We start from the raw sequence: 57,671 nt of genomic DNA, 5'->3' as shown, positions 1-57,671 counted from the left end.
GTTGCATTCGCTTCGCGCCGCAGCGCGAAGCGTGCAGACTCACAGATAGAACATCCGGTCTTCATCCGACTTGGTCGGCTGCGGCTCGGTTTCTTCGCGGTCTTCATAGAACTTCAGCACCGCTTCGAGCACCTGGTCCGGATCGTCGATGACCTGCATCAGGTCCATGTCGGCCGGGTTGATCAGGCCCATGGGCGTGAGCGAGTTCTTGAACCACGCAAGCAGGCCTTCCCAGAACTCCGCGCCCACCAGAATGATCGGCACATGACGCGACTTCTTGGTCTGGATGAGCGTGAGCACTTCGGCAAGTTCGTCCAGCGTGCCGAAGCCGCCGGGCATGACGATCACGGCGTCCGAGTTCTTCACGAACGTGACCTTGCGCGTGAAGAAATGGCGGAAGCGCAGCGAGATGTCTTGCCATTGATTGCCCGATTGCTCGTGCGGCAATTCGATGTTCAGACCGACCGACGGGGCCTTGCCCGCATGAGCGCCCTTGTTGGCCGCCTCCATGATGCCCGGGCCGCCGCCCGAGATCACCGCAAAGCCGGCGTCGGACAACTTGCGCGCGATTTGCGTGGCAAGTTTGTAGTAGGGCGAGTTCGGTTTCAGGCGAGCCGAACCATAGATGCTGACAGCCGGGCGAATCTCCGAGAGGTACTCGGTCGCCTCGATAAACTCTGCCATAATCGTGAACATCTGCCACGATGCGCGGGCCTTTTTGGCCGTTGCGCGCTCTTGATCTGCGAGTGATCGCAGACTCGGAATCACTTTTCTCTTAGTCATAATGCCTGAAGAACGAAGCCTTGAAGGTAAGACCCTGCTATTGGTCGACGGTTCGAGTTATCTGTACCGGGCCTACCATGCGATGCCTGATCTGCGCAGCCCCGACGGTGGTCCGACAGGTGCGCTCTACGGGATGATCAACATGCTGCGGCGCATGCGCAAGGAAGTCACAGCAGAGTATAGCGCGTGCGTGTTCGACGCCAAGGGCAAAACGTTTCGCGACGACTGGTATCCCGACTATAAGGCGAATCGCCCGTCCATGCCGGACGATCTCTCGCGTCAGATCGAGCCGATTCATGTGGCCGTGCGCGCGCTCGGCTGGCCGTTGCTGATGATAGAAGGTGTCGAGGCCGACGACGTGATCGGCACGCTCAGCACCGAAGCGGAAAAGCGTGGCATGAATGTGATCGTGTCGACGGGTGACAAGGATCTGGCGCAGCTTGTGTCGGATCATGTCACCCTCATCAATACGATGACTAACGAAACGCTCGACCGCGCCGGTGTGCTCGCCAAGTTCGGCGTGCCGCCGGAGCGCATTGTCGACTACCTGTCGTTGATCGGCGATACCGTCGACAACGTGCCGGGCGTCGAGAAATGCGGGCCGAAAACAGCGATCAAATGGCTGACGCAATTCGAGTCGCTGGATGGCATCGTCGCACATGCGGACGAAATTAAAGGTGCGGTAGGAGACAATTTGCGCCGTGCGCTCGATTTTCTGCCAATGGCGAAGAAACTCGTCACGGTGGATCGCAACTGCGATATGACCGACCATATCGTGTCGATCGAGGAAAGCCTGCAAAGCCGGCCGGAATCGCGCGAGGAATTGCGCGAGGTGTTCACGCGCCACGGCTTCAAGACGTGGCTGCGCGAAGTGGAGATCGCGGACGCCGTGGAAGGTCCGGAAACGGACGTGGCGCCTGCTTTGTCGGTGGATCACGAGCGCCATTACGACACCGTGCAGACGTGGGAGCAATTCGACGCGTGGTTCGAGAGGATCAACGCGGCCGAGTTGACCTCCTTCGATACGGAAACCACCTCGCTCGACCCCATGGTCGCGCAGATCGTGGGGCTGTCGTTGTCGGTCGAGGCAGGCCGTGCGGCCTATGTGCCGCTCGCGCATCGCGGCCCGGACGCTCCCGTGCAATTGCCGCGCGACGAAGTGCTCGCAAAGCTCAAGCCGTGGCTCGAAAGCGCGCAGCACAAGAAGGTCGGCCAGCATCTCAAGTACGACGAGCAGGTGCTGGCGAACTACGGCATCGAAATGCGCGGTATCGAACACGACACGCTGCTGCAATCGTACGTGGTCGAATCGCATCGCACGCACGACATGGACAGCCTCGCACTGCGTCATCTCGGTGTGAAGACGATCAAGTACGAAGAGGTGGCGGGCAAGGGCGCGGGGCAGATCGGCTTCGACGAAGTCGCGTTGGACAAGGCCGCGGAATACGCAGCGGAAGACGCCGACATCACCTTGCGGCTGCACCAGGTGCTGTACCCGCAGGTGGCGGCGGAGAAAACGCTCGAGTACGTCTATCGCGACATCGAACTGCCCACCTCGCGCGTGCTGCGGAAGATGGAACGCACGGGCGTGCTGATCGACGCGGAGAAGCTGCGTCAGCAAAGCAGCGAAATCGCCACGCGTCTCATTCAGCTGGAAAGCGAGGCGTATGTGCTGGCCGGCGGCGAATTTAATCTGGGTTCGCCGAAGCAGATCGGGCAGATCTTCTTCGAGAAGCTGGAGTTGCCGGTGGTCAAGAAGACCCCGAGCGGCGCACCGTCCACGGACGAAGAAGTGCTGCAAAAACTCGCGGAAGACTTTCCGCTGCCGAAGATCCTGCTCGAACATCGTGGCCTGTCGAAACTGAAATCGACCTACACGGACAAGCTGCCGCGCATGGTCAACGCCACCACGGGCCGCGTGCATACGAACTATGCGCAGGCCGTGGCAGTGACGGGACGTTTGGCATCGAACGATCCGAACTTGCAGAACATTCCCGTCCGTACCGGCGAAGGCCGCCGTATTCGCGAAGCGTTTATTGCACCGCCGGGGCACAAGCTGGTCTCCGCGGACTACTCGCAGATCGAATTACGCATCATGGCGCACATTTCGGGCGACGAATCGTTGCTGCGTTCGTTCTCGCAAGGGGAAGACATTCACCGCGCCACCGCGGCGGAAATCTTCAGCGTGACGCCGCTCGAAGTCTCGAACGACCAGCGCCGCGTAGCCAAGGTCATCAACTTTGGTCTGATCTACGGCATGAGTTCGTTCGGGCTCGCCTCGAACCTCGGCATCACGCGCGACGCGGCCAAGCTCTATATCGACCGCTATTTCGCGCGTTATCCGGGTGTGGCGCGTTATATGGACGAAACGCGCGTGAGCGCGAAGGCCAAGGGTTATGTCGAAACGGTGTTCGGCCGCCGCCTGTGGCTGCCCGAGATCAACGGCGGCAACGGTCCGCGCCGTCAGGCCGCCGAGCGCGCCGCGATCAACGCGCCGATGCAAGGCACGGCCGCCGATCTGATCAAGCTCTCGATGATCGCGGTGCAGAAATGGATCGAAGATTCGAAGATCGGTACGCGCATGATCATGCAGGTGCATGACGAACTGATTCTAGAGGTACCGGACGCGGAATTGTCCGACGTGCGCAAGCGCTTGCCCGAGTTGATGTGCGGTGTCGCCGACCTGAAGGTGCCGCTGGTCGCCGAGGTGGGCGCCGGCCTGAACTGGGAAGAAGCGCATTGACTTGCGTATGACGGGGCGCGATATCGTCGTGCGCATGTCACACATGCGCATTGATGGCTTGTGACAACCCGTGTTGCTCGCGGACAATCGCTCAAAGGCGGCGCGCTCGGGTGAGATATCGTGCGCGTCGCGGCGACGCATAACCCATCGGCAAACACGGAGAGTTCAATGCATCGTTTTATCGTCGTTGGCGGAGGCGCGGGGGGACTGGAACTGGCGACGCGTTTGGGCGATCGCTACGCACCCCACAAGAACAAGGGCAGCGTGCGGGCGCAGGTCACGCTCGTCGACCGGAATCCGACGCATATCTGGAAGCCGCTGTTGCACGAAGTGGCGGCCGGTAGCATGGACCCCTTCACGCAGGAACTCGAATATGCGGCGCAAGCGCGCTGGCATGGCTTCGAATTTCAGCAGGGCGAACTGACAGGCCTTGACCGCGCGAACCAGCGCCTCACGCTTGGAACCGTGCTCGACGACGACGGCGCCGAACTGCTACCCGAACGAGAGCTTGAATACGACACGCTGATCATCGCGATCGGCAGCACGACCGCATTCTTCGGCGTAAAGGGTGCGCCCGAATTCTCCCTTGCGCTCGACACGGTCAGTCAGGCCGAGCGTTTCCGCAAACGCCTGATCGCGGCCTGCATGCGTGCCGAACACCAGGTGCACGAGCCCGTCGAATCGGGTCCGGGCACGTCGTCCACGGGCGAGCCGCGGATTCAGGTGGCGATTGTCGGCGGCGGCGCAACGGGGGTGGAACTGTCGGCGGAATTGCGCAACACCGCGCAGGTGCTGTCCGCATACGGCCTGCATAAGCTCGATCCGCGGCATGACGTCGGGATCGTGCTGATCGAGGCGGGGCCGCGCATTCTGCCGGCTCTGCAGGAAAGGGTTTCGACAGCTACGGCCGAACTGCTTACCAAGCTCGGTGTGAAGCTGATGATCGGCGAAACCGTGGCCGAAGTCGCGCCGGGCCTGATCCGCACCGCAAGCGGCAAAACCGTGCGCGCCGATTTGACGGTGTGGGCGGCGGGTATCAAGGCGCCGGCGGTGCTGAGCCAGCTCGACGGCCTGCCGGTGAATCGTCTGGGCCAGATCGTCGTGCGCCGCACGCTGCAAACCGAAATCGACGACAACGTTTTCGCGCTTGGCGATTGCGCCGCTTGTCCGTGGCCGGGCAATGAGCGCAACGTGCCGCCGCGCGCGCAGGCGGCTCACCAGCAGGCAAGCTTCCTGATGAAGGCGCTGGCGGCGCGGCTCGATGGCAAGCCATTGCCGGAATTTACCTATCGCGACTTTGGTTCGCTGGTGTCGCTCGGGCATTTCAGCGCCGTCGGCAATCTGATGGGCGGGGTGATCGGCGGCAATATGCTGATCGAAGGGCTGTTCGCGCGCTTCATGTACATGTCGCTGTACCGGCTGCACATCGCCGCGCTGCACGGCTACGCGCGGATGGTGCTCGATACGTTCGCTCACTGGTTACGCCGGACAACGCTGCCGCGGGTCAAGCTCCACTGACTTGGGCTGTGCCGCGCCTGGTCGGCGCCCGGAAACGTTGCTTGTGCAACAGGATGCGTGTCAGGCGTATCCTGTTGCCTCCAACGTTCAACCGAGGAGCGCTGCATGCTGAAACCCGAGATCGACAGCCTGGTCCCGCACGTCCCCTTCGACCGTCGCACTTTCATTAAAGCAGCGCTCGGCACCGGATTCGCCGCCGCCGTGCTGCCGGTATCCGCGCAAACTATCCATACGGACAGCGACGGTCTCGAAGCCGGCGAAGTGGCGGTGCGCTCCGGCGACACGTTGGTGCCGGCGTACCGCGCGCAGCCGAAGGGTAAGACGCACTTGCCGGTGATCATCGTCGTGCACGAGATTTTTGGCGTGCACGAGCATATCGCCGACGTGTGCCGGCGCTTCGCCAAGCAGGGCTATCTCGCGATCGCGCCGAATCTGTACGAGCGGCAGGGTGATCCGACCGTTTATACGAGCATGCAGCAGCTCAACGAGCAACTGGTCAGCAAGGTGCCGGACGATCAGGTTATCGGCGATCTCGACGCGACGGTTGCCTGGGCGGGCGAGCATGGCGGCGATCTGAACCGCCTAGGCGTGAACGGCTTCTGCTGGGGTGGGCGCATTGCATGGCTGTACGCCGAACATAACCCGCGACTGAAGGCGGCCGTCGCCTGGTATGGGCGAGTAACGGGCGCAAAGAACGCGATAACGCCGGCCAATCCTCTCGACGAGGTCGCGCAGCTTCATGCGCCGGTCCTGGGACTCTATGGGTTGCAGGATCAGAGCATTCCGCAGGACACGCTCGAACAGATGAAGCAGGCCATCGCGCAAGGTCCGCAAGTGGGACGCGGTTCGCAGTTCGTCGTGTATGAAGATGCGGGTCACGCGTTTTTCGCGGATTACCGCCCGAGCTACAAAAAGGCCGACGCGGAAGACGGCTGGCGCCGTACGCTGGCGTGGTTCAAGCAGCATGGCGTAGCCTGAACCGCCTGTTTTTTACGCTGACCGGCGAGCCCTCGCGCTCGCGGTTCAAGAAGGCCGTTGCTGCCTGAGCGCGGTTGAACGGCCTTTTTCCAACTTCTCGCCTACCGGGCGCTGACCTTGACGCTCAAGGATTCGGGCCCGTTGCGATGGGCCGCTTCGGATCCGAACTCCACTCGCTCCACGATCCCGCATACAACGCCGCGCCGTGCAGGCCGGCGACTTCCATTGCCAGCGCATTCACGCAGGCCGTCACGCCGGAACCGCATTGCAGTATCACGTGCTCCGGCGGCGTGTCGGCGAGCAGCGCGTGGAATTCCTCGCGCAATGTATGAGCCGGCTTGAAGCGGCTGTCGGCGGTGAGGTTGTCCTTGAAGAAGCGGTTGAGCGCGCCGGGAATGTGGCCGCCGACACGATCCAGCGTCTCGTTCTCGCCGCGATAGCGGTCGGCCGCGCGCGCGTCGACCACGACCCGTTCCTTCGAGCCCAGATTGCGCTCGACCGTTTGCGCATCGACCGTGACGGACAGCGGCGCGCTGGCTTTGAAGTCGCCGGTGTTCTGGGCGGGCGCGTCCTGCGTCAGCGGATGGCCGCCGGCCTCCCATGCTTGCAGTCCACCGTCGAGCAGCGCGACCGCGTCGTGACCGAGCCAGCGCAGAAGCCACCATGCACGGGCGGCGTACATGCCGCCTTGCGCGTCATAGGCGACGACTTGCTGTCCTTGCTTCAGACCGCGCGACTCCAGCGTCTCCACCAGCCGCGCACGATCCGGCAACGGATGGCGGCCGTTCTGGCCGTTCTTCGGCCCCGACAGGTCGCGATCGAGGTGCAGGTAATGGGCGCCGGGCAGATGCCCGGCCAGATAGGCTTTTTCGCCCGCTTCGGGGTCGGCCAGATCGAAACGGCAATCGATGACGAACACGCTGCCCGGCGCGGCGGCGAGGCGTTCCGCGAGATTGGCCGCGGAGATCAGAGTGGTGTAATGAGTGTGGGGCATGACGTCTCCTCGATACTGGCGATGGCGGCCGAGCTATGTTGTTAGTCTAAACAAAAAAGACGGACCGAAGTCCGTCTTTCCATGCGTGCGTGCTGCCTGAGGAATCCGGGCAGGCGCCAATCAGATCGTGCCGAGTTCACGCCGCAGGAACTCGTGGAAGTGCTGCATGCCATCTTCCATCGGGCTCTGATACGGGCCGACCTGCGATTCGCCGCGATTCATCAGCGCACGGCGGCCAGCGTCCATGCGCTCGGCGATCTCGTCGTCTTCGCGGGCCGTTTCCATGTAGGCGGCGCGCTCGGCTTCGACGAACTCCCGTTCGAACAGCGCGATTTCCTCAGGGTAATAGAACTCCACCACGTTGGTGGTTTTCTGCGGACCGCGCGGAATCAGCCACGACACCACCAGCACATGTGGATACCACTCGATCATGATGCCCGGGTAGTACACCATCCAGATCGCGCCGAATTCCGGCGGATTGCCGCCGCGAAAACGCAGCACTTCGTCGTGCCACTTGCGATACGTCGGGCTGCCCGGCTGCTCCAGATCCTTGTGCACACCGACCGTCTGCACGCTGTACCAGTCGCCGAACTCCCACGTCAGGTCGTCGCAATTGACGAAACTGCCGAGGCCCGGATGGAACGGCGCGACATGATAGTCCTCCAGATAGACCTCGATAAAGGTCTTCCAGTTGTAGTTGCACTCGTGGACTTCGACGTGATCGAACATGAAGCCCGAAAAATCGAAATGTTCTTTGGTGCCAAGACGCGCCAGATCGCGCGCGACGTCGCGCCCCTGTGCTTCGAACAGCAGGCCTTGCCAGTTCTGCAGCGGCGTGGCGCCGAGGTTCAGGCAGGGGTTATCCGCGAAATGCGGCGCACCGAGGAGCTGGCCGTTCAGGTCGTAGGTCCAGCGATGCAGGGGGCAGACGATATTCTCCGTCTGGCCGCGGCCGTTGAGCATGATGGCTTGCCGGTGGCGGCACACGTTCGACAGCAGTTCGACTTGTGACTGCTGGTTACGGACGAGCACACGCCCTTCGCTCTCGCTCGGCAAAGCAAAATAATTCCCCGCTTCGGGCACCATGAGATCGTGGCCGATGTAGCGAGGACCTTTCTTGAAAAGGGTGTCGATTTCGCGCGTTAGAAGCGCTTCGTCAAAGTAAGCCGTGACTGGCAGCTGGCTGTGGACAGACCGCAACTGCAATGCATTGCTCAGATTGGACATTCCCACTCCCGTGAAGACGTGAAAGCAGTGAACAACCCAACCATCGAAGGTTTCGATTTAGGGAGCCCGCGATTATACCCGTTTCCCCTTTCTTGGGGCGCTTAAGTGCCTGATTTGGGTCAAAAATGTCAAGTAAGTTCGACCTTTTCGCCGCAGACCGATCACTTTTTTTCTGCGAGACTGGTAAGGCAGCGGAGGGCCGGAAGGCGGGGCGTAGGGCGGCGAGCGGATCGGAATTGTCGCTTTTGCCGTAGAATGTCCGACTTGTTTTAATTTTGCGACTATTCATGGCGAAGACCGCGTCGAAAGATACTGCTGCCACGCCAGCCGAAGGCGTCGACACTACGCCGCTGCCCGAGAATTACGAGGCCGCTCAGGCGGAGCTGGAGGGGCTGGTTGCGCGCATGGAAAGCGGCAATCTCAGCCTCGAGGAGTCGCTCACCGCCTACCGGCGTGGCGCGGCCCTCGTGGCGTTTTGCCAGCAGCAGCTCGAGAAGGTCGAGCAGCAGGTGCGCGTGCTCGACGGCGAGACGCTCAAGCCGCTGCCCATGAATACCGCAGGCACAGCCGCTACTGAGAGCGGGGACGACCTATGACATTCGAACAATGGATGCGCTCGGTGCTGGAGCGCGTCGAAACGGCACTAGAACATTACCTGCCGACCGAGGCAACCGAGCCCGCCACGCTGCATGAAGCCATGCGCTACGCGGTGTTGGGCGGCGGCAAGCGGGTTCGCCCGCTGCTGTGCCACGCGGCCGGCGAGCTGACCGGCGCGCGCGCCGAATGCCTCGACGCGGCAGCGGCGGCACTGGAGATGATCCATGTGTACTCGCTCGTCCACGACGACATGCCGTGCATGGACGACGACGCGCTGCGTCGCGGCAAGCCCACGGTACACGTCAAGTATGACGAAGCCACGGCATTGCTGGTCGGCGATGCGCTGCAATCGCAGGCGTTCGTCGCGCTGACCTCGGACGTGCTGGCCCCGGCGCAACAGGCCGCGCTCGTGCGCGAACTGGCGCTGGCGAGCGGCTCGATCGGCATGTGCGGCGGGCAGGCTATCGATCTGGCGAGCGTCGGCCACACGCTGACGCGCGTGCAACTCGAAACCATGCACCGCATGAAAACCGGCGCCTTGTTGCGTGCCGCGGTGCGCATGGGCGCGCTCGCGGGCGAAACGCCGAGCGCGGAAGCCATGCGTTCGCTGGACGCATATTCGGCCGCTGTCGGCCTCGCGTTTCAGGTCGTCGACGATATTCTCGACGTGACGACCGATTCCGCGACGCTCGGCAAAACGGCTGGTAAAGACGCGAAGGACGGCAAGCCGACCTACGTGTCGATTATTGGACTCGACGCGTCGCGCGCGCTCGCGGCACAGCTGCGCAGCGATGCCCACGCTGCGCTGGCGCCGTTTGGCGCACGCGCACAGCGTCTTGCCGAATTGGCCGACCTGGTGGTGAACCGGGTTAGCTGAACGCGAAAGCCCGCCGCCGCGCGCCTCCGTCATGGGGCGCATGTATGAAGTGCGGGCGCGTAAGTTTTCCTACAATGGAACGACGATGTACGACTTGCTGAAAACCATTGACGACCCGGCAGCACTGCGCCGCCTCGATCGCCGCCAATTGCAACCGCTTGCCGACGAGTTGCGTGCCTTTGTGCTCGACAGCGTATCGCAGACGGGCGGCCATCTTTCGTCCAACCTCGGCACAGTCGAGTTGACCATTGCGCTGCACTACGTGTTCGACACGCCGCACGACCGGATCGTCTGGGACGTGGGCCATCAAACTTATCCGCACAAGATCCTGACGGGCCGCCGCGACCAGATGCACACGCTGCGTCAGTTGGGTGGCATCTCGGGCTTCCCGAAGCGTGACGAGTCGGAATACGACACCTTCGGCACGGCGCACTCCAGCACGTCGATTTCCGCGGCGCTCGGCATGGCGGTCGCGAGCAAGCTGCAGGGCGACAACCGCATGGGCATCGCCGTGATCGGCGACGGCGCGATGACGGCCGGTATGGCGTTCGAGGCGATGAACAACGCCGGCGTCGAAGACGACGTGCCGTTGCTGGTCATTCTGAACGACAACGACATGTCGATTTCGCCGCCGGTCGGTGCGCTGAATCGCCATCTGGCGCGTTTGATGTCGGGCCGCTTCTACGCCGCCGCGCGTGCGGGCGTCGAGCGCGTGCTGCGTGTCGCGCCGCCCATGCTCGATCTCGCGCGTAAGCTCGAAGAGCACGCGAAGGGCATGATCGTGCCGGCCACGTTGTTCGAAGAGTTCGGCTTCAACTACATCGGTCCGATCGACGGTCACGATCTCGATTCGCTGATCCCGACGCTGCAGAACATCAAGGAACTGCGCGGTCCGCAATTCCTGCACGTGGTGACGAAGAAGGGCCAAGGCTACAAGCTCGCCGAGGCCGATCCGGTGCTGTACCACGGCCCGGGCAAGTTTAATCCGGCCGAGGGCATCAAGCCGGCCACCACGCCGTCGAAGAAAACGTACACGCAGGTGTTCGGCGAATGGCTGTGCGACGCCGCCGAGCTGGACGCGCGTGTGGTCGGCATCACGCCGGCCATGCGCGAGGGCTCGGGCATGGTGGAGTTCGAGAAGCGCTTCCCTGATCGTTACTTCGACGTCGGCATTGCCGAGCAACACGCGGTGACGTTCGCCGGTGGCCTCGCTGCGGACGGCATGAAGCCGGTCGTCGCGATCTACTCGACCTTCCTGCAACGCGCTTACGACCAACTGATTCACGACGTCGCACTGCAGAACCTGCCGGTGGTGTTCGCGATCGACCGCGCGGGCCTCGTCGGCGCGGACGGTGCAACGCACGCCGGCGCTTACGACCTGGCGTTCCTGCGCTGCATCCCGAACATGACGGTGATGGCCGCGTCGGACGAAAACGAATGCCGCCAGATGCTTTACACGGCATTGCAGCAGCCGAATCCGACGGCGGTGCGGTATCCGCGTGGCGCCGGCACGGGTGTTGCCACCGTCAAGCAAATGGCCGCGCTGCCGATCGGCAAGGGTGAGATTCGCCGCGAAACGTCGCAGCCGGCTGGAAAGCGCATTGCGATCCTGGCGTTCGGCACGATGGTCGCGCCGTCGCTGGCAGCGGCCGAGCAACTGGACGCGACGGTCGCGAACATGCGCTTCGTGAAGCCGCTGGACGCCGATCTGGTCCGTCAACTGGCCGAAACGCACGACGCCATCGTCACAGTCGAAGAAGGCTGCGTGATGGGTGGCGCGGGTTCGGCGTGCGTGGAAGCCCTGCTTGCCAGTGGGGTTACTCGGCCGGTACTACAATTGGGCCTCCCCGATCAATTCATCGATCACGGAGATCCGGCCAAGCTGCTCGCCGCGTGTGGTCTCGACGCCGCGGGCATTGCCAAGTCGATCCGCGAGCGTTTTCTGTTGAGCGGCGCAGTCGGCGGCCAGTCGTCGGTGAAGCGCGTCGCTTAAGCGGCGCTGCTTGCTGCGCGGCCGTCATGCTATGGCGGCCATAGCAATCTCCAACTTGAATCGGTGGGCCTTCGGGCCCATTATTCGACGCCGGCAGGGGCCGGCGTTTGCCGTTGCGCGCCTGGATTCGCGCGGCCGCTGAGCGCCCCGAAGGCTGTTGCCTTGCGGCAGCTCCCGAAGGCGCAAGCCCCCAAAGTGACTTTCTTCGGGGCGGAAGACTTGGGGCGGCCCGGCGTTTCCTGAAAGGACAAGACAATGAACCAGATGAATCCCGCCTTTGTGATGCCCGACGTGCAAAGCACGCCCGACACCCGCCAGATCCCGATTCAACGGGTTGGCGTGAAGGCCGTGCGCCATCCTTTGACAGTGCGCACGCAAGCCGGCGAGGTTCAGCCGACGGTCGGCACATGGAATCTCGACGTGCATTTGCCGGCTGACCAGAAAGGCACGCACATGTCGCGTTTCGTCGCGTTGCTCGAAGAGAACAAGGCGCCGCTGGAGCCCGCAACGTTCCGCACCATGCTCGCCGCGATGCTCGAAAAGCTCGAAGCCGAGGCGGGCCGCATCGAAGTGTCTTTCCCTTACTTCGTGAACAAGACCGCACCTGTGTCGGGTGTGCAAAGTCTGCTGGACTACGAAGTCACGTTGACGGGTGAGACCCGCAACGGCGCAACGCGCCTGTTCCTGCAAGTGCAGGTGCCGGTTACCAGCCTCTGCCCGTGTTCGAAGAAGATCTCGCAGTACGGCGCGCATAACCAGCGCTCGCACGTCACGATCAACGCCGAGCTGGCCGGCGACGTCGCCGTGGAAGAGCTGATCCGTATCGCCGAAGAAGAAGCCTCGTGCGAACTGTGGGGCTTGCTCAAGCGCCCGGACGAGAAGTTCGTCACCGAGCGCGCCTACGAAAATCCGAAGTTCGTCGAAGACCTGGTGCGCGACGTCGCGCAACGACTGAATGCGGACGAGCGGATCGTCGCCTATGTGCTCGAAGCCGAGAACTTCGAGTCGATTCACAATCACAGCGCCTATGCGGTGATCGAGCGGGATAAGCGCGCCGGTTGATGCGCGTGTTTGCCGACTGCATGAAAAAGCCGCTTCTTGAAGCGGCTTTTTCAATTCAACGATGACGGCACTCAGCGTGCGAGGGACGTCAGATCCCAGCGTGGTTTCACCGTGAACGCGTAGTCCTTGCCCGACTGATCCGGCCAGCGTTGCAGGCGCAAAGCGCCGGCCAGCGCGATCATCGCGCCGTTGTCCGTGCATAGCGACAAGTCCGGATAGTGCACGTAGAAATTGCGCTTCTTCGCGGCGGCGGACAGCGCCTCGCGCAGTTGCCGGTTCGCGCCGACACCGCCCGCGACAACCAGCCGGTTGAGTTTGGTTTTCTTGAGCGCCGCCAGCGACTTCGCGGCCAGCACGTCGACCGCCGCGTCGACGAAACCGCGCGCCAGATCGGCTTTCGCCTGCTCACAGATGTTGGTGCCGCCAAGCTTCTTGGCGTGCGTAAGGACAGCGGTTTTCAGGCCACTGAAGCTGAAATCGAGATCGCCGGAATGCAACATGGGGCGCGGCAGGACCACCGCGCCGGGCGTGCCGAATTCCGCCATGCGCGAGACTTCCGGGCCGCCCGGATAACCGAGGCCGAGCAGCTTGGCAGTTTTGTCGAAGGCTTCGCCGGCGGCGTCGTCCAGCGTTTCGCCGAGCGTCTCGTAGACGCCCACGTCCGTCACGCGCATCAATTGCGTATGGCCGCCGGACACGAGCAGCGCGACGAACGGAAATGGCGGCGGCTCGTCCACCAGCAGCGGCGAGAGCAAATGCCCTTCCAGATGATGAATGCCAATGGTCGGCTTGTCCCACGCCATGGCCAGTGCGTTGGCAACGCTCGCGCCAACCAGCAGCGCGCCCGCGAGCCCCGGGCCTTGTGTGTAGGCGATTGCGTCGATGTCGCCGCGGGCCGTGCCGGCGCGTTCCATCACCTCTTCGAGCAGCGGCAGGGCCCGCCGGATGTGATCGCGCGACGCCAGTTCCGGGACCACGCCGCCGTACTCCCGATGCATCGCAATTTGCGAATGCAGCGCGTGCGCGAGCAGGCCGCGCTCCGTGTCGTAGAGCGCGAGACCGGTTTCGTCACAGGAGCTTTCGATGCCGAGAACGAGCATGATGGGTGGGCCTGGGCGGACGCACGCTTAATGACACTGCGGCGCCCGAAAGTGAAAAAGCAAGCCTGAAAGTATAGCAGTGCGCCAGAAGGGCCGCAGAGGCACAGGTACAATGCGACCGCATGGAATCCTTCGATATCGCAGTGATCGGCGCAGGCGCGGCCGGGATGATGTGCGCGGCCGTGGCCGGGCAGCTCGGCCGCCGCGTGGTGCTGATCGACCATTCGCAGCGCCTCGCGGAGAAGATCCGCATCTCCGGCGGCGGGCGTTGCAACTTCACGAATCTGTATGCCGGCCCGGCCAACTACCTGTCGGCCAACCCGCATTTTTGCCGCTCGGCGCTCGCGCGCTACACGCCGCGCGACTTCATGGCGCTGCTCAAGCGCCATCATGTGACGTGGCACGAGAAGCACAAAGGCCAGCTCTTCTGCGATCAGTCGAGCGACGCCGTCATCGACGTGCTGAAGAACGAATGCGACGCGGGCCGTGTGGCATGGCGTACGCCGCTGTCCGTGGAAGCGGTGCGGCAAGACGCGGAAGGGCGCTTCACGCTGGATTCGCACTTGGGACCGATCAGCGCGCGTGCGCTCGTGATCGCAACCGGGGGGCTGTCCATTCCGAAGATCGGCGCAACGGATTTCGCTTACCGTCTTGCCAAGCAGTTCGGTCACAAGTTGATCGATACGCGCCCCGCGCTGGTCCCGCTGACCTTCGCCGCGGCGGACTGGGAGCCGTTCTCGGCGCTGTCCGGCGTCTCACTGGAAGTGCAACTCGCGACCGGCGACAAGAAGACCGGCGCGCAATTCAACGAAGATCTGCTGCTCACCCACCGCGGCCTGTCCGGCCCGGGTGTGCTGCAGATTTCGAGCTACTGGCAGCCCGGCGAGCCGATTCACATCAACCTGTTGCCCGAGCAGGACGCCACGACCGCGTTACTGGAAGCCAAGACCGGCACGAAGCGCCAGATCGCCAATCTGTTGTCCGAGTGGGTGCCGCAGCGGCTCGCCCATGTCTGGCTGGAATCTCATCAGATTCCGGCCGAAGCCCGTGTGGCCGATTTACCGGATAAAACCCTGCGCCGGGTCGGTGAGGCCCTGTCGCGCTGGACGCTGACCCCCAACGGCACGGAAGGCTATCGCAAAGCCGAAGTGACGCGCGGCGGCGTCGACACGCGCGACCTGTCGTCATCGACGATGATGAGCGCACGCGCGCCAGGCTTGTACTTCATCGGCGAGGCGGTGGACGTCACCGGTTGGCTGGGCGGCTACAATTTCCAGTGGGCCTGGGCCTCGGGCGTGGCCGCCGGCCAGGCGGCTGCGGAGTATGCCAGAGGGGCTTGACGGCGCTCTGGCTTTGTGAGAAAGCTCTGCTATACTCCTGAACCTTTACAAAGTTCCGTTATTGAAAAATGACGACCATCCGCGTAAAAGACAACGAGCCGTTTGAAGTTGCCATGCGCCGTTTCAAGCGCACCATGGAGAAAAACGGCTTGTTGACGGAACTTCGCGCTCGCGAGTTTTACGAAAAGCCTACGGCTGAGCGCAAGCGCAAGAAGGCGGCTGCGGTGAAGCGTCATTTCAAGCGTCTGCGTGGCCAGATGCTGCCAAAGAAGTTCTACTGATTCTGGCGTTGCCGCGGTTCCGGTCGAACGGAGCGGCGACATCCAACCGGTGACGGCACAGCAGGCGCCATCACGGAAAACACGGCCCTTCGGGCCAGTCGGCAGGGTCGCACCCACAACGCACATTGTGCCAACCCGCTTGAGGAAGCAGTCCCAAGCGGGTATTCGTGTTGATGCGGTTAGCCCGGCCGATTTTTCAAATTCCAACGCATTCAGGTGAGTGATGAGTCTCAAGGACCGTATCAACGACGATATGAAGGCCGCCATGCGGGCACGTGAAACCGAGCGTCTCGGCACGGTCCGCCTGTTGCTCGCCGCGATCAAGCAGCGCGAAGTCGACGAGCGCGTGACGCTCGACGACACCGCGATCACCGCTGTGATCGACAAGATGATCAAGCAGCGCAAAGATTCGATCAGCCAGTTCGAAGCGGCTGGCCGCACGGATCTGGCCGACAAGGAAAAGGCCGAACTGGCGATCCTGTCGGCTTATATGCCGGAACAGATGTCCGAGGCGGAGATCGTCGCCGAAGTTCAGGCGGCGGTCGCGCAAACCGGCGCAGCGGGTCCGCAGGACATGGGCAAGGTGATGGGCGTGCTCAAGCCGAAGCTGGCCGGCCGTGCGGACATGACCGCCGTCTCGGCGCAGGTCAAAGCCGCGCTCGCGAAGTAAGTTCTGTTTTTCCGGTCTGCGCGCCGCCGCTCGACGGGCGGCGTGCGCAGCCTTGAGCCTTTAAGGTAGCGTCATTTACTGTGATTCCTCCGTCATTCCTGCAGGACCTGCTCAACCGCGTCGATATCGTCGACGTGGTGGGCCGGTACGTGCAGTTGAAAAAAGGCGGCGCGAACTTCATGGGACTTTGCCCGTTCCACAACGAGAAAAGCCCTTCGTTTACGGTTAGTCCGACTAAGCAGTTCTATCACTGCTTCGGTTGCGGCGCACACGGTACGGCCATTGGTTTCCTGATGGAGCACGTCGGCTCGTCGTTTCCGGAAGCGGTCAACGAACTGGCGCAGTCGGTCGGCTTGACCGTGCCGAACGAACCTTCGCCGGGATATGGCGGCGGTTCCGGCGGCTATGCGCCGGCGGCGTCCAAAGCGGTCACCACGGCGCTTTCCGATGTCATGCAGACCGCCTGCGACTTTTACCGCAAGCAACTGCGCAGCGCGCCGGTCGCGATCCAGTATTTGAAGAAACGCGGCTTGACCGGCGAGATCGCGGCCCGTTTCGGGCTCGGCTACGCTCCGGACGGCTGGCAGAACCTCGAAGCGGCATTTCCGAACTACCGTGACGATTCGCTGGTCGAATCGGGATTGGTGATCGTCAGCGAAAAATCTGACGCACAGGGTCAGAACCGCCGGTACGACCGCTTTCGCGAGCGGATCATGTTCCCGATACGCAATGTGAAGGGGCAGGTGATTGGCTTCGGCGGCCGAGTGCTGGACGGTGGCGAGCCGAAATATTTGAATTCGCCCGAGACGCCTCTATTTAACAAGGGCAGCGAGCTGTACGGGCTGTTCGAAGCGCGTCTGGCGATTCGCGAGCAGCACTACGTGCTTGTCGTGGAAGGTTACATGGACGTGGTCGCGCTGGCCCAATTAGGGTTCCAGAACGCGGTGGCCACGCTCGGCACGGCCTGTACGCCGATTCATGTGCAGAAACTGATGCGCCAGACCGACACGGTCATCTTCAGTTTCGACGGCGATTCGGCGGGCCGGCGTGCCGCGCGTCGCGCGCTGGACGCCTGTTTGCCGCACGCGGCGGACAACCGCACTATCCGGTTCCTCTTCTTGCCGTCCGAGCACGATCCGGACAGCTACGTGCGCGAATACGGCACCGAGGCGTTCGCCGAGCAGGTCGAGCGGGCCATGCCGCTGTCGCAGTTCATGCTCAACGAGGTGCTGACCGGCAAGGAGCTGGACCAGCCGGAGGGCAAGGCCCGCGCGCTGTTCGACGCCAAGCCGCTGCTGCAGGCGTTGCCGGCCAATGCGCTGCGCGCGCAGATCATGCATATGTTCGCCGACCGGCTCGACGTGCCGTTCGACGAAGTCGCCGCGCTGTGCGAGGTCGATTCGCGCATCGCGGCGGCCGCCCGCGCCGCGCCGGCCCGAAAAGACCGGCGCAGTGTGACGGGAATCGAGGAAAAAACGCTGCGCAATCTGGTGATGCATCCGCGCACGGTGGCGGTACTGGACGAGGAGGCCGAACAGGCGCTCCTTACGGTTACGCGGCATGGCGAGCTATTCGAAGAAGTCACGACGCACGCGCGTGCGCTGGGCGATTCGGCGGAGTTTCAGTTGTTGTCCGACCTATTGCGAAACGGCGCAAACGCCCCAACTTTCGAGGAAATCTTTCGCAAAATTCTAGACTATGATGAAAATGTCCGGGATTTGCTGCTGAAAGACCCGGAGGATGCGACCGTCATCGAGGAACGGCGCGAGCAGGAACGGATCGTAGGAGAGGAGCTGAAGGCGGCGATCCTGAAGATGCGGTACGACGCATACTGCGATCGGCTAGAGCAGCTTTCGCGGCAATCGCGGCACACGCCGGAGGAATTCGCGGAGCTGTCGGAGCTCAATCGGAAGCGGGCCGACATGAAGCGCCGGCTCGGGCTGTAGGCGGAATGAAGGAAGCCTGGGTGCTATAATAAAAAGTTTCCAGCGGTTTGTTTTTAAAAGGGTTTTCCTAGCAAAGGCGAAAAGGCGATGCGATGGCAAAGACTAAAGACGCAACTGCGGGCGGCAAGAAAGCAACAGGCACGAACTCCACGGAGCAGACCAGAAAGGTCACTGAGGCCAAGTTAGTTTCTTCCGCCAGAAGAGCGTCTTCTGCCAGCATTGCACCGGGTGCAGGGAAGAAGTCCACGACCACTTCGGCTGCGCGAGCGGAGCCGGTCAGGGCGGCGAAAGTTGTAGCAGTACCGGCCACGAAGGGGTCGGGTGTCAGAAGCGCAAGGGAAGCGGCTGCCGCGCAGGACGATGCGGTAGTGCGCGAGGTTCCAGTATCCACGGTTCAACCGGCTGGCGTCCACCAGCCGCGAGTCGAGACTACAGCCGGTACGGCGAACTCCATGACGAAAAAGCTGAACGAAGTACCCGTCGATGACGACGCAACCCAAAGCGAAGAAACCCCCACGGCTGCTCCAGCCAAGGTGGAAAAGGCCAAGGCTCGCGACCGTCGTGCAAAGGAAAAAGCGCTGCTGAAAGACGCTTTCGCGTCGTCACAGCCTGGCACGGTCGAGGAACTCGAGGAGCGCCGCTCCAAACTGCGCGCGCTGATCAAGCTCGGCAAGGAGCGCGGCTTCCTCACGTACGCTGAAATCAACGACCACCTTCCGGATAACTTCACTGAGACCGAGGCGATCGAAGGCATCATCAGCACGTTCAACGACATGGGCGTGGCTGTGTACGAGCAGGCCCCGGACGCTGAAACGCTGCTGCTGAACGACAACGCGCCGGCGGCTTCTTCGGACGACGAAGTGGAAGAGGAAGCGGAAGTCGCGCTGTCCACCGTCGACTCGGAATTTGGCCGCACCACCGACCCGGTCCGCATGTACATGCGTGAAATGGGCACGGTCGAACTGCTCACGCGCGAAGGCGAAATCGAAATCGCCAAGCGGATCGAAGACGGCCTGAAGCACATGGTGATGGCCATCTCCGCGTGCCCGACTACCATCGCCGACATTCTGGCCATGGCCGAGCGCGTCGCGAATGAGGAAATTCGCATCGACGAACTGGTCGACGGCCTGATCGACGCCAACGCGGAAGACGCGGACGGCTTTTCCGCGCAAGAAGCGGAAGCGATCGAGAGCGAAGACGAGGAAGTCGAAGAAGAGTCGGAAGAAGACGAGGAAGAAGACGACGGCACGGCGCAAGCCACGGCCAACGCTGCGCAGATGGAAGCGCTCAAGCGTGCGTCGCTCGAAAAATTCGCGATGATCAGTGAATGGTTCGACAAGATGCGTCGCGCGTTCGAGAAGGAAGGCTACAAGTCCAAGTCGTATCTGAAGGCGCAGGAAACGATCCAGAACGAGCTGATGACGATCCGCTTCACCGCGCGCACCGTCGAGCGTCTGTGCGACACGCTGCGCGCACAGGTGGACGAAGTGCGTCAGGTCGAGCGCCAGATCCTGCACACGGTGGTCGACAAGTGCGGCATGCCGCGAGCGGAATTCATTGCGCGTTTCCCGGGCAGCGAAACGGATCTCGAGTGGGCCGACAAGATCGTCGGTGAAGGTCACGCGTATAGCGCGATCCTCACGCGTAACATTCCGGCCATTCGCGAACAGCAGCAACGTCTGCTCGATCTGCAAGCGCGCGTCGTGCTGCCGCTGAAAGACCTGAAGGAAACCAACCGTCAGATGGCGGCGGGTGAACTGAAGGCGCGTCAGGCGAAGCGCGAAATGACCGAGGCGAACTTGCGTCTCGTGATCTCGATCGCGAAGAAGTACACGAACCGTGGTCTGCAGTTCCTCGACCTGATTCAGGAAGGCAACATCGGCCTGATGAAGGCGGTGGACAAGTTCGAATATCGCCGCGGCTACAAGTTCTCCACGTACGCAACGTGGTGGATCCGTCAGGCCATTACGCGTTCGATCGCGGACCAGGCGCGCACGATCCGGATTCCGGTTCACATGATCGAAACGATCAACAAGATGAACCGTATCTCGCGTCAGATTCTGCAGGAAACCGGTCTCGAGCCGGATCCGGCAACGCTGGCCGAGAAGATGGAAATGCCCGAAGACAAGATCCGCAAGATCATGAAGATCGCGAAGGAGCCGATCTCGATGGAAACGCCGATCGGCGACGACGACGATTCCCATCTGGGCGACTTCATCGAGGACAACAACACGGTTGCACCAGCCGACGCCGCATTGCACGCCAGCATGCGGGACGTCGTGAAGGACGTGCTCGACTCGCTGACGCCGCGTGAAGCGAAAGTGCTGCGCATGCGTTTCGGTATCGAGATGAGCACCGATCACACGCTCGAAGAAGTCGGCAAACAGTTCGACGTGACGCGTGAACGGATCCGTCAGATCGAGGCGAAGGCGCTGCGCAAGCTGCGTCACCCGAGCCGTTCGGACAAGCTGAAGTCGTTCCTCGAAGGGAATTGATCGAGGTCGGTCATTCACTGTAGTGACGCAGTAGTTTGAAGGAGCCTCGCGGTTGTTTCGGCGGATCGAAGCGGTTGCGAAGGCTCCTTTTTCGTGTAGTATGTCGGCCAATTAAGGTTTTAGGGCCTCTAGCTCATGCTTGGTTAGAGCAGCGGACTTAGCAACGACTCACCTAAACCGCGCAGCATGGCATGGTGAGTCATGAATGGGTTGCCTTGGGGTAAGTTAGCTCTGCTCCTTGGTAGAACTGCTCAAATTCGGGGAACCCTCTGCTGCTTCGGCGGCGTGGCAATCCCGAGCGAAGCTCTCCTGGAGAGAACGTGTAGAGACTGAACGGGCAGGTCGTAAAGACAAGAGACAGTCCAGACCACAAACCCGAAAGGGACGGTGAAAACCGTAGCTGGTAAGCATAATCCGTTGGTGCCGTGTTCGACTCACGGGAGGCCCACCAAATTCTAGAAAGCCACTCTTAGGAGTGGCTTTCTTTTTTTCGGCTTCATGCGTGATCAGCATATATGAAATGACATTCATGCTATTCACGCGGTATAGCCTTGCCTCCACAATTCTCCTCAAGCGGTTTGTGCCGCATTCAACCGGAGAGTGGAATGTTTGCAGTTACTGGTATCACAGGTCAGGTGGGTGGCGTTGTTGCTCGTGCATTGCTAGCGGCTGGAGAGGACGTTCGCGCCGTGGTTCGCAGCGCCGCGAAGGGTGCCGATTGGAATGACCAAGGTTGCGAAGTCGCTATCGCGGAGATGTCCGACACAAAAGCGCTGTGCTCCGCGTTTTCCGGAGCCGACGGCGTGTTTATCTTGCTGCCGCCGAACTTCGATCCGTCGCCGGACTTTTCGGAGTCGCGCCACCTGATCGGGACGGTGCGCGACGCATTGAAGCAAGCCAATCCGGCGAAAGTGGTCTGCCTGTCGACGATTGGCGCTCAGGCTGTCCAGCCGAACCTCTTGCAGCAACTCGGACTCATGGAGCAGGAACTGGGTTCGCTGCCCATGCCGGTCGCTTTCCTGCGCGCTGGCTGGTTCATCGAGAACGCGGCGTGGGACGTGGACCCCGCACGCACGGCGGGCGTCATCCCCAGCTTCCTGCAGCCGCTCGATAAACCGGTTCCGATGGTGGCTACCGCCGATGTCGGCAGGGTCGCCGCCAGCATGCTGCAACAGCAATGGACCGGTACGCGGATCGTTGAACTGGAAGGTCCGCGGCGTGTCACCCCAAACGATATTGCGAGTGCGTTCGCGCAGTTGCTTGGCAAGGACGTACGCATGGAGCCGGTGCCGCGTGATACGTGGCAAGCGCTCTTCAAGTCGCAGGGCATGAAAAATCCCACTCCTCGCATGCAGATGCTGGATGGCTTTAACGAGGGCTGGATCGAGTTCGAGAAGCCCGGCCAGACGATAAAAGGCAATGTGGCGCTGGAAACAGTGTTGCAGTCGCTAATCGAACGGCTTGCATGAGTGTCTGTCGGCCAACCGCTCATCGACTGAGAGCGCCGGGCCTCGCCAACGCAGTGTTGCGAGGCCGTCCAGCCAACATGACAAGACGGTAATCCAGGCGACGGAGTCCGGTAACGGCGTGCGCGCTACGATCGGTCGCTCATCCCCATCGCTCGTCCGGCGTTTGAACAGGCGATGAGACGGTACGACCACTCTGCGCGCTCAGCGCGACCCAGGAGCGTTATCCATGCCACTCCGTCATTCCGTCGCCAGCGTGGCTGCGACGATCGTTGTCACCCTCATCCTGCTGGCCGTCGGCGCGTTTCTGTTCAGTTCTTCGGGCCTTTACGACGTATCCGCAAGCAAGAAAGACAGCCCGATCATTGCATGGATGTTGCACTCGACCTACGAAGCGTCACTACATCATCACGCTGGTAAAGACGTGCCGCCCGGCGATCTGATGTCGCTAAAGAATATCGAGGCCGGCGCGCGCTTCTACGATTCGACCTGCGCTGCTTGCCACGGTGTGCCAGGAAAGCCGCTGAGCTTCATTGGACAGGGGATTCAGCCGGCTGCGCCGGCGCTACTCGCCGCCAGTCGCCGCAACAATCCCAAACTGATGTTCTGGGTCATCAAACATGGCGTGAACATGACGGCCATGCCGAGCTTCGGAAAGACGCAAGCCGATCAGACGATATGGCAAACGGCCGCGTTTCTCTACGACGCAAGGGGTATCACTCCGGAGCGATACGAGACGCTTGTGCATGGGGCTAAGTAGGGGGCTGTTTTCTTTGGCAGTCTGAACTTCACTTGCGGCCGCAATGACGGACTCGTGCACGCCATCCGGAGATCGACGTGGCGACGAAGATGGCCGAATGGAACTACCGAGGAAAAGCAGTCTCGTCGACGGCTACGCTCATCCCATTCGATGCCAGGCCGCTAGTGGCCGCTCGCACGATCAGCGACTGGTCGCCGTTCCGATCGACTGGGTTATCGTGGGCGATTCAGCACTGAATCTCCTTATGACGCTTTTTCCATGGAGTGGCACGTCGTTTGCATAAGGTCGGCTTCCGGACCATATCAATAACGAGAACGACCATGCGACCCGACCACACCGCGACTGAGTTTGCCCAGGCTCCATCTTTGCTCGCCACGCCGCTGGAAAGCGGCGGCGAAACCTTGCCGCAACGGCAGATCAACGCTTTCGCGCGAGTCACCTTCTGCTTCGCGTGGCTTTTCGGGCTTGAGCCTTTCCTGACGGGATCGGTCGACGAGCGGCCTCGCTCGCGACTCGATCGCCATTGACGTCACATGTTTGCGCGACATGCCGGGCCGCCCTAACAGACGTTGAAACTTTCGCCACGCAACAGGGCAATTTCTACATCGGGAAAGAGGCGAATCGAGGCGGGCTCGCAGGCCTCGAAAGGTGTCACTTTGGCGCCGAGTCGCAGGAATAGTGGTTGCGCGAGAGCGGGTGGGAGTCATTCCCATCCTCTGGACGCTCATCATGCAAACCGGTCCTACCATCGACCCCGTCGCCGACCCTGCCAACCAGCCACTCGATGAACCTGGCGAGCAGCCGCGGCCATTGCCCGGCGTGCCGCCTGAAACCGATCCGCTCGCACCGGGCGCTGTGCCCGAGGACGGAGCGGCACAACGTCCTCGCGAGACACGCCATAACGTCGTGGTTGGCCGTAATTAGGGAAACTCCGTGTAAAAAAACGCACGGCCGTGCCGTTTAATGGTTACGGAAGGCGGTTCGGAAGTTTGCCATCCGTTTTCAGCACGGGTTTTTGTCACGCGGCGGTCGGCGCCGCATATTACCTCCGGACAACACCCGTGCTGAAGACTTTCCTCCTCTTCAGCAGACGGAACGTGAAGTCGTGCCAGAAGTGTCTCGTTGACTTGGTGACGACGGCCTCTTGGAAGAATTCTGCCTGGACCGAGTGCCACAACGTCCATCTAACGACGTATGCAGCCCCGCTGTGGCCGACTCGCCTACAATTCAAGCAGCCGCGCGCTGGCGCAACCGTTCCGCTTTAGCGTATAGCGTACAAGCGGGCTATTTGATCCACTCCCTCGCAACAAGAAAGAGTTAATCGCCGAATTCAGTGGGCCAGTCATTAAGCGCGACCAAACGTGATCGTCTTAATTAAAATAAGTTCCCGGTTTTCTAAAATAAATTTACTCCTGCTTTCACGCATACCTTCTATTGCCTCATTTGCGAGCAATCAAACATTTCGTATTTTTCGTTTCGTTCCGACCCGATTACGTCACGCATATTAAACGCTGTTGCATACACGCAACTGGCAATATTGAAAAGTTGCCAATTACTTATGAATAAAGCAGGTGCGACAGCCCCTTTATTTTGCGATAAGTAGTGAATAAACAAAGACTTAACGCCAGTGGCGTATGGATTGTTGCTGAATCTGGAAAATCCTGTTGTGTGAATTGCCAACATCCCTGTCAGGGTGTCCCCCTACACTCACGCTTCGTTTCAAGGGTGCCCGGCCGATCCGAAACGGGTCGGTGAACAGGGCGGCAATGGGTGCAAAGCGCGCGTTGCCGAGGCAGTTCCCGCTCCCCGCGTAAATTTATCGAACAGGAGTCCCAGCATGAAAAAGAGTCTCATCGTCGTTGCGGTTGCCGCATCGTTCGCTTCCGTCGCTCACGCACAAAGCAGCGTGACCCTGTATGGTCTGCTCGACGCCGGCCTGACGTACACCAGCAACGTCAACCACAACTCGAAGTGGGCAGCTGGTAGCGGCGGCATCAATCAAAGCATGTTCGGTCTGCGCGGCTCGGAAGATCTGGGCGGCGGTCTGAAGGCAATCTTCACGTTGGAAAGCGGCTTCAACATCAACAACGGCAAGTTCGCTAACAACAACGGCATGTTCAACCGTCAAGCGTTCGTCGGTCTGTCGAGCGCGCAATTCGGTACGGTCACGCTGGGCCGTCAATACGACGCAGCTCAAGACTACCTGGCACCGCTGACCGCAACGGGCAGCTGGGGCGGTACGTACTTCGCGCACCCGTTCAACAACGACAACCTGAACACGAACGGCGGCTACGCAGTCAACAATTCGATCAAGTACTCGAGCGCTAACTACGCTGGCTTTACGTTCGGCGGCACGTACGGCTTCTCGAACCAGGCTGGCGCATTCGCAAACAACCGCGAATACAGCGTTGGTGCTGCATACCAGTGGCAAGGTCTGCACCTGGGCGCTGCTTACGCACAGCAGAACAACCCGGGCGCCGGCAACAACGGTGCTTCGGATAGCTCGTACGTCAACGCACTGGCAGGCAACGTCGGCAACTTCCGTCAACGTGAATTCGGCGTTGCTGGTTCGTATGCATTCGGCCCGGCAACCGTCGGTCTGGCATGGACGCAATCGCGTTCGGACAACTTCGTGGGCGGTCAGCAATCGCTGCGCGCTAACAACTACGAAGTCAACGGCAAGTACAACCTGACGCCGGCTCTGGGTCTGGGCGTTGCTTACACGTTCACGGACGGCAAGGGCTACGGCGTTGGCGCGAACGGTGGTTCGGAGTCGGTGCGTTACCACCAGATCGGCGTGCAGGCTGACTACTCGCTGTCGCGTCGTACGGACGTCTACGCTCAAGCCGTGTACCAGCACGCAATGGGCGACGGCGGTGTCGCTTCGATCTACAGCGGCGACAACACGCAACTGCCGTCGTCGTCGAAGAACCAGACGGCTGCTACGGTCGGTCTGCGTCACCGCTTCTAAGCTTCAGCAGAAGCCGGTTGTACAAAAAGGTGCCGTTCGCGGCACCTTTTTTTATGCGCAGGCGATTCGCTGGCCGGCACCCGGCGTCCATGCCTGATGCCGCACACCTTGCCCGGCCCCGGCGGCCGTGTGCTGTTCCAGGACGCTTCTCGCATTTTCTGACGATTGCGCCTCGCCATCTGACAAGAGTTAACCTTCGCGAAAGCCTGCCTGGGTTAGTCTCAAATTCATTGATGGATAGACCCTATTTCGTGACGGCGCCAGCATGCGTCCTGCGGCTGTGCCTTCTTACCGCATGAATACTTCCGCTTCGAAGTCGCAGCCTCCTCCGCCGCCCGCTTACGATCTCACCGACGAGCAATGGCGCCGCATCGTGCCGCTGCTACCCGAGATGAAGCAGCACGGGCCCCGGCGGGGTCGCCCCTGCATCGATATCCGCTGGGTGGTGAATAGCGTGATGTGGGTGCTGCACGCGCGCGCGCCATGGAGCGCCATGCCTAAGTGCTACGCGCCGTATCAGACTGCGCATCGCTACTACTTGCGCTGGAAGAAGTCCGGCGTGCTAGCCAACATCGTTCTCGCGCTGTTCGAGACCGATACGCTCCTGGAGCGGCCTGTCGCGCGCCGAGGCGGTGTGCGCGCCGCGTAGCCCGCAGCTTTCACAATGGCAAACAGAAAGGCTGTCACCGGTTTCCCGGTGACAGCCTTTTTCAATCGCAACCGGCCTGAAGGTCCGCAGGTCTGTTGGTGCTCCACTCGATCATGCAGGTTGTTCGACCCTGAACACGGCAACGGCATCTCGGAGTTGATCCGTCTGCTCATCGAGGGAGCCGGCCGCGGCCGCAGCCTGTTCCACGAGTGCGGCATTGCGCTGCGTCACATCGTCCATCTGGCGAATCGCGAGATTGACTTCGCCGATACCTGAGCTCTGTTCCTTCGAAGCCGCCGAGATCTCGTTCATGATGGCCGTCACACGGCGCACCGCGTCGACCACCTCGCCGATCGTGCTGCCGGCCTTGCCCGCGAGCGCCGAGCCCTCGCCGACTTGCGCGACCGACTGATCGATCAGCACTTTGATCTCCTTGGCCGCCGTCGCGCTGCGCTGCGCGAGATTGCGCACCTCGCCCGCGACCACCGCGAAGCCGCGGCCTTCTTCACCGGCGCGCGCGGCTTCCACTGCGGCGTTCAGCGCCAGAATATTGGTCTGAAAGGCAATACCCTCGATCACGCTGATAATCTCGCCGATCTTGCTCGAACTATCGGTGATACCCGCCATCTTCTCGACCACGTCGTTGACCACCTGGCCGCCGCGGGCGGCGATGTTCGACGCGTCGTGCGCCAGTTCGGACGCGGTCGCCGCATTGTCGGCGTTCTGCGTGACGGTTTTGGTGAGCTGGTCCATGCTGGCGGCGGTCTGCTGCAACGAAGCGGCCTGCTCTTCGGTGCGGCTCGACAGATCCAGATTGCCTGCGGCGATTTCCTTCGACGCGGTGGTGATCGTCTCCGCCGAGGTCTTGATGCGCGCGACTGTCGACGCAAGTTGATTGCGCATCTCACGCAGTGAGAACAGCAAGCTCGAGGTGTCGTCGCGGCGCAGGTCGATGCGGGTGGCGAGATCGCCGCGGGCGATCTGCATGGCGATCGCGGCGGCTGTGGCGGGCTCGCCGCCAATCGAGCGCGACACGCTGCGCACCACGCGCGAAGCGACGAAAGACACGATCACGCCCAATACCACCAGCATGCCCGCCGAGCGCGTGAGCGTCGCGTAGAACTGTGCCTGAATGTCGTCCATATAGGCGCCGGCGATGAAATCCCAACCCCAAGGCGCGAAGCGCTTCACATAGCCGATCTTTTCGCTGGGCGTCGTTTCGCCGGGCTTCGGCCACCAGTAGCGCAGGTAACCGGCGCCGCCCGCCGAGGCGCCGGTATGGGCGATGTCCTGATACAGCGCGTTGCCTTTGGCGTCGCGAAAGCCGCTCATGTCCTTGCCGTTCAGCTTCGGGCTCATTGGATGATCGATCATGACCGAGTCGCTGCGCACGATCGTCACGTAGCCGGATGCGCCGTAGCGCTGCGCGCTGACGCGGGCAATCGCCTGTTGCTTTGCTTCGTCGACGGAGAGCTTGCCGGCGTCGGCCTGTTTCGCATAGTCCGCGACGATCGATATCGCCATATCGGTGACATCGGCCAGATCCGCGCGCCGCGCGTCCATTTGCGCGTTACGCGCCTCGTACGCGTTCACGACGGTCACGATCAGGAGCGCAGCCCAGCACAGCAGCAACGGCACCCACAGTTTCTGTTTCAGTGTCAGACGGTTCATTATCGGATTCGACAATACGTTGAGCTCGGAATAGGGAGGGCTGCAATCTACGCTGCATAGTTCGCATAACGGCGCGCGCGGCGCTTTCTTGATCCGGTTGCTCAAAAAACGGGCTGACAGACGGGCCGATAGACGGGCTGGCCGCGCGTCGGCGGCGCCCATGGCATGGCCGCGGGTTCGGCCGGAGGTTGGCGCTAGATCTGCTCGCGGCCGAACGCGCTCAGGCGCTCAAGGTCGAGTACATGAATCTGGTTGTAGGAGAGGCGCAAAATCTGCAGTCGTTCGAGGTTTTGCAGCGCCTGATTGATCCGCTGACGCGAGACGCCCGCCAGCAAGCCGACTTCTTCCTGCGAAATGGCCAGCGTGCGGCCGGTATCGGGATAGAGGTCCGGGTTGAACAGCTGCGCGAGCGACTGTGCGACGCGCGCGTCGACATCGAGCAGCCGGCTATTCTGGATCGACGCGATGAATTCGCCCATGCGGTTGTTCAGCTGCCGGATCACGAAGCCTGTGAACGGCAGGCTCGACTCCAGCAGCGCGTGGAACGTATCCGACGGCACGAACATGACGAGCGAAGGTTGGATTGCCGCGACGTCGTATTTGCGCAGTTCGCGCTTGATCACGCTGCCTTCTCCGAACCAGCCGCCAGGCGGCACGCCGGACAGCGTGCAGCTGCGTCCGGAAGCGTTGTAGATGGCCAGCTTGAGAAGGCCGGAATGCACGCCGATCCAGTAATCCGAGGGTTCCTGGCGGCGCGCGATCCACGCGCCGCCTTCCAGATGCTCGGCATGCGCGCTGGCGATCACCATGGCCTGATGCTCCGCGGCGAGCGCCCGAAACCACGCGCAAGTGGCGAACAGGGCCGGCAGGTCGGCGCGCGCGACCCGTTCCAGCCGGTTCGGACGGGCATCTGCGGGAGCGATGAGCGGGGCGTCGTTCATGGCGAATGGCGGGATCGATGGGGACTTATTGATCGAATCGAGGTTCGAAAGCGCCAAGGCGTGCCACTCTGTCATTTGAATGACAGACAGTTCACCATGACCATTGTTAGCCTAGTTTATCAATCAGAATAGTTGATGGCGCGGCGAGCGCCTCAGGAGACAACGCGATGAAACATATGTTCGAAGCAGGCCTTGAGCGCCGTGAAGCCAATAATGTCCCGCTGACGCCGATCGATTTCATCGTTCGCGCGGCAGAAGTCTACGGTGAGCGGCTCGCAGTCGTCCATGGGGAGATTCGCCGCAACTGGCGCGAGACCTACGAGCGCGCCCGGCGGCTGGCCAGTGCGTTGGAGCGCGCCGGCATCGAGCGCGGCGATACGGTCGCGGCCTTGCTCCCCAACATTCCTCCGATGATAGAAGCACACTTCGGCGTCCCCATGGCCGGCGCCGTACTCAATACGCTGAATACGCGGCTCGACATTTCGTCGCTGTTGTTCATGCTGCGTCATGGCGAAGCCAAGGCGCTGATCGTCGATACGGAATATGGCGAGTTCGCGCACCGCGCCGCGCTCGAATTCCCGAACCTGCGCGTGATCAGCGTGGCGGACGCAATGCCTGCCGACGCCGATCAATTTATCCGAGCAACAGACTACGAAGCGTTCCTGCAATCCGGCGACCCCGAATTCGCGTGGACCATGCCTCGCGACGAATGGGACGCCATTGCGCTGAACTACACCTCGGGTACGACAGGCGATCCGAAGGGCGTGGTTTATCACCATCGCGGCGCCTATCTGAATGCGGTGAGCAATATCCTCGAGTGGGATATGCCCAAGCACGCGATTTATCTCTGGACCTTGCCGCTCTTCCACTGCAACGGTTGGTGTTTTCCATGGACGGTGGCCGCGCGTGCCGGCGTCAATGTCTGCCTGCGCAAGTTCGATGCGAAGACGGTGTTCGATCTGATTCGCCGCGAAGGCATCACGCATTATTGCGGCGCACCGATCGTGCAGAGCGCGCTTGCAAACGCGCCGGCCGAATGGCGCGAGGGCATCACGCAGCGCGTGTCGACCATGGTGGCGGGTGCGGCGCCCGCGCCGGCGGTGATTGCGAAGATGAAGGAGATCGGTTTCGATCTCACGCACGTGTACGGACTCACCGAGACTTACGGGCCGGCTGCAGTCTGCGCGAAACAGGAAGAGTGGGATACGCTCGACGACGCCGAGCGCGCCGAACTGAACGCGCGCCAAGGCGTGCGCTACCACTTGCAGGCAGCGGTGACCGTGCTCGACCCGCAGACGCTGGCGCCCGTTCCCAACGATGGCGAGACGATCGGCGAGATCATGTTTCGCGGCAACATCTGCATGAAGGGCTATCTGAAGAACGAGCGCGCGACGGAAGCGGCCTTCGAAGGCGGCTGGTTCCATACGGGCGATCTCGGCGTACGGATGCCCGATGGCTATATCCGCATTCGCGACCGCAGCAAGGACATCATCATTTCAGGCGGCGAGAACATCTCGAGCATCGAGCTCGAAGACACGCTGTATCGCCATCCTGCGGTCGCCGTTGCGGCCGTGGTGGCGATGGACGATCCGAAATGGGGTGAGGTACCCTGCGCCTTCATCGAGCTCAGGGAAGGGGCTCAGGTGAGCGCGGAAGAGATCATTGCGCACTGCCGGCTATTTCTTGCGGGATACAAGTTGCCGAAAGCGGTGCGCTTCGGCGAATTGCCGAAGACATCGACGGGAAAAATTCAGAAGTTCGAACTACGCGCGCGCATCAAGAGCGAAGAAAACCGGTAACCGAGTTGCGCGTTCGATGGTGTGGCGTGCCGAATGGCACGCCAGCGCCGTTAGTTCATGCCGCAGACGAACGCGCATGAGCGCGCGGATGATGTGCGCCTCATCGCGCAGGTTCGCATGCCTGTCGCGAGCTTAGCCGCGCGTGTCGACCCAGTGACGAGCCCAGCGTGCCGAGTGCTGCAAGGCCTGTTCTTCGTTCGTGAAGTAATCGAGCGAATAGAACTGGTAGCGCCCTTCGGCACGCGCGCTGTCGGCGCGTTCGAGCAGCAGATTGGATGAAAATGTGCCATCGGGCAAACGGTGCGCCGAGGGTTTGACGGCATAGCCGTTGTAGTGATGAATATGTTTGTTTTGCATTTTAATTTTTTAATAATTGTCGAGTGCGCGCCTGCCTTGCGGACTCATGTGCGAGTCGCGCGGCCAAGCTGATTCAAGCCATTGCGAGCCGAATCCTGACGCAGTCGGAAAGCGAAAAATGGGCGTTGAAGCCGGAGGGGAGAATGAGGTGCAACGAGGCGTTTGGCGCTTAGGCAAGCTGCTTGAATGGCATGCAGCTCAAAGCGATCGCGCCAACTGTGGGAGACAAATGCTCCGCGAGGGTGTCGCTGCAGCCCGATGTCCGTTGCCGGACACCGAGCCCTTCAAACTTACATCGGCTTGATGTTAGCCGCTTGCAGACCCTTCGGGCCTTGCTTCGTTTCGAAGCTCACTTTCTGATTCTCAGCCAGCGTCTTGAAGCCGTCGCCGCTGATTTCGGAGAAGTGCGCGAACAGGTCGTCGCCGCCCTTGTCCGGGGTGATGAAGCCAAAGCCTTTGCTGTCGTTGAACCACTTAACGGTACCGGTATCCATGAAGAATCCTTGAGGTAAAAATAGAAAGATTTTGCTCTGTGAGAGAGCGCGTGAAGCGTCAAGGAGGGAGAGGACAACGAATACCGCTTAGGGAGCGAGACATTGATGAACAGCAATCGAACTTCTTGAACTTCGGGTGCCACAGTAACCGCCGGGTGGTGTCAGCGTCAACACTTAACTTGTAACTGTTTGGCTGCGCGTCATGAATGGCTTGGCGCAGGCGTTGGGCGGCAATGCTCGGCTGTCCCGCTCGCCGTGTCTTGCGGCACGGCGGGCGCTTCAAACCGCCGCACGTGTCAGATGCCCACTTTGTGTGCCGTCAGGATCAGGCGCAATCCCAGCGCGGCGACCGCGCTCGCGGCGACGCGATCGACCCAGGCTTTCCATTGCAGATAGATTTCGCGCGGGCGCTTGCTCGAGAAACACAACGCGACGACGGTGTACCAGCCGGCTTCGATAGCGAAGATCGCCGGCGGCAATGCAAAGTAGCACCACAGCGGCGGATGTTGCGGCAGCAGCGCCGCGAAGATACTGCCGTAATAGACGGCGGTTTTCGGATTGCTGAGTTGTGTGCTCAAACCGATCCAGAAAGATTTGCGTGCATTGGCCGGGACGGCTTGCGTCGTATCGAAGGCGAGCGGTTTGGCGGCGCCGCGCCAGATTTTCGACGCAAGGTAAATCAGATAGAGGCCGCCAGCCACTTTCAGTCCCACGTAGAGCCATTCGACACTGGCCAGCAACGTGTACAGGCCGAGCAGCGCGATGCCGCTGAAGAAAACGCCGCCGACGCCCATGCCGATCGCGGTGGCGAGCCCATCGCCGCGCGACAATCCGATCGAATTGCGGGCGACGATAACGAAGCTCGGCCCCGGACTCATCGCGCCCAACAGGAGTGCGGCGAGGATGGTGATGATGGCGGTAGAAGCGGACATGATCGGCTCTCTCCTATGTGCAGGCGTGTTAGTCAGTGGAACATAGCATGAGAGCGCGGAGATTTGCGCCTTGAGTTTGTTGCCAACTCATTTCATGACGAGGCCTATTCGCGTGGGTTTGCGACATTACATTGATTAAACCGGCCGGAATTGAAAAGCCTCGCATCGCGGACTAACAGCCCATTGCTGCAAGCAGCAGAAATTGGATGCTAGAATTCCTTTCCATACGCTGAAGCAGCCCTGAACGACGGGCGAGACACGAGTGCAATTGATCCAGTTGCCGGCGAATCCCCATAATCCAAGATTTATGGGGCATGTTTTCCAGGTGCGAGTGTTTACGCATGGGAAGAGGTATGGTGAGTTCGATCCGCACTCGAGCCATCTGAATCACGCATAGGCTTCGCGTTATTTAGCGAAGCCTTTGTTTTTCTAACGCGAGCATGAATAGCCGCGATACCGACACATGATGAAAGAGCGAGAAGAACAACGGTTGTTCGACCTCGATGGAAACGCACGTGAGCGCCTGATCGTGTGGATCCACAGGCGAATGGATGAATACGGCATTACGATGGAAGCGCTCGCGGAATCGATTGAAGCCGATGCGGCCGCGACCCGGGCCGTGATGTATCGCGACGCCTACGGCCATACGTGGGACGGTCACGGCGATAAACCGGACTGGCTCGCGCGGGCGATTTACGCTGGACAGAACATCGATCACTTCCGCTGCTGAGGGCGTGCGCGGCGTATGCGTGCCGATTGCTTCGGTATCCAAAGATCAAAAAAAAAGCCCGCGCAAGGCGGGCTCAACTACTCGGAGTTTCGCGATCCAGTCGCTAGAAGGATCATGTTCAGTGTATGTGAAAGCAATATGAAAGTGTAGAAAAACCGTATTACAGGTCGAAAAAGACGGTTTCCTTATCGCCCTGCATGTAGATATCGAAACGGTAAACGTTCGCTACATTCGGCTCGCGGCGTGCAATCAGCGTGTTGCGGCGCTCCGCCGGAACCGCTGCCAGCACCGGGTCTTTCTCGTTCGCTGCGGCTTCGTCCTCGAAATAGACGCGTGTGAAGGTGTGCAGCAGCATGCCGCGCATCGTCACGACCACATTGAGGTGCGGTGCTTCATCCGGGCCGACGCGGCCGGGCTTCACCGTCTCGACCACAAAGCGCTTGTGCGGATCCGTGCCGGTGCCGACGCGCGCGAAGCCACGAAAGCCCGTCTTCAGAATTTCCTCACGCGACTCCGGGAAGCGGCCATTCGCGTCCACTTGCGACACTTCGAGCATGGCGTCGCCGATTACCTTGCCGTCGCCGTCGAACACCTGGCCCACAATCGTGATGTGCTCGCCGGCCGCTTCGCGGTCGGCCAGAACGGGCGTAAACAGGCTCTTGAAGTCGAAATCGTATTGCTGCGGACACAGACCGTACGCGAAGTAGGGTCCAACCGTCTGCGAAGGCGTTTGTTTGAGAGTGGTCATGGCTTAGCGCTCCATCGGAGTTTCGTTGCGGCCGCGCAGCACGATGTCGAAGTCGTAGCCGAGCGCATAGGCTTCCTGCGTGGTGTCGAGCGAAAAGTTCGCGATCAGGCGGTCACGGGCATCCTCGGGCGTGCCCTGGAAGATCGGGTCGAACGCCAGCAGCGGGTCGCCGGGAAAGTACATCTGCGTGACGAGGCGCGAGCCGAAGTGGTCGCCAAACAGCGAAAAGTGGATATGGTTCGGGCGCCACGCGTTCGGATGGTTGCCCCACGGATACGCGCCCGGCTTGATCGTCAGGAAACGGTAGCGGCCTTCGTTGTCCGTGATGCAGCGGCCCGCACCGAGAAAATTCGGGTCGAGCGGCGCGTCGTGCTGGTCAGCCTTGTGCACATAACGGCCGGCGGCGTTGGCTTGCCAGATTTCAACCAGCGTATTGCGCACGGGGCGGTTGCCTTCGTCGAGCACACGGCCCGTCACGATGATGCGCTCGCCAAGCGGCTCGCCGTTGCGCACGGCGTTGCGCGTCAGATCGTGATCGAGCGCGCCGAGGTCTTCGGTGCCGTAGACCGGCACATGCTGGTCGCGCAGCTTTTCCTTCAGCGGAATCAGCTGGCGCGTGGGGCCGCGTTTAACCGAGGAACCGTAGCCGGGATAGATATACGGGGGATGCGACGCGAAATCACGCGCGGTGAGAAAGGAATCGTCCATCAGTGTCTCCTTGGAGGAATTGTGAAATACAGATTGATGGAGAGACTTTATCCAAGCTGAGAGGTTATGCAAAATGACGTTTTCGCCCTTTTCGTATAACCTCCCGTTATGCAACGCAGTCTCGCGGATAGCCGCGTCAAATTCCGTCATCTTCAGTGCTTTCTGGCCGTTGCGCAGTTCGGCAGCGTCCAGCGGGCCGCCGACAGCCTGTCGATCACCCAGCCCGCCGTTTCCAAGACGGTCGCCGAACTCGAAGCGATTCTCGGCGTGAAGCTGTTCGAGCGCGGCCGTCACGGCGCCGTGCCGACCCGCGAGGGCCAGCTCTTCATGCCGCACGCGAGCGCCTGTGTGAGCGCGCTGCGGCAGGGTGTCGATCTGCTCGCGCGTGCGGAAGGCGCGGCCGCGGCCACGCTGGAAATCGGCATTCTGCCGACCGTCGCGGCGGCTTTGATACCGCCGGTGCTGAAGCAGTTTGCCGCGCTTTGGCCACGTGTGATCGTGCGCCTCGCGACCGGCGCCAACCCGGAATTGCTCGAGCGCCTGAAAGCGGGCACGATCGAATTTGCCATCGGTCGGTTGGCCGATCCCGAGCGGATGGTCGGGCTCAGTTTCGAGCAACTGTTCAGCGAGCCGTTGATCGCGGTGGTCAGGGCCGGGCATCCGCTGGCGCTGGGTGCGGGTTTGCCGGCCACCTCGCTCGAAGAATTTCCCGTGGTGTTGCCGCCGTTCGGAACCTTGATCCGGCAGTCGGCGGAAGGTCTGCTGAGCGCCTGGGGCGTGCCGCCTTTGTCGGCGTTCGTGGAGGTATTGTCGGTTTCCACGGGCCGCGCGTTGGCGCTGGAGAACAGCGCGGTGTGGTTCGTGCCGCTGAGCGCGGTCGAATATGAACTGGCGCATGGCATGCTGGTCCGTTTGCCGTTGCCCTTTGCCGGCACCGGCGAGCCGGTCGGCTTGATCCGGCGCTCGGACACGCAGCCGTCGCCGGCTGGGCGGGCGTTTATCGATGCGGTGCGCGAGGTTGCGCAGCGGCGCATGGTGGCCAATGCGGACAAGGCGGCTGACGAGGCAGCGGGTAAAGGAGTGCGGAAACGGGGCCGCAAATAGGGCGTCCCGCTTCAGGTCGGCATGTGGTCGGGCGCGAGCATGGTGGGACGGCCGGATGAGCCGCTGCGCGCCCTGTGAACTATCCAGTACAAAATGAAGGTTGCGAACGGACTGCTAGCCGGTGTACAAACACGGTGCAAAAGCCGTCGAGGCCCGCGTTGCTGCGGCGCATGCGGATCATCGGCGGCTTGCAGCGAAGATCAGCATCGAACATCGGAAACGCCGGAAACAGCGTCGAAAGACTGTAAAGGAGATTGCCATGCCCAGTGACTTGCCCACTCCAGACGCCGCGCTGCGCGCCGTGTCGGCACCTGAGCACAATCCGCTCGGCACCGCCGGCCTCGAATTCGTGGAGTTCGCCGCGCGCGATCCGCAAGCGCTCGGCGAAACCTTCACCAAACTCGGCTTCAAGGCGATTGCGCGCCACATCAGCAAAGACGTCACGCTGTATCGCCAGGGCGAGATGCAGTTCCTTATCAATGCGGAGCCGGATTCGTTCGCCGCGCGCTATGCCGAGGAATACGGCGCGGGCATCTGCGCGATCGGCATTCGTGTGGCCGACGCGCAGCGCGCTTTCGACCGTGCGATCGAACTCGGCGCATGGGCATTCGAAGGCGAGAAGACCGGCGCCGGCGAGTTGCTGATTCCGGCTATTCAGGGCATAGGCGACTCGCATATCTATTTCGTCGACCGTTGGCGCGGCCGCGGCGGTCAGCGCGGCGGCCTGGGCGACATCTCGATCTTCGATATCGACTTCCGGCCCATTCAGATCGACACGGCGCAGGCCGACTTGAGCCACACGGGCACGGGCCTCGTCGCCGTCGATCATCTGACGCAAACGGTCGGCGAGGGCCGCATGCAGGAATGGCTCGACTTCTATCGCGATCTGCTCAACTTCCGCGAGATTCACGAGCTGCACGCCAACTGGCATGTATCGGCGGAATCGCGTGTGATGGTGTCGCCGTGCGGCGCGATCCGCGTGCCCTTGTATGAGGAAGGCACGCGCCGGACCAGCCTGATGCACGAGTATCTGCCGGACCATCCGGGCGAAGGCGTGCAGCATATCGCGCTCGCAACCGACGACATTTTCGCGTGCGTCGAGCAGTTGCTCGCGAACGGCGTGGAGTTCGTCGAACCGCCGCCGCGCTATTACGATCAGCTCGACGCGCGCTTGCCGGGCCACGGGCTCGACGTCGAGCGGCTCAAGCGCACGCACGTTCTGGTGGACGGCGAAATCGGCGCCGACGGTGTGCCGCTGCTTTTTTTCCAGACCTTCGTGCGCCGCCGAGCCGGCGAAATATTCTTCGAGATCGTGCAGCGCCAGGGTCACCACGGCTTCGGCGAAGGCAATCTGAGCGCATTGGCCCAGGCGCGCGAACAAACCGGCGCGTGATGCTTCATCCGATACGCGGTCAATCGGTATCGGGCGGGGCTGCCAACTCGGGATTCACCGCGCTGTAGGCCGCAGCTTCGTGCAACAGCCACTCGCGGAAACTCGCCAGCGGCTTGCCGTGACTCAACTCGGTCGGATAGACGAGGTAGTACGCCGAATCGGCGACCGCGGGGGCATCGAGCGGGATCACGAGCCCTAGTTGTTCGAGCTGCGCGTCGACGAAAAAGCGCGGCACCAGCGCGATACCGAGGCCGGCGGCCGCCGCGCTGATCAGCATGGTGTGGAGTTCGTAGCGCACGCCCTGCATGGTCCGGTTGTCCTCGACGCCCATGTTGGCGAACCATGCTGCCCAGCCGTCGGGCCGGGTAGTGGAGTGGACGAGCGGATAGTCGAGAAGATCGGCGGCGTTCTGCACAGGCCGCTTCAGCAGGCTCGCCGCGCACACCGGCACGACCTCTTCGCTGAACAGAAAATCCGCCGACGTGCCCGGCCATGTGGGCTTGCCGTAATGAATCGCGGCCTCGAAATGGGTCTCGGCGAACGGGAACGTGCCGGTTCGCACGCCCATGTTCACGCGCACGTCCGGATACTGCGCGTTGAATGCCGCGAGCCGCGGAATCAGCCATTGCGACGCGAAAGTCGGCAGAACAGCCAGTTCCAGATAACCGCCACCACTGCCATGCGCGATGATGGACAGCGTGTCGCGATCGAGCTGTTCCAGCGAGCGCCGCACCTGCGCGCTATACACCTTGCCTGCCTTGGTCAGCACCACGCGCTGTTTGACGCGCACGAACAACCGCACGCCAAGGTTGCTTTCCAGCGTGTTGATCTGCCGCGACACGGCGCTTTCGGTCAGGAAGAGTTCGCGCGCCGCGTGCGTGAAGCTCTCGTGCCGTGCGGCCGCTTCGAAAGCGAGTAGCGCACCCATGTTGGGGATCTTGAACTTTCGCACGTTGATTCCAAAAACGCATTAAGTGGCGATTTTATCTCTCTTTACGGCGACCCTGGCGTTTTGAATAATCAAGCCTTTGATCATGCCGTTCTGTGCCTTGCGCGCCGACCGGCGTGGTACTCCAGCACGTCAGATAGCGCGCGTAGAGTCATTTAGAGAACCGATATGCCAAACATCAAGAATGCGAATCTCGAACAACTGCTGCTGACGCTGCTCGGCGCCGACAAAACCGCCCGGCTCTTTGCGACGCTGAATCATCCGCAGATCCTCAACGAATGGGAAGACGGCGTCGTCACGCGCGCCGAACTCGCGCAGGCGATGAACATGGCGCTCTTCGAGGATCTGCTGGCACGCTCGGCGAATGGCCGCCGCTACACGGAGGAGACGGTCGCGGCGGGCGGCAGTGTGTACTTCGACCACGGCGCGCTGCGCACGGTGCGCTGGCCGCACAGCGGCGCGCTGCCGACTGGCGAAGCCGCATTTGCCCGCATTCTGCGTCCGCTCGGTTTCAGCATCAACGGCCGGTATCCGCTCGATCGTCTCGGCATGACCGGGCGCGCGTGGGCGCATGACGACGCGCCCGATGAGATCGCGCAGTTCTTCGTGAGCGAATTGCACCCCGAGCGGTTCTCGGCGGAGTTTCAACAGGCGGTGACCAACGTGATCGGACAGTCACGCGATCCGTTGACGCCGCGCGCTGTCGGCCAGTTGTGGGAGCTCGAGCGCGACGGCGTGCTGCCGCTCGAGGCGGCCCATGAACTGCTGCCGGTCATCGTCGGCGCATTCGCGCGCCAGCACGAGACGCCACGCGAAGCCGATTACGAAGTATTGTTGAAGGAATCGCCGGAAATGGCGTGGATCGCGACCGAAGGCAATGCGTTCAACCACGCCACCGATCGCGTCGCGGACGTCTTTCAACTCTCCGACGACGAGAAGGCCAAGGGCCGTCCGATGAAACCGGAAGTGGAGCGTTCGCGCTCGGGCCGCGTGTTTCAGACGGCGTATCGCGCGGACACGGTGCTGCGCGAGTTTCGTGCGGCTGACGCAAGCGTGGTGACGCGCGAAGTGCCGGGCTCGTTCTACGAGTTCATCACGCGCAAGCGGACTTTCGATCAGGACGCGCGTCGCTGGGAAACGGACCTGCGTTTCGACGCGGGGAACGCACAGGGCATCTTCAAGATGACCGCGAGCCAGGCTGCCTGAGCGCAGGGCGGCGGTCCAGGCACGAGAAACGGGGAGCGCGGTGGGAACGTCATTGGATGAAGAGCAGGGCGCGGGCCTGAACGGGTTGGACGACGCCGGCCGTCGCGCGCCGAAGAATGCGCCGCGTGTTGCCACGCCTTTCGCGGGCAGCGCCGCCGTGATGCAGGCGCTCGAAGCCGATTTGCGCAGCCATGTGCGCGGCGAAGTGCGCTTCGATCAGGGCTCCAAAGCTTTGTATGCGGCAGATGCGTCGAACTATCGGCAAGTGCCGCTCGCCGTGGTCGTGCCCGCGGATGTCGACGATCTATTGGCGACACTCGCCGCTTGTCGTCGCAACGACGTGCCGTTTCTCGCGCGCGGCGGCGGCACCTCACAGAACGGCCAATGCGTGAACGTCGCGGTGGTGGTCGACGCAAGCAAATATGTGAACCGTGTCGTGTCGGTCGATCCGGTCGCGCGCGTCGCGATCGTCGAGCCGGGCGTGGTCTGCGATACCTTGCGCGATGCCGCCGAACAGCATGGCCTCACGTTCGCACCTGATCCGGCTACGCACAGCCGCTGCACGCTCGGCGGCATGATCGGCAACAACTCGTGCGGCGCCCATTCGGTGATGGCCGGCAAGACCGTCGAAAACGTCGAGGCGCTGGAGATCGCGACCTTCGACGGCGCGCGTTTCTGGGTCGGTCCGACATCCGAAAGCGAACTCGAACGCATCATCGCGGCAGGCGGTCGCCAAGGCGAAATCTACGCCGCGTTGAAACGGTTGCGCGATACCTACGCTGACCAGATCCGCGCGAAATTCCCGCAGATCAAACGGCGCGTGTCGGGCTTCAATCTCGATCAACTGCTGCCGGAAAACGGCTTCAACGTGGCGCGTGCCCTGGTCGGCAGCGAGGGCACCTGCGCGGTGACATTGCAGGCGAAAGTGCGCCTCGTGAAGAGTCCTGCGAAGCGCGTGATCGTGGTGGTCGGCTTCACGGATATCTACACGGCGGCGGATGCCGTGCCGCATTTCATGCGCTGCGGGCCGATCGCTATCGAAGGACTCGACCGCGCGATCATTCGCGGGCTGGAGGCGCGCGGGTTGAAGAAGGACGAGATCGCGTTGCTGCCCGAAGGCGATGCGTGGGTCGTGCTCGAATTCGGCGCGGAGACGCAAGAGGCGGTGATGCTACAAGCGCAAGCCGCTGCCACCTATTTTCGCTCGGGCGAGGCGGGGCCCAATGTCTCGGCGATGCTCGTCGAAGATCGCGCATTACAGGCCAAGGTATGGTCGATTCGTGAGACCGGCGCCTCGGCGGTGGCGTTGTCTGTCGATTCCGGCACGCCTGATCCGGTGGTCGGCTGGGAAGATGCGGCGGTCGATCCGCTGCGTCTCGGCGATTATTTGCGCGCGTTCCAGTCGCTGGTGGATCGCTATGGTTACGAGACGAGCCTCTATGGTCATTTCGGCGATGGCTGCGTGCATGCGCGCATCACGTTCGACCTGCGCAGCGCGGAAGGTATCTCGACTTGGCGCAAGTTTCTGCGCGAAGCGGCCGAGCTGGTGGTCGAATTCGGCGGCTCGCTCTCGGGCGAACACGGCGACGGCCAGGCCAAAGCCGAGTTTCTGCCGATCATGTACGGCGCCGAGCTGATGCAGGCAATGGAACAGTTCAAGGCGATCTGGGATCCGGCCAATCGTCTGAATCCGGGCAAGGTCGTGCATGCGTATCGCGCCGACGAGAATCTGCGCATGGGTCCCGCCTATCAACCTGTCACGCTGCAAACCAGGCTCACCTTTGCCAGCCAGGAAGGCCACGGCTTTCAGCGCGAGATCGAGCGATGCATCGGCATGGGCAAATGCCGTTCGCTCGAAGGCGGCACGATGTGCCCAAGTTATCGCGCGACCCGTGAAGAGAAATATTCGACCCGTGGCCGTGCGCATCTGTTCTGGGAAATGCTGCAAGGCGACGTGATCGTCGATGGCTGGCAAAGCCGCGAAGTGAAAGAAGCGCTGGATACATGCCTTGCGTGCAAGGGCTGCAAATCCGATTGCCCGACGCATACGGATATGGCTTCATACAAAGCCGAATTTCTTTCACATTACTACGAGACGAATCGACGGCCACGGCAGGCGCTGTTCATGGGGCGTATCGGTGAATGGGCGCCGTGGGCGGCGCGCTTCCCGCGTTTGACGAATTTCATGACGTCGGCGCCGGGCTTGGCTTCGTTCGGCAAGTGGGTGGCAGGCGTGGCGCAAGCACGTGAACTGCCGCGATTCGCGGGCGCAACCTACAGGCAGATCGCACGGCGTTTGCCGCAAACAGCGCCCGCCTCTCGCGGCGAAGCGAAAAAGGTCATTCTGTGGGTCGATACTTTCAACGATCACTTCACGCCCGAGGTCGCTGAAGCCGCCGCCGACGTTTTAAAGCAGTTGGGCTGGCACGTCGTGTTGCCGAAGAACCGGCTGTGCTGCGGGCGTCCACTCTATGACTTTGGCCTGCTCGAACGTGCGCGCGAACTTCTCGCGCACATCCTTGACGACCTCGCGGACGATATCGCCGCGGGCGTGCCGCTGGTCGGTCTCGAACCGGGTTGTTTGTCGGTATTCAAGGACGAATTGCTGAAGCAACTGCCCGGTCATGCGTTAGCGAAGAAGCTCTCCGCGCAGACCTTCCTGTTCTCCGATTTCGTCGCGCGGCAGCCGTTCGATTGGCCGACGCTGACCGCCGACGTGATCGTGCACGGGCATTGTCATCAAAAGGCGCTGTTCGGCATGCAGGGCGACACGGCGTTGCTGAACAAGCTCGGTGTGAAATGGAAGCTTCTCGATACAGGATGCTGCGGCATGGCGGGATCGTTCGGCTTCAACGCAGAGCACCACGCGCTTTCCGAAAAGATCGGCGAAGACAGACTATTTCCGGCGGTGCGCGAGGCGGCCGCGGACACGATCGTGCTGACCAATGGCTTCAGTTGCCGCGAACAGATCGAGCAAGGCACGGGGCGTCACGCAATGCATATTGCGCAACTCGCGCAGCGGGCGTTGGCGGCTCGTTAGGCCGCGTTGCTGCGCGGTGTGGAGGCGTGCGTCACTTCTTTGTCGATTCGGTGGCGGGCGGGGTGTGCGGAATGTCGGCGCTGGTGGCCATCCACAATACTTCGGCGTCTTCTTCGCTCGTGGAGACCGCCGCGTGGCCGGTGCGGCTGTCGAAGTAGAGACTGTCGCCGGCGTTCAGGTGCGTCGGCGCATACAGCTCCGAATACAGGCACACGCTGCCGCTGATCACATACAGAAATTCCTCGCCTTCGTGACGGCCCCAGTCGTCGAAGGCGTCGAGCGTGTGCGCGGAGATGCGGATGCGAAACGGCAGCATCGCTTTGTGCGCGAGGTCCGTGGCAAGCAGTTCCATCTGGTAGCCGCGATAGGCATGACGCTGGCCTTCGTCCTTGCGGGTGAGCGCGCGGCGGCCGCTGGCGCTGACTTTCGGCGTCGAGCCAAACAGCTCGCCGATCTCGATCTTCAGTCCGAGGACGATTTTCTGCAGAACATCGAACGTGGGGGACATCAGGCCGTTTTCGACCTTGGAGAGCGTCGAGCGCGAAACGCCGCAGAGGCGGCTGGCGGTTTCCAGCGTCAGGTCCTGCGCCTGGCGGGCGGCGCGGACGCGGCGGCCGAGGTCGGTGGTGGACGGGTCGGCGGATTTTGCGAGATGGGTGTCCATGGGGCTTGATGCTTCGAATGCACGCTTTGAGGGGACGGTGTTGTTTCCGATAATAACATTTGGAGCGATGGGCCCCGATCGGAAGGCGGCGGGGCGTCTGCGGGCGCGTCCGCGGAAAATGCCTGGATCGCTTGTGCATGGCCTGAGTGACGGCGCTGTTGAGGTTGATCGGTGGCGGAGAAGCATTCAGGTGCTTTTCTCATCGGAAACTTCCGCGGGTGCAGACTGGGTCGCGCCTTGCACGTGTCGCGTAACCAGTTCGGCGGCGCGTCTCTTTCATATCCCGGGCGAGATAATCGCTTCGCCTTTAGATTTATTTTGATTGGCGAAGCTATTGCGGGCTTAAGCCTGTGATGGCGGATTGAGTGCCGCTCGGAGTCAGGCGTCGCTCGGGTGTTCGCCGAACCGTTGCATGGCAGCGCGAAGCGCCGCGCTCGGACTATCGAGCGGCCGCTTTCCCGTTCGAACGAGGTCCGCGCCGGGCGCCATCCACGGATGAGCGAATGCGACAACCGTCGCGCCCGCCTCGTATGCGTCTTCCGCGGCCAATGCGGTTGCAGCCAGGCACGCTTCGAGATCACCCGCTTTGAACCGTGCCCAAACCTGAGGAAGGTGAACGACCTCCACTGACGCACCGGTTCCGTGTATGTGCTCCGCAAACAGCATTCTGGTGGATTCGATTGCAGAGTCAGCGGCACATAACACGACGATTTTCCCGCCCAGTTCCGCTGCCGCAGCGGCCAAGGCGATATCCGCCCTGACGATGGGCACCGGTGGACTCTCGATATCCGCCACGGCCGCCCCAAGCGTGGCGCAAGTCAGAATAACGGCGTCGGAATGGGCTGCCAGCGCGAGAAGACGCTGGTTTGTCTCGGCTTTCAATTCGTGTGAGAACGTCCCTGCCAGACCGACCGCCTCGCGCAGATCCGCTCTCACTTCGTGGTGAAGATCATCAGCACGCATGCCGAGTGCTTTTGCGGCCTGCTCAAAGACTTGCCGGTTCCCGTCCATCGTGTGCAAAAACGAAATACGCATTGCCGTATGCCTCGGTGAAGTTGCGTGAATCAGATGCAGCGTGCCGATGCCGGTTCGTGGCGTTCACGCCCAAGGGCGGGCCAATCGATTCGTCTGCATTGTTGCAACGTCGCCGCAGGCCAACAAGGCGGGAGCTTCTACCAGTATCGCTAGTACCCGTCTCGGACAGGCATTGCGCGGCGATTTGGCCGCGTTATGGTCCGTTGTTCCCCGGATTCGAAAAAGTCATTGAGCTATAAGATGCCATCCGCGTCAGGCTACCTGTCATTTGCCTTGTATTGCGAACGTCGCCGGACGTCTGCAGACGTAGTAACGTATTGAAGATTTAACCTTTCGCCCCGTTACATTGATTCTTGAGGCGCTTATGTCCACGGACGCAGACACAATCACCGATGAACAGATCGCCGCCATCGCCGATCGCATGGTCGAAGAAGGCAGAAGAGTTTCGCCGGTGACGATCTGGAAAGAGGTTCGCGGCGGTTCGCTTGCGTCGATCGTCGCGGCCTTGCAGCGCTGGCGCGAAGCGCGGCAGGCCGAAACGCCGGCACCGCAGGTCCAGCCCGGGTTGCCGGAGGGCCTCGCTGAGACAGTGATGAGCGCGGCGGATCGCATCTGGACGGCATCCCAGCACGATGCCGAACGGGCTTTCAATCAGCGTTTGGCTGCAGTGAACCAGGACCTCGAAGCGGCCCGCGCGGAACGGGACGAAGCCCTCGCCGAGTATCAGAAAACGATCGACGACGTCGAAACGGGGCGCAATCGGGTCGTCGCGCTGACGGAGGCGCTGAGTGCCTCGGAAAGTACCGCTCTGCGCCTCGAAACGGAACTCGCAACCGCTGCGGGCCGGGCGGAGGCAGCTGAAGCTCATGTCGAAGAACTCGCTCAGCGTGTGTCTGCACAAGACGCCGATCTGGAGGCCATGAGGGCATTGCTCGGCGAGGAACGCCTCGCGCGCGAAGAGTTGGCCACGGCGCTCGCGAGCAAGAACAATGAAGTTGCTCAGGTCGCTCAGGAGCGAGATCAGGCGCGGCAGGAGATCGCAACATTGAGCGATGCCTGTCAGGCGAAGACAGAAGAAGTGATGCGCTGGTCGGAGCAGGCAGGCGCGGCCGCATTGCGTGCTGAGGCGGCCGAGGCGCGCGTTGAAGAACTCGCGCAGCGTGCGTCGGTGGACCACGCCAACCTGGAAGCGGCGAACGCGTCGCTCGAAGAAGAACGCAAAGCTCGCGAAGAGTTGTCGGCGGATGTCGCAAGCAAGAGTGATGAAGTTACGCGCGTCACTCGGGAGCGCGATCAGATTCAGCAGGAAATCGCCACTCTACGCGACGCCTATCAGGCCAAGTCGCAAGAAGTCGCGCAATGGTCGCAAGAGGCAAGCGAGGCTGCGTCGCGTGCACAGGTCGCGGAAGCGCGCGTGGAAGAACTTGCGCAGCGTGTAGCGTCGCAAGATGCCAGCCTCGAAGCGACGACGACATCGCTCGAAGCGACGAAGGCATCGCTCGAAGTAGAGAGCAAGGCTCGTGAAGAATTGGCAGCAATTGTTTCGAGCAGGAACGATGAAGTAACGCGAGTCACGCACGAGCGCGATCAGGCGTTGCAGCAGGTCGCGACGTTGGACGCCGCTTATCAGGCAAGCTCGCAGGAAGCGACGCGCTGGTCACAGGAAGCGAATGCGGCGACGTCACGCGCCGAGGCAGCCGAGGTACGTGTAGAAGAACTCGTGCGGCGTGCGGCGGTGGATCAGGCCAATCTGACCGCGGTCAATGCGTCGCTGGAAGAAAAGCGCAAAGCATGTGATGAACTGAACGCGGTCATCTCCGGCAAGAACGACGAAATAACGCGAGTCACTCAGGAGCACGAGCAGGCGCGGCAGCAGATCGCCACTCTGCGTGACGCCCATCAGGCAAAGTCAGAAGAAGTGACGCGACTCGCCGACGAACTGAACGCGGCGACGTCACTTGCGCAAGCGGCACAGGCACGTGTTGAAGAACTCACGCAGCGCGCAACGGCACACGCTGCCGATCAGCAAGCCACGGCGGCATTGCTGGACGAAGAGCGCAAGGCGCGAGCCGAGTTGTCCGCAACTGTGTCGAGCAAGAACGAAGAAATAGCGCGCGCCACTCAGGAACGCGACCAGGCGCAGCAGCAGTTCCTCAGTTTGAACGACGCCCATCAAGCCAAAACGGAAGAAGCGACACAGTTGTCGACAGAGCTGGACGCGGCCTTGGCGCACGCGAAAGCCGCCGAGGCGCAGGCAAGCGAGCGCCTCACACAACTCGCAACGCTGGAGGGCGAACTGGAGCAAGCTCGCGCTGCGCTGGCAGCGGAGTATCAGGCAGCCGCGGCGCGGGCCGACGAAATGTCGGTTCACCTTAACGAACTGCAGCGCGTCACTCTGGAACTGGAAGAGACGCGGCGGCAGATCGAGAGCATGAACGAGGCGAAGGTGGCCACCAGCGCTGACCTGGCTCGACTATCGCAGGATGCGTCTGCCGCGAGAGACCGCGCAGAGGCCGCCGAACAGCAGGTTGCGCAACTGGAGCAACGGCTGGCCGCGCAAGCCGAAGCCATTGCACAACAAGCTCGAACCGACGAGGCCGAGGGCGCGGAGGAGATCGCGGCGTTGCAACGCCAGATATCAGCGCAAGCCAAAGCTCATGCAAAGGCGCTCAGCGAGCTTCGCGGCACGGCGGAACAATGGGTCGCCCACGCGAAAGACCTCAAACAGCGGCTTGGTCTGGCAAGCGAGAGGATCTTGTTCATCGACGCACGCAGCACCGGTGAGGTGGCGCTCGTCAGACGGCTTTCATCCGAACTGGAACGGCTCAAGCCGGATCACGAGTTGATCGCCAGAGAGACCCAGCAAAAGCTGATCAGCTCGACGATGAGCCACCAGCTCGCGCAAAAGGGCTACCGCTATGACCCGGCCACGGCGGTGATGTCGAAGGTCGTGACCTGACGGGCGCCGAATGGGCGGTTGCGTGGTGATGAACGGCGCGCGCCGGATTTATCCGCAGCCTAGGGCGCGACAGGCTTGCCTGACGCGTCCTTGACCTTCTGTTTCCACTGCGAGCGGATTTCGGCCGTCACGGACTCGGGCAGCGAAATATAGTCGAGATCGTCGGCTGCCTTGCCGCCGTTCTTGAATGCCCAATCGAAAAACTTCAGCGTTTCCGCGCCTTGCGGTGCTTTGTCCTGCGTCGTATGCAATAGCACGAACGTCGCGCCGACCACCGGCCACGCGTTTTTGCCCGGCTCGTTTGTGAGGATCTGATAGAACGACTTCGACCAATCGGCGCCCGCCGCTGCCGCCTTGAATGTGTCGGTCGACGGCTCGACCACGGTCCCCGATGCATTTTTCAGCGCGGCGTAGGTCATGTGGTTCTGCTTCGCATAGGCCCACTCGACGTAGCCGATCGCGCCCGGCAAACGCTGCACGAATGCCGCCACGCCGTCGTTGCCCTTGCCGCCGGTGCCGGTCGGCCAGTTCACCGTAGCGCCTTCGCCCACTTTCGATTTCCACTCCGGGTTCACCTTGGAGAGGTAGTTCGTCCAGATGAAACTCGTGCCTGAGCCGTCGGCGCGGCGCACCACCGCGACGTCGGTATCAGGGAGTTTGATTTTCGGGTTCAGCGCGACGATCGCGGGATCGTTCCACTTCTTGATCTTGCCCAGATAGATGTCGCCGACCACTTGACCCGACAGCACCAGTTCGCCGGCCTTCAGACCCGGCACGTTGATCGCCGGCACCACGCCGCCGACCACCGTGGGGAACTGGAACAGGCCGTTCCTGGCCAATTCGTCGTCTTTCAGCGGCGCGTCCGAACCGGCAAAATCCACGGTCTTCGCGATGATCTGCTTGATACCGCCCGACGAACCAATGCCCTGATAGTTGACCTTGCCGCCGCCTGTTTTCTGATAGGCATCGGCCCATTTTGTGTAAATCGGCGCGGCGAAAGTACTGCCGGCGCCGGTTATGTCGGCGGCGTGCGCGGCGCTGGCACACAGCGCACACAGAAACAGCGTAAGTTGCTTGAGTTTCATGTCGAGACTCCTTGTGGCGATGAGGTCGCCTTCGATGGGCTGCAACTTAAGGCTGAAATATGACGTTCTCGTGACCGTTCAGGTTAAATGATTCGACTGCGGAATTATAAGGATCATCCAGGTCGATCAAGCGAGAACGACCACGTTAACCTTCTTTTGATGGGTCGCGATATGCTCGGGCCTTTGCATCCAGTTCAATCCGTGCGACGCCTGAGGGCGGTATCGGTTGGCGATCGTTACGCTTCCACTATCGGCCGGCAATTACTGGATATGCCAAACCCGCATGAGAAGCAAATGCTGAATGACCTATGAAATCTGACCTGCTACTGCAAACCTACGGCGCCGACTCGTCCGGCATGGTCTGTGGCTTTCTCTTTTCTTCGACTCATGCCGGCCGGCCCGTCGACGCGGATGAAGTCGTCGAATGGTTACAGGCGCACGACGCGAACGGCACCGCAAGAGAAGGGAGCGAGTTTCTTTGGCTTCACTTCAATCTGGCGCATAGTGCGAGCGAACGCTGGATGAGAGCGCAACTCGATCTACCCGAGACTTTTTTCGATGCCTTGCGCGAAGGCTCGCACTCGACGCGTATCGAGCATGCGGACGGCGCGCTGCGCGCAGTCGTCAACGACGTCATGTTCAATCTCGAGTTCATTCCCTCCGAAATAGCGACGCTGTGGATTTACGCGAACCAGCGGATTATCGTGACCGCGCGTCTGAAGCCACTGCGTTCGGTCGACAGATTGCGCGCGTCGGTTCGGGAAGGCGAGCTTTTCAGGTCTCCGGCGGAATTGCTGGTTCACCTGATGCGCGATCAGGCCGACCTGCTCGTGCAGATCGTGCGCCGAACCAGCGCCGACGTCGACCGGATAGAGGATCGATTCCTGTCGCAACGGCCGACGCAGAACCGCATCGATCTGGGCGCGATGCGTCGTATGCTGACGCGTTTGCAACGCATGCTCGCGCCTGAACCTGGCGCGATCTTCCGGCTGCTGGCGAGACCGCCGCGCTGGCTTCATTCAGATGACGTGCAGGATCTGCGCGAGTCGACCGAGGAGTTTTCGGTGGTTCTCTCGGATGTGGCCGGTCTGATCGAACGGGTCAGGCTGTTGCAGGAGGAGATCATTTCCCGTCTGGAAGAGCAGAACAATCGCACGCTCTTCACGCTGACATTGGTGACGGTACTGGCTATGCCGATCAATATCGTTGCGGGTTTTTTCGGAATGAATGTGGGTGGTATTCCGCTCGCTGAGAACCGGCACGGCTTCTGGGTGATGGTGTTGCTCGTGGCCGGTTTTACAGGGCTGGCCGGATGGTGGGCATTTCGCCGGCGCAAGGAACGGTAGGGTAAGTCAGAGCGAAGCAATGCGCCCGTTTTCAGCGTTCGCGGCTTTGCTCGCAGTACCGCTAGTTGATGCCAAAGCCGGGACGCTCGTCAACGAGCCTATCGCTGAGCGCGCGTAACAATGCTTCGGCGCTCTGCATGCGATCGCCTTTGAGATCCCTCAGATACGCGATTGCATCGTCGGCAACGCCGCGCTCGCCGAGGCGAAGCGCATGTGTGAGAAGCAGCGATTCACTCGCAACGATGTCGTTGAGTTTTCCCAGTTCGTCCTGCATTTGCGTGAGTTCGACGACGCCTATCCCGTTTCCGCTCTCGATCAGGGGCGCAAAAAACTCCAGCAGGTAGCGCACCTTCTTCGCGGCAATTCGGACCTCGTGAAACTCCGCGTATCCGGAATCGGGATCCCTAAGCAAACGCTTCATCCGTTTTCGCAGCGCCCTTCTGGCTGTTGCAATACGGTTCGCGGCGAATACCGAAAGCGACTCGTCAAACGAACGAGGTTCGAGTTGCTGCATCACGCCCGCGATTGCCTGGTTCAATACTGCTTCAACGTTGGCGTCGGCGATCGTTGCGCGACTGTGCAAGAGCGCATCGCCGCGCAATAAATCGACACCTTCGATCAGCGCCGCAAAAGAACGCGGCATTGCCGTCTCCTCTGCCAGTAAGTGTTTCAGGATATCCCAGTCACGTGTTTGACCGGCGGAGTCGGCCAGCGCCTTGAATTCGCGCCGCTGTCGCCTCGCTCGCGATCCGTCGATAAGCGGATCGTAAGCCCACCACAGCGAGCGCAGACGACGCAGTACGACACGAAGTTTGTGCAGACTTTCCGGATCGGCACTAACGCATAGCGTGCCCACGCGTTGCGCCACCTGCGCGACCATTGGCGTGACCAGTGTCGAGAAGGCCACGGCCAGCGACATGTCCGGCAAAACCGTCCCGCCGCGTTTGCCGGAATCGTCCGGAACCCGCTCTTCTGCAGAAGCAACGTCGCGCATGGGTGGTGTGGAGTTCATCGGTTCAAATCGATTGAGTCCCCGAAGCGGACGGTAGTGAGGTGAACGTAAGGTGGCGCGGGTCAGGCGGTTTGCAAACTGCGATTTCAATCCTACAGCGTATCAATTTTCAAAACCATGCCGGCATCGCGATGGAAGCAATGCGGCTGTGATAGAGCGATTCAATTTGCCTCCCGACCTTCAGCATCCTGTAATGGGGAGAACTGGTTTCGTTACTCGGCGAGCTTCACTTCATGAGCCTCAACAACAAACCTAAAGTGAGGTCTTTCGTGAGTTATACACAAACACTGTTGACCGGTGTGATCGGCGCGTTCTTGTCGGTCACAGCGCACAGCGCTGACATCACCGGCGCTGGCAGTACCTTCGCCGCACCCATCTATACGAAATGGGCCAGCGCATACCAGCGGGCAGGCGGCGGCACGGTGAGCTATCGCGGTGTCGGCTCGACCGAAGGGGTGAAGGAAATCATGGAGAGTCAGGTGGATTTCGCCGGATCGGATGCGCCGCTCAACGACGACGAGCTTGCCAGGAATGACCTGCTCCAGTTTCCCATGGTGATCGGCGGTGTCGTGCCGGTCGTCAATCTGCCGGGTATCAAGCCCGGTGAGCTGGTTCTCTCGGGGCGTGTGCTTGGGGATATCTATCTCGGCAAAATCATCAGTTGGAATGCTCCAGCCATTGCTGCCATCAATCCCGGGCTCAAGCTGCCTGACGCGCCAATCGCCGTTGTGCGTCGCCTCGACGGTTCCGGGACCTCACTGATCTGGACGCATTATCTGGCGCAGGTCAACCCCGAGTGGAAGAGCAGGGTCGGTGAGGGAAGTTCAGTGCGCTGGCCGCGCGGCATAGGCGGAAGAGGCAATGAAGGGGTCGCCACTTTCGTGCAACATCTGCCAGGCGCAATCGGCTACGTTGCATGGGATTTTACGAAGCAGAATCATATGTCGTACACGGCCATGGAAAATGCCGCGGGTACCGTGGTTCAGCCGGGACCCGAGACATTCAAGGCCGCTGCCGCGAGCGCGGACTGGTCCAGATCTCTCGTTCCAATGCTGACCAATGAACCGGGCGCGAACGCGTGGCCTGTCGTCGGCGCGACGTATGTGTTGCTACATGGCACGCTGAACAAACCGGAACGCAGTGAGGCAACGCTGAAATTCCTGGACTGGGCGCTAACCAACGGCGACCAGGCCGCGGAGGACCTGGACTATATCCCGTTGCCGCCGGCGGTGGGGAACGAGGTTCGCGCGCAGTTGCACGCAAAGGTGAGGAATCCGTCGGGCGGAGCCGTCGCAGGTCAATGAGGTGAGCGATCGCCCCGATCAAAGCACCGCGCGCTGACGGGTACGCGCCCAGTGCGCGAGCGCGGCGCACGCCACCAGCAACGAACCGGTCACGAAGAACACGGCATGCAGCCCGAGATGAACAGCGATCGCGCCGCCGATGATCGGACCGACCACCTGTCCGCTGAATTGCGCCGACTGCAGATAACCGAGCATCTGACCGGTCTTGTGCTCTTCCACTGCGTGGCGCGCCAGTTTCGCAATCGCAGGCAGGAGGCCGGCTAACGTCATGCCCATCAGCGCGCGCAATCCGGCCAGTTGCCACCACGCGTGAACGAACGCTTGCGGAACCATCAGGAGACCGGTCAGCACCAGGCAAGCGACGATCACGTTCCAGCTGCCGATCCGATCGGCCAACGCGCCGAGGCGCGCGGCCGTCAGCATGCTGCCGAAAGCCGAACAGGCCATCACGACACCCGCCACGCGGGCGAGATGAAGCGACGGCACGCCGAGACTGCCGACATAGACCGTGATGACCGGCTCGATCGACATGTTGGCGAGCAGCACCATCATCGCCGTGACCAGCAATGCGGCGACCACTGGATAGTCGTTGCGATGCGTGCTCGCCGGCGCATGTCCCGCGGGGCGCCGGCTGGAATGCGTGGCCCGGTCGAAATCTTCCTTGACGACGAAAATCGTCAGCAAAGCGGCCACCGCGATCATGGCGCCGCCTGCGAAGAACGTGCCGCGAATGCCGAGCCATCCCGGCAGAAAACCGCCGACGAGCGGCCCGATCAGATTGCCGGCGAGCGCACCGGTCGAGAGCACGCCCAGCGCCCAACCGGCGCGCGCTTTCGGAGCCTGCGTGCCAACCATTACCGTCGAAGCCGACGAATAGCCGCCCACGAGTCCAGCCAGCAAGCGCAGGCCGACGAGTTCGTGCACGTTGTGCGCGATGCCGATCAACGACATCACCACCGCCATGCCGACGGCCGCGCGCACCAGCATCGGCTTGCGGCCATAGCGATCGGCGAGGCGTCCCCACAAGGGCGCGGTGACGGCCGTACCGAGAAACGTGGCGCCGAACGCGATTCCCGACCATTGAATGACGGCGGACTGCGACTGCACGCCGAGTTGCTGGACGTAAATGGGCAAAAACGGCAGCAGCATGCTCAGGCTGACGAGCGTGGTGAATGAGCCGAACACGCACACGGCCAGATTACGGCGCCAGTAACGCTCGTGTCGCGCCGAATAGTCGAGGCCGCGCATATCCGGAGCGGCCTCCAAAGCGAGATTGGGACGCGCGCTCATATCGTCTTCTCCAACACCGAATGTGCGTACAGCCGAGCCTCTGCTTCGGCGAGTTCGTTCACGGGTGCGCAGTCCTTGCGGGGACCGTGTGTCGGGATCATGGGGTTCTCCCAGTTCGAGTGAGGGATGCCGTCGGCTGAAAACGGGGTGACGCCAACGCTATTGCTGCTTCGGAGCGCCGCGAAGCGCCGTGAACAGATCGACCACCAACGCAAGCGCCAACGAGGTCGCGCCGATCAGGAATAAGCTCGCGTAATTGCCACCGTCGTGCGCGAACAGAAATGACAGGCCATACGCCGCGACTGCCTGCAATACCGCGAAACTGGTGGTCGCCGCGCTCCACGCGCCTTTTTGAGCAGCGGGATGGTGCGCGAGCAATTCATTGACCCGGCCGAGCACGAGCGGCACGATGCCCGGCACGAACGCGCCGACCACGACGCTCGACACGATCAGCGCGACGGGTCCCGGTACGACAGCCGGCAACGCGACTGCGGCGATCTGCAGGACATAGGCCGCGCGCAGCGCAGGACCGAACCCGGCACGGTCGGCCAGGTGACCGGTCAGCAGAGGGCCTGCGATCGCTCCCAGTCCGAACAGCACCCAGTATTGCGCGCCGGCATCGAGACCCTTGCCAAGACCGCGCGCCACGAAATCCACGAGAAAGATCATGTGCGGGACGAGGCCCGCGGCATTCAACGCATACTCGGCGTACAGCGCGCGCATCGAGGCCGCCGGATAGGCGCGGCCGTGGCCGGCGTGAGGCGCCGCGTGCTGCACGGCGGGTTCGGCCCGCCCGGGCCAACCGTTCCATGCGACGGCTGTCAGCGCCAGAGAGAGCGCGGCGAGACCCAGCCACGTTTGGGTCAGACCTTGACGCAGCAGGAGCGGCACGATTGTCCCGGACGCCGCGATACCCAAACCGATACCGCTGAAAATCGCGCCGCTTGCAAAGCCTCTGCGCGATGGGTTCACATGGGCGAGGATCGTCGGCGCGGCCAGCACCATCAGTGCACCGCCCGACAAGCCGGATGCGAAGCGCCAGACGAAGAACCAGAGAAAGGAAACCGGAAAGGCGCAGGCGACGAACGCAACGGTCGCGAGCAGCATCATCGCGCGCAGCACGGACGCGGCGTCGAATCGCCGCGCCAGCCAGCCGCCTGCGAGCGCGCCGGCCAGATAGCCGCCGAGATTGGCTGCGCCGAGATAGGCTGCAGTCGACGCCGGAAACCAGTGCGCGCTGACGATAGCCGGCAATAACGGGGTATAGGCGAAACGCGCGAGGCCTATCCCGACAAGGCTCGCGCTGGCTCCCGCCAGCGTGCCGCGCCAGACATTGAATGCGGGCGCGATCGATCCATTGGCGACTGCTCGTTGCATGACTGCCTCCACTGTTCCGTTACGCGCCGACCCGGCCGCCGGGCGGCCGCGACGCGATAAGCGCGAAACTCACAGCTCGCCATGCATTTCATGAGGATCGCAAATCAAATCCACAATGAGTTGCAACGTGACATGCAGTGCCTTGGGCGTCGACGCCGTTGCCGCCGTCTATGCGTGGGCTGATGCCCGTTACGAGGAATGCCGGTTCGAGTCGGGTGAGGGGAAGGGCGTGTCAGTGAATTCGCCGGTACGGCCCGAAGGCATGAGCTGTGCAATCTCGATGAACACAGTCTAGATTGAACCGATTGCAGAGAGAATCCACGTAGACCGGCAGACATTCTTCCGCGAGTCGATTCAATTGCGCTTCGTAGTCCGCTGGGGTTGCGTGAAGTGGCGGCGCAGGCGCGGCGCCGCGAAATCGACGAATTCTCGCACCTTGGGAACCGCGAGACGCCCTTGCGGCGTCAACAGGTGGACTGGTAGCGGGGCGGGTTCGTTGTCGCTCAGGACGATCTCGAGCGATCCTTCCTTGACCTGCTCGGCGACGTGATAGGAAAACATGCGGGTGACGCCATGTCCCGCGACGGCCGAAGCCACGGCCGCCTGAATACTGTTGACGATAAAGCGCGGAGTGAACTGCACGACACGTGGAATCGTCGAGCCATTCGGCGGCGGAAAGCTCCATGAATCCAGGCCGAAGTGGGTCATGGAGATGATTTGATGCCGGGCAAGATCGGCGGGTTCGACGATCGGCGGGTGCTTGGCCAGGTAGCGAGGCGACGCCGTGACGACCCGCCGCGTTTCGCCCACCGGGATCGCCACGAGCGTCGAATCGGGCAGGTGAGCGATGCGCAGCGCCACGTCCATTCCTTCGTCGATCAGGCTCACTGGGCGGTCGAGCATATCCAGCCGGACCGAGACGGCCGGATAGCGATCGATGAAATCGTCGATGATCGCCCGCAGCATGTCCTGACCGGCCGCCACCGGTGCGGTGATCGTGAGCAGCCCGCGCGGTGCGGAGCGCTCGCCGGCGATCAGCAGATCGGCTTCTTCCAGGTCGGTGAGAATGCGGCGGCAAGCGGCGGCGTATCGTTCGCCGGCTTCGCTCAGTCTGATCGTCCGCGTCGTGCGATGCAGCAGAGCCGTTCCGACATGTTCTTCGAGGAACGCGATAGCCCGGCTCACCGCCGCAGGTGAGCGGCCGAGTCGACGGCTCGCGCCGACCAGGCTCCCTTCGTCGAGCGTGGCGACGAACACCTTCATTGCGTCGATGCGGTCCATGTTGCCTGATCCGGGCGTGATTGAGAGCGGGATTCGGCAGAGTTTACAGCGTGGACACGGGCAGCGGCGAGAACGGTTTGAAGCCGGCGCAGGTGATGCGGCTCGCGCCGGCCTTCAGTGGGTCTGTGGGTATCGGATTATGCTTGTGTGCGTGTGCCAATGCGCGTGCTCATGCGCCGGCGGACGCCTCCAGTTCCGCGAGCCGCTTGCGCAGCAGACGATCCTCCTGAAAGCGGCTGGTTTCGTCACGGATCACCGCGACAATGCCGGTGAGCTCGTGTTGCGGCGAATGCAGCAACGCGACCGTAAAGGCAATCGACATGGACCGCCCGTCCTTGTGCACCGCGGGCACACGCAGCACGTCGTTGCCATAGCGGGTTTCGCCCGTTGCCATGGTCTTGTGATAGCCGTCCCAATGACGGCCGCGCAACCGTTCCGGAATGATCAGGTCGAGCGACTTGCCGAGCGCTTCGCCTGGCGCAAACCCGAACATGCGTTCGGCCGCGGGGTTCCAGAATGTGATGCTGCCTTGAGCATCCGAAATAACGATCGCGTCGCCGATTGCGTTGGCAAGTTGCTCGAAGTCGATGGCATGTTGCATGACGCCCCCCCGATTGTGAAAACACGGATGCCTGAATGGGATACGGCGTCGCCAGCGACGCCGTATCCGCAAGCCCGAGCCGATGGCCGGGCTAGCGTAGCACCATCAAACCGCTTTGACTTCGCGCAGGTTGAAGATTTGCTGCTGGCTGTAGCCGAGGCTCGCCAACACTTCCTCGGTGTGTTCGCCGAGCAGCGGCGACGCGGTGACTTCCGGCTTCAGATCCGAAAACTTGATCGGGCTGCCGACAGTCAGATACGTGCCGCGTTTCTTGTGCGGCACTTCGACGATCGTGCCGCTCGCGCGCAACGACGGGTCGTTGGCCAGTTCCTTCATGGTCAGCACTGGCGCGCACGGAATGTCGAACTTGCGCAAGATGTCGACCGCCTCGAATTTGGTTTTGTCGGCGAGCCAGGCTTCGATGGTCTGGAAGATATCGAAGATATGCGGTTGACGTGCTTCCGCGGTCTTGTAGGCCGGGTCATCGATCCACTCGGGCTTGCCGAGCGCCTTGCAGATCGGCTCCCACGCGTGGCCCTGAATCGTGAAGTAGATGTACGCATTCGGATCCGTTTCCCAGCCTTTGCACTTGAGCACCCAACCCGGCTGGCCGCCGCCGCCCGCATTGCCGCCGCGCGGCACCACGTCGCTGAATTCGCCGTGCGGATATTGCGGGTACTCCTCGAGATAGCCGACGCGCTCCAGCCGCTGCTGGTCGCGCAGCTTCACGCGGCACAGATTCAGCACGCTATCCTGCATCGACACGGCGACCTTCTGGCCTTTGCCCGTTTTGTCGCGGCCGAGAAGTGCGGTCAGAATGCCAATGGCCAGATGCATGCCGGTATTGCTGTCACCGAGCGCGGCCGCGCTGATGGTCGGCGGACCGTCCCAGAAGCCGGTGGTGGAGGCCGCGCCGCCCGCGCATTGCGCCACGTTCTCGTAGACTTTCAGGTCGTCGTAGTGGTGACCGTCGCTGAAGCCCTTCACCGAGGCGACGATCATCTTCGGATTGAGTTCGTTCAGGCGTTCCCACGAAAAGCCCATCCGGTCCAGCGCGCCCGGGCCGAAGTTCTCCACCAGCACGTCGGACTCGCGGATCAACTTTTCGAGGACTTCCTTGCCTTCGGGCTTCTTTGTGTCCAACGTCAGCGACTTCTTGTTGCTGTTGAGCATCGTGAAGTACAACGCGTCGGCG

The 57,671-nt window shown here is 61.8% G+C and carries 48 protein-coding genes (1 of these 48 only partly in view); 27 read left to right on the top strand and 21 right to left on the bottom strand.

Features of this window, described 5'->3' with window-relative positions:
* Nucleotides 1-39: 39 nt before the first annotated feature.
* Nucleotides 40-783: an LOG family protein gene (locus P0D68_RS29435; protein WP_091804736.1), complete on the bottom strand. Its 744-nt coding sequence runs from the start codon at nt 781-783 to the stop codon at nt 40-42.
* A 1-nt stretch (nt 784) separates the two neighbouring features.
* On the opposite strand from P0D68_RS29435, the gene polA reads away from it, so the two are divergent.
* From polA to P0D68_RS29420, 3 genes are all read left to right on the top strand, one after another.
* On the top strand, nt 785-3,526 hold the full coding sequence (gene polA / locus P0D68_RS29430; RefSeq protein ID WP_408301599.1) for a DNA polymerase I: 2,742 nt from the start codon (nt 785-787) through the stop codon (nt 3,524-3,526).
* 168 nt (nt 3,527-3,694) lie between these two features.
* Nucleotides 3,695-5,044 carry an NAD(P)/FAD-dependent oxidoreductase gene (locus P0D68_RS29425; RefSeq protein ID WP_408301597.1) on the top strand — a complete coding sequence of 450 codons (1,350 nt, stop codon included), beginning with the start codon at nt 3,695-3,697 and terminating at the stop codon, nt 5,042-5,044.
* A 105-nt stretch (nt 5,045-5,149) separates the two neighbouring features.
* Nucleotides 5,150-6,022, top strand: a complete 873-nt coding sequence (locus tag P0D68_RS29420; protein ID WP_408301595.1) for a dienelactone hydrolase family protein — start codon at nt 5,150-5,152, stop codon at nt 6,020-6,022.
* A 124-nt stretch (nt 6,023-6,146) separates the two neighbouring features.
* On the opposite strand, the gene P0D68_RS29415 is transcribed toward P0D68_RS29420, so the two are convergent.
* Together P0D68_RS29415 and P0D68_RS29410 are read right to left on the bottom strand one after the other, a co-directional pair.
* Nucleotides 6,147-7,016: a sulfurtransferase gene (locus tag P0D68_RS29415; protein ID WP_408301593.1), complete on the bottom strand. Its 870-nt coding sequence runs from the start codon at nt 7,014-7,016 to the stop codon at nt 6,147-6,149.
* 120 nt (nt 7,017-7,136) lie between these two features.
* Entirely contained in the window at nt 7,137-8,243 is a 1,107-nt protein-coding gene (locus P0D68_RS29410; RefSeq protein ID WP_091804723.1) for an aromatic ring-hydroxylating oxygenase subunit alpha, read from the bottom strand.
* Between the two features lie 287 nt (nt 8,244-8,530).
* On the opposite strand from P0D68_RS29410, the gene P0D68_RS29405 reads away from it, so the two are divergent.
* From P0D68_RS29405 to folE2, 4 genes are all read left to right on the top strand, one after another.
* The gene (locus P0D68_RS29405) at nt 8,531-8,839 is read left to right on the top strand and encodes an exodeoxyribonuclease VII small subunit (RefSeq protein WP_007178839.1); all 309 of its coding nucleotides are present in this window, start codon (nt 8,531-8,533) and stop codon (nt 8,837-8,839) included.
* A complete protein-coding gene (locus P0D68_RS29400) occupies nt 8,836-9,717 on the top strand; it encodes a polyprenyl synthetase family protein (RefSeq protein ID WP_091804721.1) in 882 nt (293 codons plus the stop codon). The genes P0D68_RS29405 and P0D68_RS29400 overlap by 4 nt, the downstream gene beginning before the upstream one ends.
* A gap of 85 nt (nt 9,718-9,802) precedes the next feature.
* Nucleotides 9,803-11,710, top strand: a complete 1,908-nt coding sequence (dxs, locus tag P0D68_RS29395; RefSeq protein ID WP_091804719.1) for a 1-deoxy-D-xylulose-5-phosphate synthase — start codon at nt 9,803-9,805, stop codon at nt 11,708-11,710.
* A 255-nt stretch (nt 11,711-11,965) separates the two neighbouring features.
* Nucleotides 11,966-12,772: a GTP cyclohydrolase FolE2 gene (gene folE2, locus P0D68_RS29390; RefSeq protein WP_091804716.1), complete on the top strand. Its 807-nt coding sequence runs from the start codon at nt 11,966-11,968 to the stop codon at nt 12,770-12,772.
* A 71-nt stretch (nt 12,773-12,843) separates the two neighbouring features.
* On the opposite strand, the gene tsaD is transcribed toward folE2, so the two are convergent.
* On the bottom strand, nt 12,844-13,872 hold the full coding sequence (tsaD, locus tag P0D68_RS29385) for a tRNA (adenosine(37)-N6)-threonylcarbamoyltransferase complex transferase subunit TsaD (RefSeq protein ID WP_091804714.1): 1,029 nt from the start codon (nt 13,870-13,872) through the stop codon (nt 12,844-12,846).
* A 122-nt stretch (nt 13,873-13,994) separates the two neighbouring features.
* Here tsaD and P0D68_RS29380 point away from each other — a divergent pair, with 122 nt between their 5' ends.
* From P0D68_RS29380 to P0D68_RS29330, 11 genes are all read left to right on the top strand, one after another.
* Nucleotides 13,995-15,212: a BaiN/RdsA family NAD(P)/FAD-dependent oxidoreductase gene (locus P0D68_RS29380; RefSeq protein WP_408301588.1), complete on the top strand. Its 1,218-nt coding sequence runs from the start codon at nt 13,995-13,997 to the stop codon at nt 15,210-15,212.
* A 68-nt stretch (nt 15,213-15,280) separates the two neighbouring features.
* Complete coding sequence (gene rpsU / locus P0D68_RS29375; protein ID WP_028196180.1) at nt 15,281-15,493, top strand: 30S ribosomal protein S21; 213 nt, start codon at nt 15,281-15,283, stop codon at nt 15,491-15,493.
* 223 nt (nt 15,494-15,716) lie between these two features.
* Entirely contained in the window at nt 15,717-16,163 is a 447-nt protein-coding gene (locus P0D68_RS29370) for a GatB/YqeY domain-containing protein (protein ID WP_091804708.1), read from the top strand.
* A gap of 80 nt (nt 16,164-16,243) precedes the next feature.
* Nucleotides 16,244-18,109: a DNA primase gene (gene dnaG / locus P0D68_RS29365; RefSeq protein WP_091804703.1), complete on the top strand. Its 1,866-nt coding sequence runs from the start codon at nt 16,244-16,246 to the stop codon at nt 18,107-18,109.
* Between the two features lie 92 nt (nt 18,110-18,201).
* A complete protein-coding gene (gene rpoD, locus P0D68_RS29360; protein ID WP_408183680.1) occupies nt 18,202-20,604 on the top strand; it encodes an RNA polymerase sigma factor RpoD in 2,403 nt (800 codons plus the stop codon).
* Between the two features lie 605 nt (nt 20,605-21,209).
* Nucleotides 21,210-22,073 carry an NmrA family NAD(P)-binding protein gene (locus P0D68_RS29355; RefSeq protein WP_408183682.1) on the top strand — a complete coding sequence of 288 codons (864 nt, stop codon included), beginning with the start codon at nt 21,210-21,212 and terminating at the stop codon, nt 22,071-22,073.
* Between the two features lie 226 nt (nt 22,074-22,299).
* Nucleotides 22,300-22,830, top strand: a complete 531-nt coding sequence (locus tag P0D68_RS29350) for a c-type cytochrome (protein WP_408301584.1) — start codon at nt 22,300-22,302, stop codon at nt 22,828-22,830.
* A gap of 320 nt (nt 22,831-23,150) precedes the next feature.
* On the top strand, nt 23,151-23,357 hold the full coding sequence (locus P0D68_RS29345) for a hypothetical protein (protein WP_408301582.1): 207 nt from the start codon (nt 23,151-23,153) through the stop codon (nt 23,355-23,357).
* A 202-nt stretch (nt 23,358-23,559) separates the two neighbouring features.
* A complete protein-coding gene (locus P0D68_RS29340) occupies nt 23,560-23,754 on the top strand; it encodes a hypothetical protein (RefSeq protein WP_408301580.1) in 195 nt (64 codons plus the stop codon).
* A gap of 913 nt (nt 23,755-24,667) precedes the next feature.
* Entirely contained in the window at nt 24,668-25,801 is a 1,134-nt protein-coding gene (locus P0D68_RS29335) for a porin (protein ID WP_091804688.1), read from the top strand.
* Between the two features lie 295 nt (nt 25,802-26,096).
* Nucleotides 26,097-26,450: a transposase gene (locus P0D68_RS29330; RefSeq protein WP_408301578.1), complete on the top strand. Its 354-nt coding sequence runs from the start codon at nt 26,097-26,099 to the stop codon at nt 26,448-26,450.
* A gap of 111 nt (nt 26,451-26,561) precedes the next feature.
* On the opposite strand, the gene P0D68_RS29325 is transcribed toward P0D68_RS29330, so the two are convergent.
* Nucleotides 26,562-28,121 carry a methyl-accepting chemotaxis protein gene (locus P0D68_RS29325; protein WP_408301576.1) on the bottom strand — a complete coding sequence of 520 codons (1,560 nt, stop codon included), beginning with the start codon at nt 28,119-28,121 and terminating at the stop codon, nt 26,562-26,564.
* Nucleotides 28,122-28,315: 194 nt separating this feature from the next.
* Nucleotides 28,316-29,062: a Crp/Fnr family transcriptional regulator gene (locus P0D68_RS29320; RefSeq protein ID WP_091808992.1), complete on the bottom strand. Its 747-nt coding sequence runs from the start codon at nt 29,060-29,062 to the stop codon at nt 28,316-28,318.
* 167 nt (nt 29,063-29,229) lie between these two features.
* Here P0D68_RS29320 and P0D68_RS29315 point away from each other — a divergent pair, with 167 nt between their 5' ends.
* Nucleotides 29,230-30,861, top strand: coding sequence for an acyl-CoA synthetase (locus P0D68_RS29315; RefSeq protein WP_408183695.1), 1,632 nt, complete (start codon nt 29,230-29,232; stop codon nt 30,859-30,861).
* Between the two features lie 132 nt (nt 30,862-30,993).
* On the opposite strand, the gene P0D68_RS29310 is transcribed toward P0D68_RS29315, so the two are convergent.
* The 3 genes from P0D68_RS29310 to P0D68_RS29300 all read right to left on the bottom strand — a co-directional run bounded on the left by P0D68_RS29310 (nt 30,994) and on the right by P0D68_RS29300 (nt 32,644).
* On the bottom strand, nt 30,994-31,218 hold the full coding sequence (locus tag P0D68_RS29310; protein WP_091804673.1) for a hypothetical protein: 225 nt from the start codon (nt 31,216-31,218) through the stop codon (nt 30,994-30,996).
* A gap of 290 nt (nt 31,219-31,508) precedes the next feature.
* A complete protein-coding gene (locus P0D68_RS29305; RefSeq protein WP_007178877.1) occupies nt 31,509-31,712 on the bottom strand; it encodes a cold-shock protein in 204 nt (67 codons plus the stop codon).
* A 296-nt stretch (nt 31,713-32,008) separates the two neighbouring features.
* Nucleotides 32,009-32,644 (bottom strand): LysE family translocator, encoded by a 636-nt coding sequence (locus tag P0D68_RS29300; protein ID WP_408301573.1) that lies wholly within the window; start codon nt 32,642-32,644, stop codon nt 32,009-32,011.
* Between the two features lie 466 nt (nt 32,645-33,110).
* On the opposite strand from P0D68_RS29300, the gene P0D68_RS29295 reads away from it, so the two are divergent.
* Complete coding sequence (locus tag P0D68_RS29295) at nt 33,111-33,374, top strand: H-NS family nucleoid-associated regulatory protein (protein WP_091808990.1); 264 nt, start codon at nt 33,111-33,113, stop codon at nt 33,372-33,374.
* Between the two features lie 160 nt (nt 33,375-33,534).
* Here P0D68_RS29295 and pcaG read toward each other — a convergent pair whose 3' ends face one another.
* Together pcaG and pcaH are read right to left on the bottom strand one after the other, a co-directional pair.
* Entirely contained in the window at nt 33,535-34,122 is a 588-nt protein-coding gene (gene pcaG, locus P0D68_RS29290; protein WP_408301571.1) for a protocatechuate 3,4-dioxygenase subunit alpha, read from the bottom strand.
* 3 nt (nt 34,123-34,125) lie between these two features.
* On the bottom strand, nt 34,126-34,830 hold the full coding sequence (pcaH, locus tag P0D68_RS29285) for a protocatechuate 3,4-dioxygenase subunit beta (RefSeq protein WP_408301569.1): 705 nt from the start codon (nt 34,828-34,830) through the stop codon (nt 34,126-34,128).
* Between the two features lie 108 nt (nt 34,831-34,938).
* Here pcaH and pcaQ point away from each other — a divergent pair, with 108 nt between their 5' ends.
* Entirely contained in the window at nt 34,939-35,934 is a 996-nt protein-coding gene (pcaQ, locus tag P0D68_RS29280; RefSeq protein WP_408301567.1) for a pca operon transcription factor PcaQ, read from the top strand.
* 259 nt (nt 35,935-36,193) lie between these two features.
* Nucleotides 36,194-37,327 carry a 4-hydroxyphenylpyruvate dioxygenase gene (gene hppD / locus P0D68_RS29275; protein WP_091808987.1) on the top strand — a complete coding sequence of 378 codons (1,134 nt, stop codon included), beginning with the start codon at nt 36,194-36,196 and terminating at the stop codon, nt 37,325-37,327.
* 19 nt (nt 37,328-37,346) lie between these two features.
* Here hppD and P0D68_RS29270 read toward each other — a convergent pair whose 3' ends face one another.
* On the bottom strand, nt 37,347-38,279 hold the full coding sequence (locus P0D68_RS29270; protein WP_177205131.1) for a LysR substrate-binding domain-containing protein: 933 nt from the start codon (nt 38,277-38,279) through the stop codon (nt 37,347-37,349).
* A gap of 165 nt (nt 38,280-38,444) precedes the next feature.
* Here P0D68_RS29270 and P0D68_RS29265 point away from each other — a divergent pair, with 165 nt between their 5' ends.
* Both P0D68_RS29265 and P0D68_RS29260 read left to right on the top strand, forming a co-directional pair.
* Entirely contained in the window at nt 38,445-39,482 is a 1,038-nt protein-coding gene (locus P0D68_RS29265; protein ID WP_408301564.1) for a DUF1338 domain-containing protein, read from the top strand.
* A gap of 40 nt (nt 39,483-39,522) precedes the next feature.
* Complete coding sequence (locus P0D68_RS29260) at nt 39,523-42,522, top strand: FAD-binding and (Fe-S)-binding domain-containing protein (protein ID WP_408301562.1); 3,000 nt, start codon at nt 39,523-39,525, stop codon at nt 42,520-42,522.
* A 31-nt stretch (nt 42,523-42,553) separates the two neighbouring features.
* On the opposite strand, the gene P0D68_RS29255 is transcribed toward P0D68_RS29260, so the two are convergent.
* The gene (locus tag P0D68_RS29255; protein WP_408183711.1) at nt 42,554-43,186 is read right to left on the bottom strand and encodes a helix-turn-helix domain-containing protein; all 633 of its coding nucleotides are present in this window, start codon (nt 43,184-43,186) and stop codon (nt 42,554-42,556) included.
* 378 nt (nt 43,187-43,564) lie between these two features.
* Entirely contained in the window at nt 43,565-44,149 is a 585-nt protein-coding gene (locus tag P0D68_RS29250; protein ID WP_408468782.1) for an arylsulfatase, read from the bottom strand.
* A 436-nt stretch (nt 44,150-44,585) separates the two neighbouring features.
* On the opposite strand from P0D68_RS29250, the gene P0D68_RS29245 reads away from it, so the two are divergent.
* On the top strand, nt 44,586-47,180 hold the full coding sequence (locus tag P0D68_RS29245) for a DNA-binding protein (RefSeq protein ID WP_408301558.1): 2,595 nt from the start codon (nt 44,586-44,588) through the stop codon (nt 47,178-47,180).
* A gap of 59 nt (nt 47,181-47,239) precedes the next feature.
* On the opposite strand, the gene pstS (P0D68_RS29240) is transcribed toward P0D68_RS29245, so the two are convergent.
* Complete coding sequence (pstS, locus tag P0D68_RS29240; protein WP_091804637.1) at nt 47,240-48,265, bottom strand: phosphate ABC transporter substrate-binding protein PstS; 1,026 nt, start codon at nt 48,263-48,265, stop codon at nt 47,240-47,242.
* A 308-nt stretch (nt 48,266-48,573) separates the two neighbouring features.
* Between pstS (P0D68_RS29240) and P0D68_RS29235 the strand changes: the two genes are divergently transcribed.
* Nucleotides 48,574-49,611, top strand: coding sequence for a transporter (locus tag P0D68_RS29235; RefSeq protein WP_408183725.1), 1,038 nt, complete (start codon nt 48,574-48,576; stop codon nt 49,609-49,611).
* 61 nt (nt 49,612-49,672) lie between these two features.
* Here the strand turns inward: P0D68_RS29235 and P0D68_RS29230 are convergent, their stop codons facing one another.
* Entirely contained in the window at nt 49,673-50,623 is a 951-nt protein-coding gene (locus P0D68_RS29230) for a CHAD domain-containing protein (protein WP_408301555.1), read from the bottom strand.
* A gap of 269 nt (nt 50,624-50,892) precedes the next feature.
* Here P0D68_RS29230 and pstS (P0D68_RS29225) point away from each other — a divergent pair, with 269 nt between their 5' ends.
* Entirely contained in the window at nt 50,893-51,927 is a 1,035-nt protein-coding gene (gene pstS, locus P0D68_RS29225) for a phosphate ABC transporter substrate-binding protein PstS (protein ID WP_408301673.1), read from the top strand.
* 18 nt (nt 51,928-51,945) lie between these two features.
* On the opposite strand, the gene P0D68_RS29220 is transcribed toward pstS (P0D68_RS29225), so the two are convergent.
* The 5 genes from P0D68_RS29220 to frc all read right to left on the bottom strand — a co-directional run.
* Entirely contained in the window at nt 51,946-53,217 is a 1,272-nt protein-coding gene (locus tag P0D68_RS29220; protein WP_408301553.1) for an MFS transporter, read from the bottom strand.
* Between the two features lie 159 nt (nt 53,218-53,376).
* Nucleotides 53,377-54,594, bottom strand: a complete 1,218-nt coding sequence (locus P0D68_RS29215; protein WP_408301551.1) for a YbfB/YjiJ family MFS transporter — start codon at nt 54,592-54,594, stop codon at nt 53,377-53,379.
* Nucleotides 54,595-54,948: 354 nt separating this feature from the next.
* Nucleotides 54,949-55,875: a LysR family transcriptional regulator gene (locus tag P0D68_RS29210; protein ID WP_408301550.1), complete on the bottom strand. Its 927-nt coding sequence runs from the start codon at nt 55,873-55,875 to the stop codon at nt 54,949-54,951.
* A 169-nt stretch (nt 55,876-56,044) separates the two neighbouring features.
* On the bottom strand, nt 56,045-56,476 hold the full coding sequence (locus P0D68_RS29205; RefSeq protein WP_091804612.1) for a PAS domain-containing protein: 432 nt from the start codon (nt 56,474-56,476) through the stop codon (nt 56,045-56,047).
* A gap of 105 nt (nt 56,477-56,581) precedes the next feature.
* Nucleotides 56,582-57,671 carry the 3' portion of a formyl-CoA transferase gene (frc, locus tag P0D68_RS29200; protein WP_091804609.1) on the bottom strand. It continues 161 nt past the right edge of the window, so only the last 1,090 of its 1,251 coding nucleotides appear in the window; its start codon lies beyond the right edge, outside the window; the stop codon is at nt 56,582-56,584.

Source organism: Paraburkholderia sp. RL17-380-BIE-A, assembly GCF_046028085.1.
In the GTDB taxonomy this organism is placed as follows: Bacteria; Pseudomonadota; Gammaproteobacteria; order Burkholderiales; family Burkholderiaceae; genus Paraburkholderia.
The sequence above is the reverse complement of the archived record's forward strand: the minus strand, read 5'-3'. Positions and strand labels throughout refer to the sequence as shown.

Coding starts and splice junctions, on each gene's coding strand:
- P0D68_RS29435 (WP_091804736.1), bottom strand. CDS start 783: ATGACTAAGAGAAAAGTGATTCCGAGTCTGCGATCACTCGCAGATCAA.
- polA (WP_408301599.1), top strand. CDS start 785: ATGCCTGAAGAACGAAGCCTTGAAGGTAAGACCCTGCTATTGGTCGAC.
- P0D68_RS29425 (WP_408301597.1), top strand. CDS start 3,695: ATGCATCGTTTTATCGTCGTTGGCGGAGGCGCGGGGGGACTGGAACTG.
- P0D68_RS29420 (WP_408301595.1), top strand. CDS start 5,150: ATGCTGAAACCCGAGATCGACAGCCTGGTCCCGCACGTCCCCTTCGAC.
- P0D68_RS29415 (WP_408301593.1), bottom strand. CDS start 7,016: ATGCCCCACACTCATTACACCACTCTGATCTCCGCGGCCAATCTCGCG.
- P0D68_RS29410 (WP_091804723.1), bottom strand. CDS start 8,243: ATGTCCAATCTGAGCAATGCATTGCAGTTGCGGTCTGTCCACAGCCAG.
- P0D68_RS29405 (WP_007178839.1), top strand. CDS start 8,531: ATGGCGAAGACCGCGTCGAAAGATACTGCTGCCACGCCAGCCGAAGGC.
- P0D68_RS29400 (WP_091804721.1), top strand. CDS start 8,836: ATGACATTCGAACAATGGATGCGCTCGGTGCTGGAGCGCGTCGAAACG.
- dxs (WP_091804719.1), top strand. CDS start 9,803: ATGTACGACTTGCTGAAAACCATTGACGACCCGGCAGCACTGCGCCGC.
- folE2 (WP_091804716.1), top strand. CDS start 11,966: ATGAACCAGATGAATCCCGCCTTTGTGATGCCCGACGTGCAAAGCACG.
- tsaD (WP_091804714.1), bottom strand. CDS start 13,872: ATGCTCGTTCTCGGCATCGAAAGCTCCTGTGACGAAACCGGTCTCGCG.
- P0D68_RS29380 (WP_408301588.1), top strand. CDS start 13,995: ATGGAATCCTTCGATATCGCAGTGATCGGCGCAGGCGCGGCCGGGATG.
- rpsU (WP_028196180.1), top strand. CDS start 15,281: ATGACGACCATCCGCGTAAAAGACAACGAGCCGTTTGAAGTTGCCATG.
- P0D68_RS29370 (WP_091804708.1), top strand. CDS start 15,717: ATGAGTCTCAAGGACCGTATCAACGACGATATGAAGGCCGCCATGCGG.
- rpoD (WP_408183680.1), top strand. CDS start 18,202: ATGGCAAAGACTAAAGACGCAACTGCGGGCGGCAAGAAAGCAACAGGC.
- P0D68_RS29355 (WP_408183682.1), top strand. CDS start 21,210: ATGTTTGCAGTTACTGGTATCACAGGTCAGGTGGGTGGCGTTGTTGCT.
- P0D68_RS29350 (WP_408301584.1), top strand. CDS start 22,300: ATGCCACTCCGTCATTCCGTCGCCAGCGTGGCTGCGACGATCGTTGTC.
- P0D68_RS29345 (WP_408301582.1), top strand. CDS start 23,151: ATGCGACCCGACCACACCGCGACTGAGTTTGCCCAGGCTCCATCTTTG.
- P0D68_RS29340 (WP_408301580.1), top strand. CDS start 23,560: ATGCAAACCGGTCCTACCATCGACCCCGTCGCCGACCCTGCCAACCAG.
- P0D68_RS29335 (WP_091804688.1), top strand. CDS start 24,668: ATGAAAAAGAGTCTCATCGTCGTTGCGGTTGCCGCATCGTTCGCTTCC.
- P0D68_RS29330 (WP_408301578.1), top strand. CDS start 26,097: ATGAATACTTCCGCTTCGAAGTCGCAGCCTCCTCCGCCGCCCGCTTAC.
- P0D68_RS29325 (WP_408301576.1), bottom strand. CDS start 28,121: ATGAACCGTCTGACACTGAAACAGAAACTGTGGGTGCCGTTGCTGCTG.
- P0D68_RS29320 (WP_091808992.1), bottom strand. CDS start 29,062: ATGAACGACGCCCCGCTCATCGCTCCCGCAGATGCCCGTCCGAACCGG.
- P0D68_RS29315 (WP_408183695.1), top strand. CDS start 29,230: ATGAAACATATGTTCGAAGCAGGCCTTGAGCGCCGTGAAGCCAATAAT.
- P0D68_RS29310 (WP_091804673.1), bottom strand. CDS start 31,218: ATGCAAAACAAACATATTCATCACTACAACGGCTATGCCGTCAAACCC.
- P0D68_RS29305 (WP_007178877.1), bottom strand. CDS start 31,712: ATGGATACCGGTACCGTTAAGTGGTTCAACGACAGCAAAGGCTTTGGC.
- P0D68_RS29300 (WP_408301573.1), bottom strand. CDS start 32,644: ATGTCCGCTTCTACCGCCATCATCACCATCCTCGCCGCACTCCTGTTG.
- P0D68_RS29295 (WP_091808990.1), top strand. CDS start 33,111: ATGAAAGAGCGAGAAGAACAACGGTTGTTCGACCTCGATGGAAACGCA.
- pcaG (WP_408301571.1), bottom strand. CDS start 34,122: ATGACCACTCTCAAACAAACGCCTTCGCAGACGGTTGGACCCTACTTC.
- pcaH (WP_408301569.1), bottom strand. CDS start 34,830: ATGGACGATTCCTTTCTCACCGCGCGTGATTTCGCGTCGCATCCCCCG.
- pcaQ (WP_408301567.1), top strand. CDS start 34,939: ATGCAACGCAGTCTCGCGGATAGCCGCGTCAAATTCCGTCATCTTCAG.
- hppD (WP_091808987.1), top strand. CDS start 36,194: ATGCCCAGTGACTTGCCCACTCCAGACGCCGCGCTGCGCGCCGTGTCG.
- P0D68_RS29265 (WP_408301564.1), top strand. CDS start 38,445: ATGCCAAACATCAAGAATGCGAATCTCGAACAACTGCTGCTGACGCTG.
- P0D68_RS29255 (WP_408183711.1), bottom strand. CDS start 43,186: ATGGACACCCATCTCGCAAAATCCGCCGACCCGTCCACCACCGACCTC.
- P0D68_RS29250 (WP_408468782.1), bottom strand. CDS start 44,149: ATGCGTGCTGATGATCTTCACCACGAAGTGAGAGCGGATCTGCGCGAG.
- P0D68_RS29245 (WP_408301558.1), top strand. CDS start 44,586: ATGTCCACGGACGCAGACACAATCACCGATGAACAGATCGCCGCCATC.
- pstS (WP_091804637.1), bottom strand. CDS start 48,265: ATGAAACTCAAGCAACTTACGCTGTTTCTGTGTGCGCTGTGTGCCAGC.
- P0D68_RS29235 (WP_408183725.1), top strand. CDS start 48,574: ATGAAATCTGACCTGCTACTGCAAACCTACGGCGCCGACTCGTCCGGC.
- P0D68_RS29230 (WP_408301555.1), bottom strand. CDS start 50,623: ATGAACTCCACACCACCCATGCGCGACGTTGCTTCTGCAGAAGAGCGG.
- P0D68_RS29220 (WP_408301553.1), bottom strand. CDS start 53,217: ATGAGCGCGCGTCCCAATCTCGCTTTGGAGGCCGCTCCGGATATGCGC.
- P0D68_RS29215 (WP_408301551.1), bottom strand. CDS start 54,594: ATGCAACGAGCAGTCGCCAATGGATCGATCGCGCCCGCATTCAATGTC.
- P0D68_RS29210 (WP_408301550.1), bottom strand. CDS start 55,875: ATGGACCGCATCGACGCAATGAAGGTGTTCGTCGCCACGCTCGACGAA.
- P0D68_RS29205 (WP_091804612.1), bottom strand. CDS start 56,476: ATGCAACATGCCATCGACTTCGAGCAACTTGCCAACGCAATCGGCGAC.